Annotated in this window: 60 protein-coding genes (2 of these 60 only partly in view); 26 read left to right on the plus strand and 34 right to left on the minus strand. The window is 45.3% G+C overall.

The window, feature by feature from the left end:
* The 3 genes in view from MMAH_RS09365 to MMAH_RS09375 are tightly spaced (at most 51 nt apart) and all read right to left on the minus strand, a layout consistent with a single transcriptional unit that may run on beyond the window.
* Nucleotides 1-837, minus strand: partial view of a 3-isopropylmalate dehydratase large subunit gene (locus MMAH_RS09365; RefSeq protein ID WP_013038312.1) — the 5' portion only. The gene continues 450 nt to the left of window position 1, outside the view; only the first 837 of its 1287 coding nucleotides appear in the window; the start codon lies at nucleotides 835-837; its stop codon lies off the left edge, out of view.
* Nucleotides 838-888: 51 nt separating this feature from the next.
* On the minus strand, nucleotides 889-1524 hold the full coding sequence (locus MMAH_RS09370) for a YkgJ family cysteine cluster protein (protein ID WP_013038313.1): 636 nt from the start codon (nucleotides 1522-1524) through the stop codon (nucleotides 889-891).
* A 7-nt stretch (nucleotides 1525-1531) separates the two neighbouring features.
* Entirely contained in the window at nucleotides 1532-2941 is a 1410-nt protein-coding gene (locus MMAH_RS09375) for a DHH family phosphoesterase (protein ID WP_394295766.1), read from the minus strand.
* 188 nt (nucleotides 2942-3129) lie between these two features.
* Here MMAH_RS09375 and MMAH_RS09380 point away from each other — a divergent pair, with 188 nt between their 5' ends.
* From MMAH_RS09380 to MMAH_RS09410, 7 genes are all read left to right on the plus strand, one after another.
* On the plus strand, nucleotides 3130-4596 hold the full coding sequence (locus MMAH_RS09380; protein WP_013038315.1) for a bifunctional ADP-dependent NAD(P)H-hydrate dehydratase/NAD(P)H-hydrate epimerase: 1467 nt from the start codon (nucleotides 3130-3132) through the stop codon (nucleotides 4594-4596).
* A gap of 12 nt (nucleotides 4597-4608) precedes the next feature.
* Entirely contained in the window at nucleotides 4609-4794 is a 186-nt protein-coding gene (locus MMAH_RS09385; protein WP_013038316.1) for a hypothetical protein, read from the plus strand.
* A 13-nt stretch (nucleotides 4795-4807) separates the two neighbouring features.
* A complete protein-coding gene (moaC, locus tag MMAH_RS09390) occupies nucleotides 4808-5275 on the plus strand; it encodes a cyclic pyranopterin monophosphate synthase MoaC (protein ID WP_013038317.1) in 468 nt (155 codons plus the stop codon).
* Nucleotides 5276-5337: 62 nt separating this feature from the next.
* A complete protein-coding gene (locus MMAH_RS09395) occupies nucleotides 5338-6186 on the plus strand; it encodes a ribose-phosphate diphosphokinase (protein WP_013038318.1) in 849 nt (282 codons plus the stop codon).
* Nucleotides 6187-6213: 27 nt separating this feature from the next.
* Nucleotides 6214-6594 (plus strand): hypothetical protein, encoded by a 381-nt coding sequence (locus MMAH_RS09400; protein WP_013038319.1) that lies wholly within the window; start codon nucleotides 6214-6216, stop codon nucleotides 6592-6594.
* A 22-nt stretch (nucleotides 6595-6616) separates the two neighbouring features.
* On the plus strand, nucleotides 6617-7237 hold the full coding sequence (locus MMAH_RS09405) for an endonuclease III domain-containing protein (protein WP_157198732.1): 621 nt from the start codon (nucleotides 6617-6619) through the stop codon (nucleotides 7235-7237).
* Nucleotides 7224-8015, plus strand: coding sequence for a C15orf41 family protein (locus MMAH_RS09410; RefSeq protein ID WP_013038321.1), 792 nt, complete (start codon nucleotides 7224-7226; stop codon nucleotides 8013-8015). Before MMAH_RS09405 ends, MMAH_RS09410 begins: the two co-directional genes overlap by 14 nt.
* Nucleotides 8016-8017: 2 nt before the next feature.
* On the opposite strand, the gene MMAH_RS09415 is transcribed toward MMAH_RS09410, so the two are convergent.
* The 3 genes from MMAH_RS09415 to MMAH_RS09425 are packed head-to-tail and all read right to left on the minus strand — an operon-like array spanning nucleotide 8018 to nucleotide 10934.
* The gene (locus tag MMAH_RS09415) at nucleotides 8018-8236 is read right to left on the minus strand and encodes a hypothetical protein (RefSeq protein ID WP_013038322.1); all 219 of its coding nucleotides are present in this window, start codon (nucleotides 8234-8236) and stop codon (nucleotides 8018-8020) included.
* Nucleotides 8237-8287: 51 nt separating this feature from the next.
* Nucleotides 8288-10261, minus strand: coding sequence for a ferrous iron transport protein B (gene feoB / locus MMAH_RS09420; RefSeq protein ID WP_245526224.1), 1974 nt, complete (start codon nucleotides 10259-10261; stop codon nucleotides 8288-8290).
* The gene (locus MMAH_RS09425) at nucleotides 10245-10934 is read right to left on the minus strand and encodes a metal-dependent transcriptional regulator (protein WP_013038324.1); all 690 of its coding nucleotides are present in this window, start codon (nucleotides 10932-10934) and stop codon (nucleotides 10245-10247) included. Before MMAH_RS09425 ends, feoB begins: the two co-directional genes overlap by 17 nt.
* A gap of 163 nt (nucleotides 10935-11097) precedes the next feature.
* Here MMAH_RS09425 and MMAH_RS09430 point away from each other — a divergent pair, with 163 nt between their 5' ends.
* Nucleotides 11098-12048, plus strand: a complete 951-nt coding sequence (locus tag MMAH_RS09430) for a deoxyhypusine synthase family protein (protein ID WP_013038325.1) — start codon at nucleotides 11098-11100, stop codon at nucleotides 12046-12048.
* Nucleotides 12049-12061: 13 nt separating this feature from the next.
* Nucleotides 12062-13105, plus strand: coding sequence for a type III PLP-dependent enzyme domain-containing protein (locus MMAH_RS09435; RefSeq protein ID WP_013038326.1), 1044 nt, complete (start codon nucleotides 12062-12064; stop codon nucleotides 13103-13105).
* A gap of 1 nt (nucleotide 13106) precedes the next feature.
* On the opposite strand, the gene MMAH_RS09440 is transcribed toward MMAH_RS09435, so the two are convergent.
* The gene (locus MMAH_RS09440) at nucleotides 13107-13649 is read right to left on the minus strand and encodes a pyruvoyl-dependent arginine decarboxylase (RefSeq protein WP_013038327.1); all 543 of its coding nucleotides are present in this window, start codon (nucleotides 13647-13649) and stop codon (nucleotides 13107-13109) included.
* A 126-nt stretch (nucleotides 13650-13775) separates the two neighbouring features.
* Between MMAH_RS09440 and lysS the strand changes: the two genes are divergently transcribed.
* Together lysS and MMAH_RS09450 are read left to right on the plus strand one after the other, a co-directional pair.
* The gene (gene lysS / locus MMAH_RS09445) at nucleotides 13776-15359 is read left to right on the plus strand and encodes a lysine--tRNA ligase (protein ID WP_013038328.1); all 1584 of its coding nucleotides are present in this window, start codon (nucleotides 13776-13778) and stop codon (nucleotides 15357-15359) included.
* A gap of 1 nt (nucleotide 15360) precedes the next feature.
* Complete coding sequence (locus MMAH_RS09450) at nucleotides 15361-16011, plus strand: class I SAM-dependent methyltransferase (RefSeq protein WP_013038329.1); 651 nt, start codon at nucleotides 15361-15363, stop codon at nucleotides 16009-16011.
* On the opposite strand, the gene MMAH_RS10390 is transcribed toward MMAH_RS09450, so the two are convergent.
* From MMAH_RS10390 to hisF, 5 genes are all read right to left on the minus strand, one after another.
* A complete protein-coding gene (locus MMAH_RS10390; RefSeq protein WP_013038330.1) occupies nucleotides 15970-16218 on the minus strand; it encodes a pro-sigmaK processing inhibitor BofA family protein in 249 nt (82 codons plus the stop codon). The two genes, MMAH_RS09450 and MMAH_RS10390, sit on opposite strands and share 42 nt — an antisense overlap.
* Before the next feature lie 64 nt (nucleotides 16219-16282).
* Complete coding sequence (locus MMAH_RS09455) at nucleotides 16283-16720, minus strand: nucleoside 2-deoxyribosyltransferase (RefSeq protein ID WP_013038331.1); 438 nt, start codon at nucleotides 16718-16720, stop codon at nucleotides 16283-16285.
* Nucleotides 16717-19113 carry a DUF3656 domain-containing U32 family peptidase gene (locus MMAH_RS09460; RefSeq protein WP_013038332.1) on the minus strand — a complete coding sequence of 799 codons (2397 nt, stop codon included), beginning with the start codon at nucleotides 19111-19113 and terminating at the stop codon, nucleotides 16717-16719. Before MMAH_RS09460 ends, MMAH_RS09455 begins: the two co-directional genes overlap by 4 nt.
* A 153-nt stretch (nucleotides 19114-19266) precedes the next feature.
* Nucleotides 19267-19554: a MazG nucleotide pyrophosphohydrolase domain-containing protein gene (locus MMAH_RS09465; protein ID WP_013038333.1), complete on the minus strand. Its 288-nt coding sequence runs from the start codon at nucleotides 19552-19554 to the stop codon at nucleotides 19267-19269.
* 11 nt (nucleotides 19555-19565) lie between these two features.
* Nucleotides 19566-20387 carry an imidazole glycerol phosphate synthase subunit HisF gene (hisF, locus tag MMAH_RS09470; RefSeq protein ID WP_013038334.1) on the minus strand — a complete coding sequence of 274 codons (822 nt, stop codon included), beginning with the start codon at nucleotides 20385-20387 and terminating at the stop codon, nucleotides 19566-19568.
* 121 nt (nucleotides 20388-20508) lie between these two features.
* On the opposite strand from hisF, the gene MMAH_RS09475 reads away from it, so the two are divergent.
* The 6 genes from MMAH_RS09475 (at nucleotide 20509) to MMAH_RS09500 (ending at nucleotide 24808) form a co-directional block, all read left to right on the plus strand.
* Entirely contained in the window at nucleotides 20509-20787 is a 279-nt protein-coding gene (locus MMAH_RS09475) for a hypothetical protein (RefSeq protein ID WP_013038335.1), read from the plus strand.
* Between the two features lie 149 nt (nucleotides 20788-20936).
* On the plus strand, nucleotides 20937-21929 hold the full coding sequence (locus MMAH_RS09480; RefSeq protein WP_013038336.1) for a DUF4198 domain-containing protein: 993 nt from the start codon (nucleotides 20937-20939) through the stop codon (nucleotides 21927-21929).
* A 103-nt stretch (nucleotides 21930-22032) separates the two neighbouring features.
* Nucleotides 22033-22662 (plus strand): cobalt transporter CbiM, encoded by a 630-nt coding sequence (cbiM, locus tag MMAH_RS09485; RefSeq protein ID WP_013038337.1) that lies wholly within the window; start codon nucleotides 22033-22035, stop codon nucleotides 22660-22662.
* The gene (locus tag MMAH_RS09490) at nucleotides 22655-23122 is read left to right on the plus strand and encodes a peptidase associated/transthyretin-like domain-containing protein (RefSeq protein ID WP_013038338.1); all 468 of its coding nucleotides are present in this window, start codon (nucleotides 22655-22657) and stop codon (nucleotides 23120-23122) included. The genes cbiM and MMAH_RS09490 overlap by 8 nt, the downstream gene beginning before the upstream one ends.
* Nucleotides 23123-23134: 12 nt before the next feature.
* On the plus strand, nucleotides 23135-23896 hold the full coding sequence (gene cbiQ, locus MMAH_RS09495; protein WP_013038339.1) for a cobalt ECF transporter T component CbiQ: 762 nt from the start codon (nucleotides 23135-23137) through the stop codon (nucleotides 23894-23896).
* Nucleotides 23897-24808: an energy-coupling factor ABC transporter ATP-binding protein gene (locus MMAH_RS09500; RefSeq protein ID WP_013038340.1), complete on the plus strand. Its 912-nt coding sequence runs from the start codon at nucleotides 23897-23899 to the stop codon at nucleotides 24806-24808. It begins immediately after the preceding gene.
* A 10-nt stretch (nucleotides 24809-24818) separates the two neighbouring features.
* Here the strand turns inward: MMAH_RS09500 and MMAH_RS09505 are convergent, their stop codons facing one another.
* The 14 genes from MMAH_RS09505 to MMAH_RS09570 form a co-directional block, all read right to left on the minus strand.
* On the minus strand, nucleotides 24819-26585 hold the full coding sequence (locus MMAH_RS09505; protein WP_013038341.1) for a ribosome biogenesis/translation initiation ATPase RLI: 1767 nt from the start codon (nucleotides 26583-26585) through the stop codon (nucleotides 24819-24821).
* Nucleotides 26586-26615: 30 nt separating this feature from the next.
* Nucleotides 26616-27002: an EMC6-like membrane protein gene (locus MMAH_RS09510; protein ID WP_013038342.1), complete on the minus strand. Its 387-nt coding sequence runs from the start codon at nucleotides 27000-27002 to the stop codon at nucleotides 26616-26618.
* Nucleotides 27003-27086: 84 nt separating this feature from the next.
* Nucleotides 27087-28070 (minus strand): MBL fold metallo-hydrolase, encoded by a 984-nt coding sequence (locus MMAH_RS09515; protein ID WP_013038343.1) that lies wholly within the window; start codon nucleotides 28068-28070, stop codon nucleotides 27087-27089.
* A 105-nt stretch (nucleotides 28071-28175) separates the two neighbouring features.
* Complete coding sequence (locus MMAH_RS09520) at nucleotides 28176-28445, minus strand: thioredoxin family protein (protein ID WP_013038344.1); 270 nt, start codon at nucleotides 28443-28445, stop codon at nucleotides 28176-28178.
* A 132-nt stretch (nucleotides 28446-28577) separates the two neighbouring features.
* Entirely contained in the window at nucleotides 28578-29366 is a 789-nt protein-coding gene (gene cofE / locus MMAH_RS09525) for a coenzyme F420-0:L-glutamate ligase (RefSeq protein ID WP_245526271.1), read from the minus strand.
* Nucleotides 29359-30603: a phosphomethylpyrimidine synthase ThiC gene (gene thiC / locus MMAH_RS09530; RefSeq protein WP_013038346.1), complete on the minus strand. Its 1245-nt coding sequence runs from the start codon at nucleotides 30601-30603 to the stop codon at nucleotides 29359-29361. Before thiC ends, cofE begins: the two co-directional genes overlap by 8 nt.
* A gap of 20 nt (nucleotides 30604-30623) precedes the next feature.
* Nucleotides 30624-31541 (minus strand): methylenetetrahydrofolate reductase, encoded by a 918-nt coding sequence (locus MMAH_RS09535; RefSeq protein WP_013038347.1) that lies wholly within the window; start codon nucleotides 31539-31541, stop codon nucleotides 30624-30626.
* Between the two features lie 27 nt (nucleotides 31542-31568).
* Nucleotides 31569-32180: a methylenetetrahydrofolate reductase C-terminal domain-containing protein gene (locus MMAH_RS09540; RefSeq protein WP_013038348.1), complete on the minus strand. Its 612-nt coding sequence runs from the start codon at nucleotides 32178-32180 to the stop codon at nucleotides 31569-31571.
* A gap of 116 nt (nucleotides 32181-32296) precedes the next feature.
* A complete protein-coding gene (locus MMAH_RS09545) occupies nucleotides 32297-34222 on the minus strand; it encodes a hydantoinase/oxoprolinase N-terminal domain-containing protein (RefSeq protein ID WP_013038349.1) in 1926 nt (641 codons plus the stop codon).
* A gap of 260 nt (nucleotides 34223-34482) precedes the next feature.
* Nucleotides 34483-35718, minus strand: a complete 1236-nt coding sequence (gene folP / locus MMAH_RS09550) for a dihydropteroate synthase (RefSeq protein WP_013038350.1) — start codon at nucleotides 35716-35718, stop codon at nucleotides 34483-34485.
* A 36-nt stretch (nucleotides 35719-35754) separates the two neighbouring features.
* The gene (locus MMAH_RS09555; protein ID WP_013038351.1) at nucleotides 35755-36615 is read right to left on the minus strand and encodes a bifunctional methylenetetrahydrofolate dehydrogenase/methenyltetrahydrofolate cyclohydrolase; all 861 of its coding nucleotides are present in this window, start codon (nucleotides 36613-36615) and stop codon (nucleotides 35755-35757) included.
* A 9-nt stretch (nucleotides 36616-36624) separates the two neighbouring features.
* A complete protein-coding gene (glyA, locus tag MMAH_RS09560) occupies nucleotides 36625-37866 on the minus strand; it encodes a serine hydroxymethyltransferase (RefSeq protein ID WP_013038352.1) in 1242 nt (413 codons plus the stop codon).
* A gap of 36 nt (nucleotides 37867-37902) precedes the next feature.
* Nucleotides 37903-38511, minus strand: coding sequence for a phosphoribosylglycinamide formyltransferase (gene purN / locus MMAH_RS09565; protein ID WP_013038353.1), 609 nt, complete (start codon nucleotides 38509-38511; stop codon nucleotides 37903-37905).
* A gap of 56 nt (nucleotides 38512-38567) precedes the next feature.
* Entirely contained in the window at nucleotides 38568-39527 is a 960-nt protein-coding gene (locus tag MMAH_RS09570) for a transcriptional regulator (RefSeq protein ID WP_013038354.1), read from the minus strand.
* 68 nt (nucleotides 39528-39595) lie between these two features.
* Between MMAH_RS09570 and MMAH_RS09575 the strand changes: the two genes are divergently transcribed.
* Complete coding sequence (locus MMAH_RS09575) at nucleotides 39596-40873, plus strand: tRNA(Ile)(2)-agmatinylcytidine synthase (RefSeq protein WP_013038355.1); 1278 nt, start codon at nucleotides 39596-39598, stop codon at nucleotides 40871-40873.
* A 1-nt stretch (nucleotide 40874) separates the two neighbouring features.
* On the opposite strand, the gene MMAH_RS09580 is transcribed toward MMAH_RS09575, so the two are convergent.
* Nucleotides 40875-41657, minus strand: coding sequence for an NAD+ synthase (locus MMAH_RS09580; protein WP_013038356.1), 783 nt, complete (start codon nucleotides 41655-41657; stop codon nucleotides 40875-40877).
* Between the two features lie 119 nt (nucleotides 41658-41776).
* Here MMAH_RS09580 and MMAH_RS09585 point away from each other — a divergent pair, with 119 nt between their 5' ends.
* From MMAH_RS09585 to MMAH_RS09595, 3 genes are read left to right on the plus strand one after another with little or no spacing between them, the layout of a single operon-like run.
* Nucleotides 41777-43144 carry an ATPase domain-containing protein gene (locus MMAH_RS09585; protein ID WP_013038357.1) on the plus strand — a complete coding sequence of 456 codons (1368 nt, stop codon included), beginning with the start codon at nucleotides 41777-41779 and terminating at the stop codon, nucleotides 43142-43144.
* A 44-nt stretch (nucleotides 43145-43188) separates the two neighbouring features.
* A complete protein-coding gene (locus MMAH_RS09590; protein WP_013038358.1) occupies nucleotides 43189-43665 on the plus strand; it encodes an NOB1 family endonuclease in 477 nt (158 codons plus the stop codon).
* Between the two features lie 55 nt (nucleotides 43666-43720).
* On the plus strand, nucleotides 43721-44332 hold the full coding sequence (locus MMAH_RS09595) for an orotate phosphoribosyltransferase-like protein (RefSeq protein WP_013038359.1): 612 nt from the start codon (nucleotides 43721-43723) through the stop codon (nucleotides 44330-44332).
* 8 nt (nucleotides 44333-44340) lie between these two features.
* On the opposite strand, the gene MMAH_RS09600 is transcribed toward MMAH_RS09595, so the two are convergent.
* Entirely contained in the window at nucleotides 44341-46473 is a 2133-nt protein-coding gene (locus tag MMAH_RS09600; RefSeq protein ID WP_013038360.1) for a DHH family phosphoesterase, read from the minus strand.
* A 181-nt stretch (nucleotides 46474-46654) separates the two neighbouring features.
* Between MMAH_RS09600 and MMAH_RS09605 the strand changes: the two genes are divergently transcribed.
* Nucleotides 46655-47419 carry a slipin family protein gene (locus MMAH_RS09605; RefSeq protein WP_013038361.1) on the plus strand — a complete coding sequence of 255 codons (765 nt, stop codon included), beginning with the start codon at nucleotides 46655-46657 and terminating at the stop codon, nucleotides 47417-47419.
* A 9-nt stretch (nucleotides 47420-47428) separates the two neighbouring features.
* Nucleotides 47429-48730, plus strand: coding sequence for an NfeD family protein (locus MMAH_RS09610; RefSeq protein ID WP_013038362.1), 1302 nt, complete (start codon nucleotides 47429-47431; stop codon nucleotides 48728-48730).
* On the opposite strand, the gene MMAH_RS09615 is transcribed toward MMAH_RS09610, so the two are convergent.
* The 4 genes from MMAH_RS09615 to MMAH_RS09630 form a co-directional block, all read right to left on the minus strand.
* Complete coding sequence (locus tag MMAH_RS09615) at nucleotides 48731-50050, minus strand: AIR synthase-related protein (RefSeq protein WP_013038363.1); 1320 nt, start codon at nucleotides 50048-50050, stop codon at nucleotides 48731-48733.
* Nucleotides 50051-50059: 9 nt separating this feature from the next.
* Nucleotides 50060-50668, minus strand: a complete 609-nt coding sequence (gene hisH / locus MMAH_RS09620) for an imidazole glycerol phosphate synthase subunit HisH (RefSeq protein WP_013038364.1) — start codon at nucleotides 50666-50668, stop codon at nucleotides 50060-50062.
* A gap of 45 nt (nucleotides 50669-50713) precedes the next feature.
* The gene (locus tag MMAH_RS09625; protein ID WP_013038365.1) at nucleotides 50714-52006 is read right to left on the minus strand and encodes a UDP-glucose dehydrogenase family protein; all 1293 of its coding nucleotides are present in this window, start codon (nucleotides 52004-52006) and stop codon (nucleotides 50714-50716) included.
* A 117-nt stretch (nucleotides 52007-52123) separates the two neighbouring features.
* Nucleotides 52124-52363 carry an MTH865 family protein gene (locus MMAH_RS09630; RefSeq protein WP_013038366.1) on the minus strand — a complete coding sequence of 80 codons (240 nt, stop codon included), beginning with the start codon at nucleotides 52361-52363 and terminating at the stop codon, nucleotides 52124-52126.
* Nucleotides 52364-52476: 113 nt separating this feature from the next.
* On the opposite strand from MMAH_RS09630, the gene MMAH_RS09635 reads away from it, so the two are divergent.
* Nucleotides 52477-53241, plus strand: a complete 765-nt coding sequence (locus tag MMAH_RS09635) for a winged helix-turn-helix domain-containing protein (protein ID WP_013038367.1) — start codon at nucleotides 52477-52479, stop codon at nucleotides 53239-53241.
* 2 nt (nucleotides 53242-53243) lie between these two features.
* Here MMAH_RS09635 and MMAH_RS09640 read toward each other — a convergent pair whose 3' ends face one another.
* Together MMAH_RS09640 and hisI are read right to left on the minus strand one after the other, a co-directional pair.
* Nucleotides 53244-55070 carry a PINc/VapC family ATPase gene (locus MMAH_RS09640; protein ID WP_013038368.1) on the minus strand — a complete coding sequence of 609 codons (1827 nt, stop codon included), beginning with the start codon at nucleotides 55068-55070 and terminating at the stop codon, nucleotides 53244-53246.
* A 52-nt stretch (nucleotides 55071-55122) separates the two neighbouring features.
* Nucleotides 55123-55485 (minus strand): phosphoribosyl-AMP cyclohydrolase, encoded by a 363-nt coding sequence (gene hisI, locus MMAH_RS09645; protein ID WP_013038369.1) that lies wholly within the window; start codon nucleotides 55483-55485, stop codon nucleotides 55123-55125.
* A gap of 226 nt (nucleotides 55486-55711) precedes the next feature.
* On the opposite strand from hisI, the gene MMAH_RS09650 reads away from it, so the two are divergent.
* A complete protein-coding gene (locus MMAH_RS09650; RefSeq protein WP_013038370.1) occupies nucleotides 55712-56773 on the plus strand; it encodes a hypothetical protein in 1062 nt (353 codons plus the stop codon).
* 96 nt (nucleotides 56774-56869) lie between these two features.
* Nucleotides 56870-56936: the start of a HesB/IscA family protein gene (locus MMAH_RS09655; RefSeq protein ID WP_013038371.1), read on the plus strand. It continues 257 nt past the right edge of the window; 67 of the gene's 324 nt are visible here — the first part of the coding sequence; it begins with the start codon at nucleotides 56870-56872; the stop codon falls past the right edge of the window.

Consider the following 56936-nt stretch of genomic DNA (forward strand, 5'->3'; position numbering starts at 1 on the left):
TGGCTCCAGGTTCGATACATCGTAGTGACGGACATCCAGATAGTCTGCACCGCCATCGGAAGCCCAATATGGATCAAGCTTATATCCGGGAATCCTTTCCTGAAGATATTTTTCGGTAACAACATCCGGTTCGATTATACCTGCCTTTCCTCCCATCTCTATAGCCATATTGGACATGGTCATCCTTTCGGAGATAGAAAGGGAACGTACTGTCGAGCCTGCATATTCGGCAGCCATGTATCTTGCACCCTCAACACCCACATCGCCTATCAGGTGTAGGATGAGGTCCTTGGAATAAACCCTCTCGGGTAGTTTTCCTTCAACCTCAAAACGAATGGTCTGGGGAACGCGGAACCAGAGTTTGCCTGAAGCAAGCACAGCAGCCATATCAGTCGAGCCAACACCGGTGGAAAAAGCACCCAGAGAACCATAGGCACATGTATGTGAATCCGAACCTACTACTAAATCGCCGGGTTTCACATGTCCCTTTTCCGGCACCACCTGATGACAGACCCCTTCATAAACGTCATAATTGAGAATATTCTGTTCCTTTGCAAACTCACGCAGCATAATGTGATTCTTTGCTGCATGGAGAGAATCGGCCGGAACCTGATGGTCAAACAGGATTACAATCTTGCTGGGATCCCACACTTTTTTCTCTTCCCTGCCTTTCATGATTTCATAGAAACCATCTACAGCCAGTGGACCGGTGATGTCATGGGTCATTGCAAGGTCAATATTAGCAAGGACAAAGTCCCCGGCTTTGACTTCCTTGCCCGATGCCCGGGAAAATATCTTTTCTGAAATTGTCATTGGATGAGAGTCATTGGCAGACATGATAATCAGCAAAAATAATGTGTGATATAATTAATAAACCAATCGATAGAATCATATTTCATCGGGTTTCCATTTACCCCTGCTATCATGTACAATCATTTTATAATCAGCAGCAGGCCGGGATACCAGAAATAATAATCCCTCATTAAAGTGCCTATAGGTCATCAGAGTATCCCGAAGTTCAATAATATAGCGTTGTAACACTTCATTTGCAAGCCTGCGCGCATGATAAAAGGGTAAAAAACCACCCTTACCACCACATTCAGAAATTTCCATCTTGCCTTCTGCGATATAGAAAGGGTAGGTCCTGCAGAGAAGGGGCCTGAAGGGATATATGGTACATCCGGCATCACCCAGAAAGACACACTCTCCATTTGTTTTCCTTTTAAGCCTCCAACCAAATGTATGTACATTACCTTCAGTATCTGCCAGAAACATATTTTCTTCTGCTACCGTCGGTTCAATAGTATCTATATTGCCACTTTTTTTCAAGTTGCCAATATCAAAATAGGTTAGCAGTACGCTGTTATCTCCTGTGGAAAACGTGCAGCACCTGCCACACCCACTGCATCTGAAACCGGTACAGGCTATTTCCACGACCAGATCATGAATAGATATAGAACTAGAGTCCAGGACCTGCTTTTCCAGATCCTTCAAAATAAGTGAGCGATATTCTTTTTCTTTCATTCAGATCTTATTCATCCACTTCCTCTACCCCAACAGCCTTGAGGAATTTCTTAACGACTGCTTCATCCACAAGTTTCAGTAAAGTCTGACGGTCCTTTATATCACTGAAAACCCCCAGAGCGATCTGTGCACCTGCAGCTGTGGAATGACCACCGGCAGAACCCTCACCAAAGGCCTTTTTCAGGATGGTACCCAAATTGACACGGATATCATTGCTGCGTCCTGAAATATAGATAACATCATCACTTACACCAAATACTATTGAGGTAAATATACCCTCAAGATTGAGTAAGTAATCGGCTGCCTGAGGAAGGGCATCCCTGTCCCGGATGTTTCCCACATTGGAGAGCAGGTAACTACCAACTACCTGCCGGTTCTTGATAGCCTGGCCGAGCACATCAAGGGTTTCGATGGACATAGACGGCCTTTCAAGCTGATCCAGAACTTCATGGTCGGCCATCGGGTAAAGGAAAGAAGCAGCTGAAAGATCATTGGGATCGGTGTTGCGTTTAAAATCCAGCGTATCGGTACGAATGCCGTACAGCAGAGCTGTGGCAATTTCACTGCTGATATCTATATTCAATTCCTGCAGGTACTTGGTCATAATAGTAGCAGAAGCCCCCACATTGGGGCGAATATCAATAAAATCAGCATCTATTTCAGCATCACCGACAGGATGGTGGTCTATTACCACACCAATGTGTGTTCCTTCTGAAAGCATATTGTTTGATCCGGCCACCGCACAATCGACAAGAGCAATCTCATCGAATTCAGATATATCCCGACCTTCCATATGCTCTAGATTGATACCCAGCAGGTTTACAAATGCCTTGTTCTCCTGATGACCTATTTCACCATTATAGAGAATCGTGGGACTTAAGCCATAATTTTCAGCCATGAGTTTAAGTGCCAGAGCACCTGATATAGCATCGGGATCAGGGTTGTCATGAACCACTACAGCAAGGGTTTTGCCAGTATTTTTGGTGAACCACTGGGAAAGCTGGTTACCGATTCGTACAGATTCTGCACGCTCAAGGGATCTTGTAAGGGATTTTGATACTATACGGGATGGCATGAACACAAAATCCGCACCAATTTCTTCCATTTCCTGCAGATTAATTACATCTGATGCCCTTGCAACACAGTAGAGAGAAGGACGGAAATGTTTTTTCACATTCCTGAGAGCCTGTTTATTGGCCTCATTGTCTGAACTGACAATCAATACACCGGATAGTTTTTTGGTCTTAAGGCCACGCAGAGTTTCAATCTCAGAAATATCACCCACTATCGCCTCATAGGCTTCCTCACGCAGAGTTTCAACTTTTTGCGGGTCCTTATCCACTATGATAAGGTCTTTTCCTAATTCCCTCAATGCCTTTGCTGTGGCAAAACCAATACTTCCACTTCCGAGTATCAGATAGGTAGGCTTAAAACGTGTCCTTTCAGGTTCATTTTCTTTTGGTGTGGCGGGAATGAGAATATACCTCCCTGTAAAAGATGAAATATCCCTAACTATTAAGACGTTTTCGTCTCAAATCGGTGAATAATGGGTAAAACAGCAGAAATTTCATTTACTCAGAAGAACAATAAAGAACAGGGGAAATAATGCAATCAATTACACCTGACAGAATGAAAGCCATAGACACAAACTGCACACATCTGGGATTGAAAGGGATACAGCTTATGGAAAATGCAGGAGCTGCAATTGCACGTAAAGTGTTATCCCTGGATGCTCACAACAATGTATTGATCGTGGCAGGAAGGGGAAATAATGGCGGCGATGCATTTGTTGCCGCCCGCCATCTAAGTTATTATGATAATATCAGTGTTAGTGTGGTCCTGGCGGGAAAAGCAACCGGCATAAGAACAAATGACGCATTGGAAAATTTCAATTTATTGAAACATTGTGGTATTGATGACCTGGCTGAAATTACGGATTCCACACAATCCGATGTTTTCCAATGGTTCAAAGAAGCGGATGTCATTGTAGATGGGCTGCTTGGCACGGGAATCCGGGGACCTGTCAGGGAACCTGAAGCTACATTGATAGATGCCATAAATACCGGCAACTCCTATGTGGTTGCAGTAGACACTCCCTCAGGCCTTGATCCTGCTACCGGAAAGAGTGAGAATACGGTTATGGCAGATACAACCCTGACATTTCACAGAATGAAAACAGGACTCGAAAACCAGGGCGAATTTACCGGAGATGTCGAAGTTGTCAACATCGGCGTTTGCGGGGATGCAGAAGATGCTGTAAACAGAGGGGATCTGGAACCTCTGCTCAAACGCCATGTTGATTCACATAAAGGACAGTCCGGCAGGGTACTTATAATCGGAGGAGGCAGATACTCCGGAGCGCCGGCCCTTTCAGCAATGGCTGCCCTGCGCACCGGTGCAGACATCGTGACCATTGCCACCCCGGAAAATGTGTCGGATACAATTGCCTCATTTTCCCCAAATCTCATTGTCAGGAAATTATCCTCTGACATTCTGCATACAAACGATATTGAAATCCTAAAAGACCTTATTCATACACATGATGTAGTGGTTATCGGGATGGGGCTGGGTAACGAAGAAGCAATAAGCCAGGCAGTACACCAGATCCTGCCCCTATGCAAAAAGATTGTTGTGGACGCAGATGCCCTCAATAAATTACAACTGCCCCCTCCTGAAAATTGTGAAATGATACTTACGCCCCATTCCGGGGAATTAGCCAGGCTCACAGGAAAGGAAGTTGAAAAAGAACTACCTGCAAGAGCCAAAATGTTACAGGATTTTTCCCGGGAAAATAAAATTATAACTGTCCTTAAGGGAAAAACCGATATAATTTCTGATGGCAGATACATAAGAAAAAATGATAGCGGAAATGCCGGTATGTCTGTTGGGGGCACAGGAGATGTGCTCGCGGGAATCGTTGGTGCCCTGTTCTGTCGCACGGATGCGTTTAATGCCGCTTGCTGCGGGGCATTTGTAAATGGAGAGGCAGGAGATGTTGCTTTTGCAAAAAAGGGGTATGGATTACTGGCAACCGATGTGATCGAACATATTACAGACATTATGAAACAATGAAAGGTGAATTAAATGACGCACACAAAAGACAGGAATATTGTAGTGGATATTGAAAGGAACAGGCTGCGAGTTATAATCAGCCACGGAGAAGATGAAGAAATCATCAAATTAAGTGTTGGTGAAGCCCGGACACTACACAAAGCTCTAGGGGAAAAACTTGAGGATTATGAGCAGCGCCAGAATCTCAGAATAGATTAAATGAGGCGAATCCGTGGGAGAATTCACTCACATCAAAGATGGCCATGTCCATATGGTCGACGTTTCCGAAAAAAGTCAAGTGAAACGCACTGCTCTTGCCCGGGGCAGTATATTCCTTTGTAAAGAAACTATTGAAGAAATACAAAAGGGAGATATCGAAAAGGGCAATGTACTGGCCACCGCCCGCATTGCAGCCATAATGGCTGTCAAAAAGACACCGGAGCTCATTCCTATGTGCCACCAGATCCCGATAACCGGTATCGACATGGATTTTGAGATATGTACAGACAGAATTACTGTTGATCTATCGGTCAAATCCAGAGGACAGACCGGCGTGGAAATGGAAGCAATTACAGGCGTAAGCTGTGCCCTCCTTGCAATATGGGACATGGTCAAGGCACTTGAGAAGGATGAAACCGGAAACTATCCCCATACCCGGATTACTGATATTGAGGTAATCCATAAAGCAAAAGAAAGCTGATACCCAATTCTTATAAGTCACCAGTACATTCATAGCCATTATCAAAAAAGCGAGGGAATGATGTGAAAATAATAGCCGGACCAGCTTCCCAATTGCTTGCCTCTAAAGTGGCACAGCAACTCAATACGCCTCCCACAATATGCGATTATAAAAGATTCCCTGACGGGGAACTATATACCCGCATCAAGGACGACAGCATCGATGATGTTACTATCATACAGAGTACACCTACAGATAGCGATTATGTAGCCCTGTTGCAATTAATAGATGCTTGCGAGGAAGCACCAACAATCAACGTTGTGATACCCTATATGGGATATTCCAGACAGGACAAAGTCTTCAATCGTGGAGAACCCGTAAGTGCGCGCGCAATCGCCAGAACAATTAATGCTGACAGGGTTTTCACGGTAAACATACATGAGAGAAGCATACTTGAGCATTTCAATGCTGATTCCTTTGACCTGGACGCTTCACACTTGATTGGAAATCATATACGTTCCCTGAACCTGACCGATCCACTCATAATCTCCCCGGATTCCGGTGCCCTCGAACTTGCAAAAAGTGCATCTGCAGACATAGGCATTCCCTACGAGCAACTGGAAAAAACAAGACACAGCGGAGAAAGTGTAACGATTGCTGAAAAGGAGATCGATGTGAGCGGAAGGGACCTGATACTGCTGGACGATATGATTGCAACAGGTGGTACCATGGCAGAATCCATCCGTATGCTTAAAGAGCAGGGTGCAGCAGACATATATGTTGCCTGTATACACCCGGTACTTGCACGCAATGCTGTGGTGCGTCTTTACAATGCTGGTGTCAAGGAGATAATATCCACTGATACCCTTGAAAAACCACAGAGCATTATATCGATAGCTCCTCTGATAGCCGATACCCTTAAAAGCCTCTAATATTCACCTATATGAGGAGTGTAATGTATGTCTTTACCGGAAATCTGTCCCCTTGATGGGACCCAGGTGTGCAAGAAAAGAAAGTGTCACCTCTACCATGTGGATTGGCGTACCGGTGATGAAAACTGTTCCGTTGGGTATAATCAGACCACAAAAATGAGAAAGAGTTCCGAATCTGTAGTGGATGAATATGCACAACGTGTGAAGCAAAAACTAAAGAACAGGACAGAACCACCGGTAGATTCCAGAGAACCCACAGAGGAAATACCACAACCAGAAAGAGATAAGGCTGCCGGGGAAGAAAAAACCAGAGAAATGTTCACAGAAGGAAAAAAGAAAAGTATAGACAAAGCAATGGAACTTGATCTTCCAGATGATTATGAAGAAGAGTTCTGGTCAGACAGATAAAGCAGATAACATGTACGCAGATATGCTGCAATCTGTATATGACACACTCATCCGGGAATTTGGCCCCCAGCAGTGGTGGCCTGCTGAAACCCCTTTTGAGGTTATAGTCGGAGCAATACTTACCCAGCAGACAAAATGGACCAATGTGGAAAAAGCTATCGATAACCTCAAACAGAAGAATATGATTGAGGCCGGCAAACTGGCAGAGATAGATCTGCAGGAACTTGAAGAGGATGTCAGATGTACCGGATTTTACAGACAAAAGGCCAGCAGATTACAGGAGATATCAAGCTATTTTGATCATCATGGAGAAGAAGCACTTTTTTCACTTCCAACAGAAAAACTACGCAGGCGTTTACTTGAATTAAAGGGCATCGGACCTGAAACCGCAGATAGTATCCTCTTATATGCTGCCGGAAAACCCTGTTTTGTAATTGATGCGTATACGACCAGAATAATGCGATGTATCGGAATTGAGGGCAATTACCACCAGCTGCAGGAAATATTTGAGAAAAATATTCCAAAAGATGTGGAAATGTACAAGGAATATCACGCCCTGATAGTGGAGTACGCTAAAAGGTACTGTGCAACCAAACAATGCGACAAATGTCTCCTGAAGGAGAACAAGGATGGACAAAACTGAATATAATGAGATACACCGAAACGTCAGGGATGCTTCAGACTTCGAAAAACTGGCCCTGGATTACTGTCAGCCTGTAGGTGTAGTAGCTTCCATCCTGCACCAGAAAATTATTGATCATGTCAAGAAAAATTATTATTTCATCCAGAATAAAAGTGCTTTGCTGCTCAAAAAATGGAAGATGGGTAGCAGCATAATTCAACTTTCTGAAGAATACAAGTTCCCACCTACCCTTATAGCCACAACACTGCTAAAAGAAATGGAGATGTCCAAGAAATACGTATTCAAGCACCTCAATGAAATAGAAGACAACCGGCTTGCAGCTGAAATAAAGGAAGCTCTTGAAGCAGACCTCTATTTTTCACCTGAAGCCCACTCTTTTCAGGCCAGAAAGGGAATATTCGGGGAAATGATTGTAGCCAGATGGCTTGAATACAGAAATATCGAATATCTAACAGAAGAAGAATTGAGAAAACAAGGTGCAGAAAAAACACCTGATTTTCTCCTCCCATATCCTGTTGAGATACGAGGCCAGCAGGTAAACTGGGTAGAAAGCAAAGCGGTATTTGGTAACGAGACCGAACATCAGACCTATCTCGAAAAACAATTCTCCCGTTATGAAGAATTGTACGGTAGCGGAATGGTTATCTACTGGTACGGTTACGTGGATGGGATTAGCCTGGAAGGCCACTTACTAAGTGACTACAGGATAGATGATGAGTTTGATCCAGACATCCTGCGGGATGTAGTAGAACTACTCAATCTCACGCCCGATTGGTAAAATTACATTCCTTCGTTGACTCTCAGTGGCAAATCGGGGTTTGTATCATTAAAAGCTTCTTTTAATAAAACACCGTCCTCTACAAGACTGGCATGTGTGCCCATGGTTTCGAGCAATGAATCCACCTCTTCACCCACAGGTTCCCTCATATTGTTCATTTCAAAAATGTCTTGCAAAACAGACATTGTATTTCTTTTCCGGGGGTCAGTGATGCGTGTCATTAAGGTTAACTCCGTTGATTGTTTTTAAAAACCTGTCGATTTTTACCTGTTTTACAAGAGCATTCCGAGCTGGTAGACTAATGCGCCCACGGTAAATGCAAGGACTATCGTAAATGTTGAAATCATAACAGTATCCTTTGTGCCCAGCTCATGTTTTAGTATTGCAATGGTTGCAACACATGGGATGTATATTGTTGTGATTATAGCAAACACGTACATCTGCAGAGGTGTCAATACCAGCGCAAAGTTGGCAGTACCCGCAAGCACCGCCAGAATCTCCAGCGCCATTTCCTTGCGCAGGATACCGAATACAAGTGCTGTGGCAGCAAAAGCAGGCAGACCCAGAAGTCCTACAGATATAGGAGATACGGCATTCTCGAAAATATCCAGAATACCCAGAGTATCCAGTCCACCCAGTAATGCACTCCCCACTATCAGAAGAGGGAAAGCGATGTAAACAAACTCACGTATCCTGAGCCAGGTTTTCTTAAGAGTGGAAACAACATCAGGATGCCTCAGCGGACCCATTTCCATTATAAATCCGGTCCGTTCCCCGGGAAGACCCCTGCCCAGTATCCAGCCGGTAATGAAAATTATGAAGATCTCCAACACATAGATTGATACCGCAGCCCAATAACCCACAAAGGTACCTACCAGTCCCAGAATAATAACAGTCCTTGCAGAACAGGGGATAAGGGCTATGAGAGTTGAAGCAATCCGCCTCTCTCTCAATGTATTCAATGCACGTGTAGCCATGATTGCCGGTACATTACACCCTAGTCCCAGGACCAGGGGAATTACTGCCCTGCCATGCAACCCCATCCTATGAGTAAGGTTATCCAGCAGGAAGGCTGCTCGGGTCAGGTAACCCGAATCCTCGAAAACAGAGAGAATGATATAAAAAACCCCTATGTAGGGAATTGCAATGGCAAATCCGGCCTCTATGCCCAGCAGGGAATAGATTATTACATTGCGCACAATAGGGTTGCTTGTTGCAAGCTCCGCTTCAACCGGAGCTATCAGGTAGGTTTCAAAAAGATGGACGATTCCCTCCTCCAAAAATCCCCCAACCCTGAAAACCAGAAGGAAAGTCAGTAAAAGAGCCGCTGCAAGACCCACGATACCTACATATTCAGATGTGAGCATGTCATCAATACGATGCTTTAGAGAAGTGTCCTTTTCCACAATTGACAGGACAGAGTCTGCAATCTGTCCGGCTTCCCCGTAGAGGTCTCTTGCCATGGTATCTGAAATCGCCATGTCGTGGGCATCTTCGATTTCTGAAGCCATTTCTGAAGCCTTTGATAGAAGCAGGTCTGCTTCATGGGGCCTGCAGCACATGCGTACAAAATCAGCATCATTTTCAAGAGCACGCAATTTTATTACAGAGGCCGTATCAGGAAAATCCACATCAAGATCATTGATAGCATTAGTTATATGATTATCATAGTGAACACGGATTCGACCTTCTGGAGAAAGGGACGGGTCAACTGCTTCTTTCAGGACTTCATCAAGCCCGATTCCCTTGGTGGCAACAGTAGGTACAACAGGTACGCCCAGTATCTGGGAGAGCTTTGGAGCATCAATATCAATACCCATTTCCCTTGCAGCGTCCAGCTGATTGAGGGCAATTACCACGGGCACCCCGAGTTCCAGTATCTGAAGGGTAAGATACAGGTTACGTTCCAGTCGTGTGGCATCCACCACATTTACAATTACATCAGGATATTCACGCACCAGGTATTCCTTTGAGACCCGTTCATCTTCTGTGGAAGTACCCAGCGAATAAATACCCGGCAAATCCACAATATCTATCTTCTTCTGGCCAACCTTTACAGTCCCACGTGTCATTTCCACTGTGGTTCCCGGATAATTGGAAACCATGACACCCACACCGGTGACCCTGGAAAAAAAAGCACTTTTACCTACGCTGGGATTGCCAACAAAGGCAATTGTCATGTCATGATCACCATCATGCATGCGTTTTTCAGCTGCCCCGCAGCAAGAATCAGGAATGATTACCACGTCTCCGCTGTATGTGGCCGTTTTCTGCAGGTTTCACAAATATTTTTTCCGCCACTTCATTCCCCAGGGCTATTTCCGTACCCTTGGTAATTATAGAAATACATCCCTGTTTCTGTTTTCTTTTGATTTCAATATCCTCACCAGCAATCATACCCAGTGAAGTAAGCCGGTCCTTGGTCTCTTTTGGCAGGGCAACCATTACCACTTTTCCTTTGGTCTTTTCATTCATTTCTACAAGAGAAATATAATGTTCCCTGCTCAAACTACACTTAGAAGGTAGAGAGGTCTCAGAAATATCGCAAAGACCTTTTTCTGCCAGATAAGAGCACATTCTTTCAAGTACAACATCTGACATAACATGTTCGAGCGCACAGGCTTCTTGGTCCGCTACTTCTTCAGTAATATCAAGTACCCTGGTAAAAAAGTTCTTGAGCACCAGATGTTTTCGCTGGAGATTGTTAGCCTGTATCATTCCGGATTCGGTTAATTCAACCCCGCGATAAGGAGCATGAGTCACAAGACCTTCATCGGAGAGGCGCTGTATCATTTCGGTAACTGTTGCCGGAGCGAGGTCAAGTTCTTTTGCTATATCCTTGTTCTTGGCCGGGGAACTGGTGCGGTTGATTAAGCCCTGTATGGTTTCCAGATATTCTTCGGTTCTCTCGGTATGCATAAATGACCCACTGCCAGAGGAAAATTAGAATACATATTATATTAGGTTATGCGAAAGGGAAGTAGAGAATCTATAAATATATATTTAACGCCTGTACACAAATGCCGAACAGCTTTTTAAGTGAATAAGAACATGAATAATTTCCCAAAAGTCGTGATATACAATGGTTCAGGTAAAGGATCTCCACTGGAAAAAAGACATGAGAGTGTCCGAACTCGTTGATTCCTATGAGAACGTGGGATTTCAGAGTGTAGAACTACATCGGGCTTCCGAAGTAATAGTCAAGATGAAAAAGGATTCAGCAAAGGTTTTCCTTACATTTACCTCTAACATGGTTACTTCCGGGTTGAGAGGATTTTTTGCCCAGCTCATCGAATTGGGAATTGCAGATGTGCTTGTTACAACAGTCGGAGGTCTTGAAGAGGATATAATGAAGGCTACCGGGGAAGTTTTCTCCATCGGCACCTTCAATACCGATGATGTGGAACTCCATGAGAGAGGAATTAACCGGGTTGGTAATCTTCTTATCCAGAATCAAAGTTACATGAATTTCGAAGATATGATAACGGACATCCTCAGGAAACTCCATGCAAAGCAAAAAAGATGGTCTGTATCAGAGATGCTGCGGGAAATCGGCCTGCTTCTGGATGACACAAACTCAATCCTTTACCAGGCAGCAAAGCATGATGTGCCTCTTTTCTGTCCAGCCATAACCGATGGTGCCTTCGGATTCCACTTGTATCTTTTCCAGCAGGAAAACCCGGATTTCATAGTGGACGTCGTGCAGGATTTCGGCAATATTCTCCTTACCACCAGCTATGATGACAGGAAGGGAGTGATCGCCCTGGGCGGTTCAATATCCAAACACCATGCAATCCTTGCTACATTGCTCAACGGAGGGGCGGAATATGCTGTATACATGACCACGGCCCACCGCACTTCCGGCAGCATGTCCGGTGCCAATACAAGTGAAGCAAAATCCTGGGGTAAGGTAAAGGATGAAAGTGATATTGCCACGGTTATCGGTGATGTAAGCATAACCTTCCCTATGGCAATGACACATGCACTGGATGAATTGTACGAAGAAGGATTACTGAATATCGAAAATAAATAAAGAGATTTATATAATGACTGTCCCTGAGCCCAAATTCATTCTTTCAAAAAAAGTGATTATGCAGCAGTACGGTCTGGTGGAGGATATAGCTGACATTGTCTCATACAGTTCCAAGACGAACCCCAAAGTCACCTCCGTACTTGAAGAGATGACGAATTGTCTTTTCAGCGTCCATATGGAGAACGAACTGAAACATATAGATGATCTCTCCCGGACGGTCTTTCTGGCACAGGGGTGGAGCAGTGCCCAGGCAAAGGACCTCTATGACAGGGGCATTCGGAATTTCATTCTGGACAACGAACATGACCTGGATGTCCTGCTTACAACCCTTAAGGACACCAACCACCGGGTCAACCTTATGCTCAGGCTCAAACTGCGGGAAAATTCCATCCGTACAGAACGCTATTTTGTCTTTGGTATGCCTTCTGCGACCATCAACCGGCACATTGGCGAACTGGTGGACAGCCCTAATATCGGTAAACTTGGCATACATTTCCACAGGAAGACCCAGAATGTGAGCGAATGGAAACTGCAAAGGGACATCGAAGATGTAATCACTCCTGAAACACTGGATGCCATAGACATTCTCAATATCGGGGGAGGTTTGCCTTCGGTTTATGCTAACAGTAATGCTGATGTCATCGGAGGCATTTTCAAGAGAATTACAGATTTCAGGAAATGGTTGCATGAAAGGGACATATCCCTTATGGTTGAACCCGGGAGGTATATCGCTGCACCTGCCGGCAAACTGGTAACCCGTGTGATGGCGGTGTATGAGGACAATGTCATCGTGAATGCTTCCGTTTACAACAGTGATATGGATGCAATCCTGGTACCTGTAAAACTGCGTGTGGAAAATGAGGTCAGCAGTCATGAAGGAGAAGCCTATGTGATCAAGGGTTGTACACCCTGTTCAATGGATCTGTTCAGGTACCGTGTTTATCTCGAAAATAGGCCGCAAATTGGCGATCCTATTACATTCATAAATGCCGGGGCCTATAATTTCAGGTCTGACTTCTGCGATCTGGAAGAAATTATCACAGAAATAACTGATTGACTCACTCCACAAATACCATAGCAGCCACAACGGTTGTCCAGAGGCCGCTCTTGTCGCCTTTGGCGGTCTGGCAGATATGGGAGGTATTGATAATATGACCGCTGGCCCGGTAGAGCTGTTCCCTTTCCTGCCAGGCAGAATCTGCATCAAACTCAATGCCCAGGGTGGTTGCTAGCATTGTGGCAGCAATATCCTCTGCATACATCCCTGCGGTATCCTCATCCTCTCCGAAGGAATGATGTTCTGAAATGTATCCATAATTATCCTCATTCACAGGTACCGCGGTGCCTACTGCCGAGGCTACCAGACGATGAGCTTCATTGGTCTGGTTGCGGGCAAGTACGGAATAGACGATCTCTCCGGGACGGAGATATTCAAGACCCTCTTCCTTTGGAATTATCCTGCAACCCGGTGGAAGGATACTGGAAACACTCACAAGATTATATTTTTCAATACCCGCATCCCTTAACGCAAGTTCAAAGGAAGCCAGTTTATCCCGGTGGACACCTGTTCCCTTTGTGAGGAACGCCCTGGAAGGAATCATGGCTTTCCGATAGGGCCTTATTGATAAATAAATTTCGATGCCTACAGATATCCATTTAAAACATGAAACCTTTAGAATGGCACACAATCATAGATATTTTGGACAAAATCATTATCGGTGAACATAATGACAGAAATTACACACTGGGCAGATGTTGTTGCTGAAGAAACCCTGGAAAGGGGAAACACACACCTCGTTGCCACCGGTATCACCCCCTCCGGCCACATCCATGTAGGGAACATGCGGGAAGTTGTAACAGCCGATGCTGCATATCGCGCATTACTTGACAGGGATGCAAACGCAGAACTGATCTACATTGCAGACACCTACGACCCCTTGAGAAAGGTCTATCCGTTTTTGGATGAAAGTTATGAGGAACATGTGGGTAAGCCTCTCTCCGAGATCCCCTGCCCCTGCGGTGAATGCAAGAATTATGCTGACCATTTCCTGCAACCTTTCCTGAAGTCCCTGCACCGGCTGGGAATCAAGCCTGAAGTATACCTGGCAGATGAACTTTACAAATCCGGAAGGTATAACGAGGGCATCAAAACTGCCCTGAAAAAGAGAGATAAGATTGCAGCCATCCTGAAAGAGGTTTCCGGAAGGCAACCTGGTGATGACTGGAGTCCTTTCAACCCGATCTGCATGCAGTGCGGAAAGATCAATACCACAAGAGTTACGAGTTTTGATGAAAGGGAAGAAACGGTGGATTATACATGCTCCTGCGGCCACAGTGGTACTGTACCCATGCAGGGCGGCGGGAAACTTACCTGGCGTGTGGACTGGCCTGCCCGCTGGCAGATCCTCGGTGTGACTGTGGAACCTTTCGGCAAGGACCATGCCTCACGAGGAGGTTCCTATGATACCGGAAAGAGAATCGCCCGGGAAATTTTCGGCTGCGAACCTCCACACCCTATCGTCTATGAATGGATTATGCTGGGCAAGGAAGGGGCGATGTCCTCATCCACCGGTGTGGTCGTATCCATTGCAGACATGCTCAAGGTCGTACCTCCTGAGGTCCTGAGATACCTGATTATCCGAACCAAGCCCGAAAAACACATCCGTTTCGACCCTGCACAGCCACTGCTCACTCTTGTAGACCAGTATGAAAAACTCCATCAGACAGGCGGGACATCCGAATATGACAGGCGTGTAAAGGAACTGTCCCATGCAAGCGGCCTGTGTCATACGGATATCCCGTTCAAGCACATGACAACCATCCACCAGGTAGCTCACGGGGATTTCGACAGGATCTTGAAAATCGTGGAAAGGGCAGGTTACGATACCAAAAATACGGAATGCATAAAACAGCTCGCCGATAATGTGGGCAACTGGCTTGATATGTATGCGCCTCCCTTCGCAAAATTCAGTGTTCAGGAGAAACTGCCTGAACTTGCAGCTACCCTTTCTGACAAACAACGAGCATTCCTGACCACACTTGCCGATGTACTGGAAGAAAGCGCAGAACTTGATGGCTCTGATTATCACAATCTTGTCTATTCCGCAAAGGAAGAAGGAGGCAGGCTGCACAGGGAGATGGAGAAAGTACTTGGAGAGGAATTTACCATCGGCCCGAAGGATCTGTTCAAAGCCCTCTACATATCCCTGCTGGGCCAGGCTTCCGGGCCGAAAGCCGGATGGTTCCTTTCCTCCCTGGAAAAAGATTTCCTGATCAAACGCTTCAGGGAAGCTGCAGCGTACAGGCCCTGACATGGCCTTCGAACATTTCAATGCCTGGGAAGAGGAATACCGTCATGTCCGGTGGGCGGGACCTCTGGACATATCCTCCCTGCAGGAGGAACTTGAGGAAGGCGAACTAATACTTGATGCAGGTTGTGGTCACGGCAGGTATGCCATATCCCTCTCGCATGAATATACAACCATGGGCTGTGATGTTTCTCAGCGTGGGCTTTTGAGATTACAGGAAAAAGCAGAATTGCCGTTATGCAGGGCAAGCATTACAGACCTTCCTTTCCCAGAGGATTCTTTTGATGTGGTACTGTGCCAGGGGGTACTCCAGCATCTGTTTGAGGCGGAAAGAAAACAGGCTGCAGACCAGATGACGAATGTACTGAAACCCGGAGGAAAACTTATCTTCGAGGCTTTTGGCAGGCAGGACATGCGCTATGGAGGGGAAGCCGTGGAACAGCATACATTCCGGCGCAAAAATGGAATTATCTACCACTATTTCATCATGGAAGAATTAGAGGATCTTTTTGATAAACTAGATATCACTAAAAAAGAAAACAGACTGAAAAAAAAGATATTCAGGGGCAGGGAATATACCCGCCATTCGATTTTTTTTGTAGCCCGCAAACCTTCAGAAGAAGATTCCAAGATGGTTGAGCAGGATAACCAGTAAGGCACCGATTGGTCCGCCAATAGCACATGTCAGGATTACCACGGCCGAGTAAGCTATACCCAATCCGAAAACGATGTTCGCTCCCACAATTATGGCAAGGCCAAGAATGGTGTTTACTATGAGCCCCTTAACGGTCTTGAGAACCTTATAGATCATAAGGGCTATAATAATAGCTACAAGAACGAGAATTATCTCTGAACCTATCATGTACCAAAATATGCAGCATAATTATATATTTGTTTCCTATGCAGAGAGTGGCTGCCTTAACAATTCATGGCTGCAAATCTTCACCACTCACAAAATCCAAGAATGAAGATATCAGGCTTTCCAGCTCCTTTTCATCACGGTATTCGTCTAAAAGGATCAGGTGGTTGGTGTTACCCAGCAGCATTGCAGAGACTGTTGAACCCTCACGGTAAACACATTGTACCGGAATACCGAGATTCAGGGCAGAACATACCTCATAGCCAACACCTGTGGAGGCAAGAGAGACCTCCGCAACCATGCAGTCACAGCCATCAAGAATGTGCATATCCCTTTCATAAATTTCGGAGTCGGACATGCCTGCTTCATTTTCTTCAACATGTGGATCAGCCACATGCAGACTGGCCACATCATGCCCCTGGTTTTCTACGATCTGTACCATTTGCTGATAAACCGGGAGGTTTTGCCTGCCTCCCCTGATAGAACCTGACAGGAATACTTTCATAGTACACCCCGATAGAAGTGACCAGTGGTATATTTTTTGCCTGCACGCATTTTCTTTGTATCCGCCCTTCCGTCCAGAACCTGCCTGTACAGGCCAACCAGCCTGCCGATATCACCCGGTGATTCCCAGCGGGTTTCGATACGTATAGCAGAAACCCCTGTGGCAGTTACATCCTCTAGGAAATCAAGCATGCTTAATCCCCGGGAGTTAAGCAGATGCGTCCGGCAGTGTTCATCCGTTTTTAAGGGGAAGGAATAACCCTTCCTGTCAACCAGAACACATTCCCCTTCCCGGCAGGAATCCGAACATCCTGAAGTGTGCGAAAGAGGACAATATTCTGAGACCATTACCTCGAAGTTGCCTTCCACTATGCATTCAAGACCTTCACAACCGTCAGCGACCTGACCGAGTTCATCCAGTGTCAGTTCCGGAGATGCCGTGACCCTACGGGCCCCGAGGTTTTTCAGGACGGTACAGGAATGGTGGTTGAAAATATTTAGCGGGGTGTCGGTAACAAAAGGAATATCCTTTTCCGATGCCATCCCGATCATCCCCGCATTAGCCACAAGCAGTCCACTGCATTCCCGTGCCTCTTCCAGCAGCCAGAAAAGATCTTTCATTTCCCCGTTTTTAATAATTCGCGGGGTGGAAAGATAAAGAGACGCTCCACCACTCTGGCATTGTTTCTTAACCGTAGCAATTTCATCAACCGAAGGCATGTGCAGTCCTGTGAAATAGATCACATCTGCACCTGCAGCCACAGCAGTCCCCGCATCTTCAACCGAGGATACAGCCACACAGAGCAAGGGGTTTGTATTAGCCGCTGCTCTATTATTAATCGGCTCAAGAGAAGGTTTGCTGCATTTCCGATGATACTTTTCAGTTCGTTTTTTTCGCAGAAGGTCCACAGCATCATTACGCAGGTCATTCAGTACACCAACGGGAACGAAGATCCCGTCATCCATTTTTATAGATATAGAGGAGGGATCAAAAGCCGTATTCCCCAGTTTTGCCAGCTGTTTACGCAACTGTTTTTCAGAGGCTGCCTTTCCTTTGGCCGCCTCTACAACATAATCGCAATTTAAGGCTATAGTATTACAATCCTCATCCTCCACTGACAGACTTAGAGGATGACCCAGCCGCGCCTCAAGCTGCATAATGACCGGGATTTTACGCTGTGGTGCAGCAGATGTATAGGTCTGTTGCAACTGTTTTATCTGGCGGCAGTCCAGGGTGCGGTAAAGGATATCCCCCTCGCGCAGGCGTCCGGAGAAAGGGATCTCTATAGTATCCCCAGCTGAGGCACTCTTTTCCTGCCTGCCTGCCCGATAGATCACGCCTATCTTCTCACCCTCACCTGCTTTTGAAACAATCCCGTCACCTACAGTCAGGTCTTGCTCAAGGAAAACTACAGCACGATCCATATACCTGCTCATTCCCACAACTGTCCCAATGGGAATGCCCCGATTACCCGGTGAGACGGTACCCATCATATCCCTGGTACCTCCTTCAAGATAGGCTGAAGTGAAACCCCGGTTAAAGAGCTGTTCAAGATAACGTATCTCTGATTCGGTTACACGGAAATTTGTGGGATCTGCAAAATAACGATCAATGAGCCTGCGATAGACGGAGATCACACCCGCCACGTATTCGGGTTTTTTCATCCTGCCTTCAATCTTGAAAGAATCCACGCCCGCTGCTATCAGCTCCGGAATCAGACGGGCTGCACACAGGTCTTTGGGACTTAGCAGGTAGTCTGCTGCAACAATCTCATCATCACAACTAAGTGAATACTGCCTGCGGCAGGGCTGGGCGCAGTAGCCTCTATTGCCGCTCCTTCCCCCAATCATGCTACTCATGAGACACTGGCCGGAATACGAGATACAGAGGGCTCCATGCACGAAGACCTCGATTTCCAGATCTGTGTTATCATTCAGTGCAGCAATCTCTTCCAGACTCATCTCTCGGGAGAGGACCACACGCTTTACCCCGTATCTTTCCAGCAGTTTCACAGATTCAGTGTTATGCACCGTCATCTGGGTACTGGCATGAACCGGCAATTGCGGGAGGTGATTACGGCAGGCGACAAGCAACCCAATATCCTGTACGATGACAGCATCCACTCCCATATTGCATAATTGAGTCAAAAAATCCATGGCCTGCGAGAATTCACTGTCCTTTATCAGGGTATTTACGGTCACATAGACCCTGACACCGTAAAGATGGGCATAATCGATCGCTTCCCCGAGATTGTGATCCGGGAAATTGTCTGCATAGCCCCGTGCACTGAAAGCCGAACCTCCGAAATAGACTGCATCAGCCCCGTTCTGGACTGCAGCTACCAGGGAATCGTAGTCGCCTGCAGGAGCAAGAAGTTCCGGTTTTTTGTTCATTGTCTGGTGTGCATATGAACGGGCGTTATATAAATGCTGCCGGGTAAAAGGAATATATGTTATATTACAATTGCTAAAGAATATAGTGTTCTGCGGAAAATAAAAAATGAGCCGGTAAATAATAAAGACCGGAAAGCAGAATTACAAATATTATCAATCCGTGCAGATACACGGATTCCTGCCGCAGGTAGGACAACTTTGCGGATATTTCTCTTTGAATGCCTCTTCCAGGTCAATCCCATAGAGGTTTGCCAGCGCCCCTATCCACGCAAAACAGTCGGCAAGTTCCTCCCGGATGTTCTCCCGGTCGTCCCGGCGAATGGCCTCTGCAAGTTCACCCACCTCTTCCACCAGCCAGAGAGCAGTAGCTGTATTTCCCCTTCTTTTGTCGTTTTCCAGATAGAGGTCACGCATCAGTTGCTGGAAGGCTGCTATTTCCATTAATTGCCACCTCAGGGACGTACAGGCACGTTGTTCTCACGAAGGTGTTTTTTCACATCTTCAACCGTATATTCCCCGAAGTGGAAAATACTGGCAGCCAGTCCTGCATCGGCTTTGCCTTTTACAAACCCTTCCTGCATGTGTTCAGGCTCCCCCACACCACCGGAAGCAATAATCGGAATTTCCAGTTCCTCGGAAAGTTTGCGGGTTATCGGCAGGTCAAAGCCATCATAGGTACCGTCACGGTCCATGCTGGTCAGCAGTATTTCGCCTGCGCCCAGCTCTTCCACCTTTTTGGCCCACTGCACAGCATCGATACCTGTGCGTTTACGTCCGCCATAGATGACGACCTCATACCAAACCCTGCTGCCATCCTCAAGTTCTATGATCGTTTTGTCCGGATTGTTCTCAACGTCTGTATTGCGCTTGCAGTCAATGGCAACTACGATACACTGAGAGCCGAATATGTCCGCACCTTCCCGCACAAGTTCAGGGTTCTTGACCGCGGCGGTGTTGATTGAAACCTTATCCGCACCCGCACGCAGGATCTCACGGATACGTTCCACCGAACCAATACCTCCCCCGACTGTAAGGGGGATGAATACCTCATTGGCCGTGCGCTGGATCACATCGATCATGGTATCCCTACCTTCATGGGATGCCGTGATGTCCAGAAAAACCAGTTCGTCAGCACCCTGTTCATTGTAGCGTTTTGCCAGTTCCACCGGATCGCCGGCTCTCCTGAGATCAAGGAATTCCACACCCTTGACCACGGTGCCACCGGCCTCGTCCAGGGTTACATCAAGACACGGGATGATTCTTTTTGTGAGCATGCAATTGACAATGAAGTATTATTGTATTAAATATTGTTGTAGAAATGCAAAACCCACTTCGTAAAGTACATATATGTTCGACAAATACATTCTATTGTTAACTAAAAACGGGAGTGGTTGTATGATGTACAGCAGGCGTGCATATGCCTCGCCAGTGAGACATATGCTGCATGACATGCCGCATGATTCCTTTGTCAGTGCACACGTAGTGCTGCAGGACAAAAAAGAATGTGACATACCCAAGATCACCGATTGCAGGGAAACTTCAGACGGCAAATGGATTGTGTTTGCCCAGCATATCGAGGATCGGGAAAAGGCAACATTCCTCAAGAAGAGGGATGTGCAAAGTTTCTATGTGTTCTATGTGCATACTCCGCATTCAGCCGGAGCATGTGCTTAATTTTTTATTATATCTAAAAAAGCGTGAGGAGAAGCATTTATTCAATCCTGATTAGCAAATCCCATATGCAATATGATCACAAAATAATAAATAATAGTAACACTTATTGCTTTTTCTGTATATAATTATCATATTTAAGGAGTCGAAAAATGAGAAAAATAATCACAATACTATTACTAGCTCTTATGCTGGTCGTCACGATCGGAACGGCAAGTGCCCATTTCACCATGGTATTTCCATCAGACGATGACAATATGTGGGATGTTACACCCGAAGATTATATTGCAGAACTCGGCGAGGAAAAAACCATCTACATCATGTGGGGACACCCCTATGAACATATCTCTTTTGATGTCAGCTCGATACCCGAAGTGACCATCATAAAACCTGACGGGACAACTGAAACCCTCGCGGTAGAGGAGACTACGGTAGAAGGAATGGATGAGGACGGCAATGATGACACATTTGTAGCCTACAAGACATCATTTACCGTGGATCAGCTGGGAGACACTGTGATAGCAGTAAAATATGAAGACGGGGAGGAAGAACTCATTGATTACACCAAAGCCGTGATCCACTGTGGAGAAGAGATGTGGTTGGGTTGGGATCGTGAAGTAGGACAGGAAACAGAAATAGTACCCTACATGAGACCCTATGGTATGGAAGAAGGATTTGTATTTGCAGGCCAGGCCCTCCATAACGATGAACCGCTGGCAGATGCAGATGTGGAAATTGAGATATATCACGACCTTGAAGAAGGTAAAAGGGTTGTGGAAGAAGCAGAAGAAATGTATCCCTATGACGCCCCGATGGTCTTTACAAGACTCACAAAATCCAATGCACAGGGAGAGTTCTCCTATACCCTCGATGAACCCGGAATCTGGTTTGTGGGCGCTACCATGGAGCCTGAATCAGGAAAAGCAACACGCGGAGTTTTCATCATACCGGTGATCGAACAGTTCCCCGCAGAAGATCCAAAGGGTGACTACGCAGCACTCCAACAGGAAGTGGATGAAGCAAAGCAACTTGCACAAGAAGCAAAGGAATCCGCGGAATCCACCACTGAAAGTGCTCCCGGCTTTGAAGGAATATTTGCTATTGCCGCCATCCTTGGAGCAATATTCCTCAGCAGAAGAAAGTAATTAGGGGAAATAAATCCCCAATCTTTTTTTATATCAAATCATACTTCATAAGGCTACCATAACACTAAATGTTTACATTAATTTATTTCATAAGAGGAATCAAATGGTACATATTACAGATGGTGTGCTTTCCCCAACAGTAATTGCAACAGGCTGGGTCGCTACTGCAATGTTGCTTGCCCTGACACTCTGGTGGAGTAACAGGAGGGAAGAGCCACTGGAACAGATCCCGAAAATATCCATATTGACAGCTGCTTTTTTTGTTGCTTCCCTGATACACATATCCCTGGGACCCACATCTGTACACCTGATTCTCAACGGTTTACTCGGGGTCCTGCTGGGCACCCTGGCCTACCCCGCAATTTTTGTAGGCCTTATACTACAGGCATTCCTGTTCCAGCACGGAGGAATTACGGTGATCGGGGTGAACACACTGAATGTAGGCATACCAGCCTTGATTGTAGCATTCATATTCAAGAAGGGATATTCGGCAGGAATTAACCCCTCTGCCCTGGGAACTGTATGCGGGGGATTTTCAACCCTTATAACAGCCCTAATGTTGGCTCTTGTCCTTGTCACAACAGGTGAGGAGTTTACCGAAGTAGCCTATGCGGCTATTGCAGCCCACGCCCCAATAATGATAGTTGAAGCCCTTGTGACAGGTTCTGTAGTGGGATTTTTGTTGAAGGTTAAACCTGAAATGTTACCTGAAAGGAAGTCAAAAAATGAATAAACGGATAATCAATCTGTTGATGCTGGTCCTTATTCTTGCAATGCTTACAACTCCCGCAGCTTCTGCACATCGTGTTTATCTCATGCACCAGGTAAACGAGGTAGAGGTGAAGGCCTGGTATGGTGGCGGAGACCCCATAGCCAACGCCGAAATTACGATCTATTCCATAAAAGACGGTGAAGAGGAGATTTACATTGAAGATGTAACCGATGAAAATGGTATGTACTATTTCTCCCCAAAACTCGGAGTGGATGAATACCGCATAATTGTCTCCCAGATGGGACATCAGGAAGAAATTGAGATCGATCTCAAAGGTGATGGACAATCTCCGAAAGAAAACGATTCCACAGATGCCAGGGAATTACCCCTCGAAGCCAACATTATAGCAGGAGTGGGGTACATTCTGGGATTTGCCGGAATCGGATTGTATGCACGTGCCCGTAAAATGCAGAAGGAATAAGGTGTAACTTTAATGGAATATCCCCATATTGACCGTTATGCAGAGATGGATTCACCTATCCACTCCCTGGACCACAGGGTGAAATTGGTGGCCTTTTTTATCCTTATATTTTCATTTGTCTTCCTGCCTCAATTAAATCTTGCTCTAATCGCCCTCTTTGTCAGCCTCATGATATTGGTCATCTCCCGGTTACCTAAAAAGTTTGTTTTGCACAGGGTCAAATGGGCAATACTTATTCTTTTACCCCTTTTTTTCATATTGCCATTTACAGTGGAAGGCAGAGAAATATTTGGAACTGGCTATTTCACTATTTCATATGATGGGGTTTATCTTGCAAGCCTCATCATGCTGCGTGCAATTGCGGCTGTTACACTGGTGGTCATTATGCTTGCAACCGCAAGTTTTGACACTACCATCAAAGCCCTTTATTCCCTGAAGGTACCTTCTACTATAGTACAGATGCTTATGTTCACATACCGCTATATTTTTGTGATAACTGATGAATTCCAGCGGATGTGGAAAGCCATAAGATCAAAGGGATTTCGCCCGTCAACAGGCAAATATGCTCTTTCTATAACAGGAAACCTTATCGGAATGCTCCTTGTCAAAAGTTATGACCGGGCTGAAAGGGTCTACCAGGCAATGATTGCAAAAGGATATACTGGCAAGCCATGCACTATTGTGGAATTTCATATGAAAGCAAAAGATTATCTGGCAGGTATAATTATTATAGCGGTTGCAATCCTGTTACATACCTATCATCTGGTGTTCTGAATGAATGAAGCAATAAGTGTCCGTAATTTAAATTATGCATATCCCGACGGGACACTCGCATTAAAGGATATAGAAATACATGTCAAAAAGGGAGAAAAAATAGGTATATTGGGTCCCAACGGTGCGGGTAAGACCACCCTTTTCATGCATTTAAACGGGGTTATCAAGAACCCCGATGGTGAGGTCAACATATTCAATCAGGATATTTCCAGCCTCAAAACCGAGGAAAGGATACACAGGGTAGGGGTAGTATTCCAGGACCCGGATGACCAGCTTTTCATGCCGACAATCTTTGATGATGTGGCATTCGGGCCCATCAACATGGGACTCAATAAAGAAGAGGTACAGAAGAGAGTATCTTCTGCACTGAAAACAGTGGGCCTTTCTGGATTTGAGGAGAGGGTCCCCCATAACCTCAGTTATGGCCAGAAAAAGAGGGCTGCAATTGCGGCTGTGCTTTCAATGGAACCTGATATACTTATCCTTGATGAGCCCACTGCCAACCTTGATCCCAGAAGCAAAGCGGAATTGATCAAACTTGTAAACCGCCTCAACAGTGAGGGAATTACAACCATAATTGCAAGCCATGAAGTGAATACCCTTCCGGAACTTGTTGACCGGATATATATCATAAATCGGGAAATAATTGCCGAAGGTACACCTCGGGAGATATTTTCAAACTGGCAATTACTCAGGAATAACAATCTGGAAGCACCCGATGTATTCAAACTCTTTCAGGTACTCACATGTTTTGGATATGACTGCGAGAATTTGCCCTTAAGCATAAACGAAGCAGTTGACGAATTAACAAAAACGATAGAAGGTGGCAAAGGACATGTCCACCTGCACATTCATGAACATACCCACAGGGATATCAGCGAGTGTCTGAATAACTACAATCATCACTCATGAAAAATTGCACTCATTCATCCAGATTGTAATAATAGTATTCGCCCTTGGATTTTTGCAACCTGTCCAGATGTGAATCCTTTTTATTGACCCTGGGTCGGGACGTGTCTTCATCACGGCGGAAAGTTATGTCCAGATTGGAGAGAAACTTATTCATTCCTTTCTGCATGCCGGTCGGGGAATGGGCTTCACCATATACAGCCGGCTCACCTTCAAATACGATCAACCTTTCACTGAGCATATCGATCATGTAAATATCATGATCTACAACCATGGCGGTTTTCTTATTGTTCTCGGCAAAACGCTTGATGGTCCTGGTGGCCTGGGAGCGCTGCTCAACATCAAGATGAGCACTGGGTTCATCAAGAATATACATATCTGCATCCCTGGTCAAACAGGCTGCTATTGCAACCCTCTGTAGTTCACCACCACTGAGATCGGCCAGGGAGCGGTCATAGAGTCTTTCAAGCTGGAGAGGTTTGGCAATCTCGGCCTCATAGTAACTGGTGTCGACCTTTGAGGAGATTCCCCTCAGGAAATACTTAACCGGCAAATTCTGGTCAACTACGACATACTGGGGCTTGTAGGAAATAGATATGTCAAAATCCATCTCCCCACCATCCGGTTCCTCCTCGCCTGCAAGGACCTTTACGAAAGTGGACTTACCGATTCCATTGGGACCCACGACACCTAGCACTTCACCATTTCTAAGGGTACCTTCATCAGCTTTGAGGCTAAACTTATCATATTTCTTGGAAAAGACCCCATATTCCACAAGTGTGCCAACTTCCTTTTCAGCTCTTGGTGGGTGTACCTCAAATTTAATACTTTCAGGCCTGACACGTACATTCTCCTCGGGAAGATAACCTTTAAGATACTGATTGATGGCAATGCGCACTCCCTTGGGATGAGTAATCACACCATAACCTGAAGGCATACCGTAAGCAACATGTACCACATCAGAGAGCATGTCCAGAATTGCCAGGTCATGCTCTACAACAAGTACGGCTTTGTCCTGTGAAATTTCCTGAATTAACTGGGACACTTTTATACGCTGGTAAATGTCAAGATAAGGGCTAATCTCATCAAAAAAGTAGAAATCAGCATCTTTAGCAGCACAAGCAGCAATCGCTACCCTCTGGAGTTCTCCACCGCTCAAGTCCCCGATATTGCGATCCATTATATTAGATAAACCGAGTTTATCCACAAGGTCATCCAACCTGCCACATTCATCTGTATTTTCAAGCAATTCACGGGTTTTGCCGTTGAAAGCTTTAGGGATCATATCCACATACTGGGGTTTCTGGGAAACTTTTATAGTGCCTTCTGCAACCTTGCTGAAATATTCATACATAGAAGTTCCTGAATAATATTCAAGTACCTCTTCCCAGCTTCCTTCCTCACCACCAAAGTTGGGGATCATGTTTCCTGAAAGAATCTGCACACAGGTACTTTTACCTATACCGTTGGGTCCGAGTATACCGGTTACCCTGCCGGTTTCAACTGAAGGCAGGCCATAGAGTGCAAAACCATTGGTACCATAACGATGGATTGGTTTATCCAGTTCCTCGGGCAGGCCAATAATCATAATGGCACCAAAGGGGCATTTATTGACACATATACCACAACCCACACACATCTCTTCTGAGATTATGGGTTTACCATCTTCTCCAAAAATGATTGTTTCGTCACCTGTCCTTACGCGGGGACAATATTTCTCACATTCGTGGCTGCATCTTCTGGGTTGACATCTATCTTTATTCAGTACTGCAATTCGCATATCAAAATACCTGCCAGATAAAAGTGGATATCAGTTCAAAAGTAATGTCCATGTGACAAGGCAAAAATCAATAACTATGAACTCTACGTAAAACCAGTCTTTCATACCAAATTCCTTGGTATCGATATTAATCTTTGGGAAAATCAAGCGCTGGGCATAATATGCAAGTATTGCAACAATGATAAGGATAGCATACCATTTGGAGTCCGCTCCTATTCCCAGTACGTTGAATGCTATGATACCTGCAAAAATTCCTACAAAAGCAGCAACTGCAGTCTTCACGATACCCTCAACATGAGCTGCTCTCTTCTCCTCAGGGGTCATGACTTTAGTAGCTGTGGCAACTTCTGCAGCAGAAGCCTTTTCCCCTTCAGCAGGCTTATTTTCTTTTTTTGATTTATTCGCTTTATTTTTCAAGGGGCATCTTCTCCTGAATGAATATTATAAATGAACATACAACACAATAACCTATATAAACATTTATTCATAGGTGATCACCTATTACATAAATTCATTGCTGACAACATTATTGATATCCGCAAGACAAACGGCATCATATCCCAATGTATTCAGATGACAAGCAAATCTGGAGGGGCGATGTCCTGCGGGATGATAGACAACCACAAATTCAGGATCGATATCCAGAACCATTTTTTCCAGGCCTGAAGCATCCAGATGATCACTGATATTAATGGAAGGAAACCGGTGATCCCTGCGTCCTGTAATCATGTATTTGGACATGTAAAGGGGAAGTTCTTCCAGTTTACCCGGAGAAACAACATTGACCCCAGCTCCTGCATCCATTGAAACAAGTTCACCTGCATCCTCCAGCAGATTTTGTGTAAGTTCCTGTGACTTATCATCCATCCCTATTGGCCCTTCATAACCTGATTGCCTGATAAGCCTGACAACCCTTTGCGCCTTCCCAAAGGGATAAGCACCAAATGCTACATCCTGAGGGGATTTAAGAGCCGCATAAAATCCTTCCAGATCATCCTCAAAATAACAGGAAAGGTCAGCAGGGTCACCATAATTTGCCTCGGTTATGAGTACATCACAAGAGGGAAGATTAGAGGCATCCTTCACGTCACCTGTTGCAAGAATACGCATCCCGTTTTCATTTTCCCACCCAAAGGCCACAGAACCATCGGTGTGGTGGGTTGGATAGGTCCGGATTTTTACACCCCCATAGTCAATGAACCCATTTTCCCCTGCCAAGTTGCCTTTAAAGTTACGACTATGCCGTACCTCCAGGGCATTCATGGTTTTTTCCGTACATATTGAGCACTCGGACAGCATTGCTGAGCTGCCATGGTGGTCGGAATGAGCATGGGTTATCAAATAAGCGTCCGGCTGCGGATACTTTGCCGCAACCCTTGTAGAATCAATAAAAAAAGAGCGCAGATTCCCTTCTTCGCTTCTGAACTTTACAGCCAGATGGGGCTTGAAACTTCCACGGGCGTTTTTTTGCCGATACGGCATCATACCCATCCTGACCAAACGCTGCACTTGTTATACCTCAGGACAGGAGAGGATTGCAAATTATATACCCTTTTGCGAAAAAGAGAAGAAAAAAGAAAAAGGAAGATATCAGAATAATTTCTTAAGTTCAGCACTCAGTATGTCGGCACTGGTTACACCGGTATAACGTTTAATTTCCGAACCATCTTTTTCGATGATCAGGGTAGGCACCGCCTGAATTCCATATTTCCCGGCAAGATCCGGGCTCTGGTCCACATCAACTTCCTTAATATCTACCTTGTCACCGAGTTCTTTCTCCAAGTTCTCAAGAATTGGTTTCTGCATCTTGCATGGGCCACACCAGGTGGCGCTGAAATCATATAATACAACATTACTCATCCGATATCACCTTGAATATTACCAAATATATCTACAACAGTATCTTTGAAATGCTTTACCATGGGTTGCACGGTATTGCACCAACCATACAAAATCATGATATTATCATATATAAACTTGCTGGTGCAAGAATCAGGGTTTCGAAGTACCATTCATACGAATATTGCTGTAATACATACATTCTTCCCTGGAAAACAGGGGCATAGGCACATCTTCATCCACCAGTCTGACAGGTGCATTCCTCACAATTACGCAGGGAACACTTTCTCCACCCTCTCCCATTACAAGCTGACAGGCAGACATAATATTATCCGCTACGGCCTTATGAGTGATATGGAGGATATTGCCAAACAGGTCACTCTCTCCCCTGGCATCCTCGACCGGAATTATTCCGGAGGTACCAAGTGCCACACCCACACACCCCAGTCGCAGGGGCTGGGTGCGACTATCACCCACAATTACACCGACATCACATCCAAATTTTTCCCTGAGTCCTTTCCTGATAACTGAAGCACTTTTATCGGCATCTTCTGGAAGCAGGACAACATGGCCTGCCGGGGCATTGGAACCATCAATTCCTGCGTTGGGAGAAAGATTTCCTTTAGTTATAGTTAGTGCTGCACCGGGCACCCCTCCAAATACTTCATCACATTCCTGCAACACCAGTTCCATTTCCCGCGGATCGAGACTGTAGCGGTGGGCCAGTTTAAGTGCCTTTTGGGTGGGACTTATGTCTGAAAGATTCACTACCCTTCCTTCTGCTGTAGCAACTGCGGATTCGGCCAGCACTACCACGTCACCATTTTCCAGAGTAAGGGATTGTTCTGCAAAAGCTTTTGAAAGAACCCCTACAACATTGTCCCCGGAATTTATTATGGAGGTCCTGACACCTATAAGCTGCATTGAAGGGGATTTATTCACCTTCTGCAAGATATTCCCCCATAATCTGGATGGCACAGTATTCCCCGCACATTGAACAAGGCCCCTCCATCGGGCAGAAATCTCTTGGACGATCCGGATCAAAAGCAAGTTCCATCTGCCCTTCCCAATCAAAACTGGCGCGTCTTTTTGCAAGCAGACGATCTTTTTCTGCCATACCATATTTCATCGAGTCACCTATATGGGCCGCTATCTTGAAAGCAACAAGACCTTCCCTCACCTGGTCCGGGGTTGGCAGGGAAAGATGCTCGGAAGGAGTTATGTAGCAGAGATAGTCGGCACCGGCACCACTTGCCATACTTGCCCCTACAGCACCTGCGATATGATCATAGCCCAGGGCAATATCCGTAGGCAGAGGACCTGCCACAAAAAGGGGATGAGAGGATTTGGAACGATATTTCTCAACGTATTCAGGAATGGAGGCTGCCGCCACATGGCCACCCATCCCTTCTATGATTACCTGTACACCGCATTCATTGGCACGTTTTGCAAGGGCTGCATTGTTTTCCATCTCCATCAGCTGGGCCGGGTCCGGCCGGTCATGGATACAGCCACTTCTCATAGTGTTACCCAGAGACAGCACCACATCCTTATCCCGGAGAATTTCCATGACCTCATCGAAGTTCTCAAGAAACGGGTTTTCACAGCCACTGACAAGCATGAAGACACTGGTAAATGAGCCTCCTTTGGAAACCATACCCATCAGCCTGCCTGAACCCTTCACTTCTTCAAGCATTTGTTTTTCCACACAGTGCAATACAACGGAGCTGATACCTTCGGATACCTGGGATCTGAGATAAGAAAGTATGTCAGCTGAAGTGACATTTTTCAGTCCGCATTCGACAACTGCCTGATAGACAGGGACCGTAGTCAATGGCAGGGTAGTGTTTTCAATAATTGCTTTGCGAATCTGCTGGATGTCACCCCCCATTGAAAGATCGGTTATGGTATCGGCACCGTATTTTTCTGCAATCCGGGCTTTTTCAATCTCAGAGGAGGGATCAATGCTCGCAGCGGAACTGCCGAGATTTACATTAATCTTGGTGGTTGCCCCTTCCCCGATTGCAACCGGGGGATTGCCCTGTCTTGTCATGATTACGAGGCTGCCCCCTAATATGCGGGACAGTACCGTGTCAGGATCCATTTTTTCCTGTACTGCGACCTGCTGCATCTCAGCGGTCAATTCACCGTTTTTGGCATGATCGATCTGTGTAAGCATAATAATCCCCTGGAGGGTAATTAGTTCTTTTCGTGTAAGCCGGCTATTTCAAAGAGGGCCGTTATGTGCCTGTAATGGCCAATAGGCATGAGATGTATGCCCCTGCACACCTTCCTTAATTCACGAATTTGTTCGGCACATATTAGGAGACCTTCTTCTGCGGGGTCAGTTGAGGCTTCCATACGTTCTATCAACTCATCACCTACCCGGATACCCGGAATCTTGTCATTCATGAAACGGGCCATATGAGCGGATTTGAGAGGAATGAGCCCCGCAAGCACCGGTACCTCCATATGGGAGATACTGTCCATGAATGTTTCAAAATGCCCGATATCATAGACGGCCTGGGTCTGGAAAAAATCAATTCCCATACGTGCTTTCTTTTCAAGTTTCATTAGCTGTAGCGGTTGATCTGGTTCGGTATTGCATACCGCCCCTTTTGTAAAGGAGGGAACTGATTCCAGCGGGTTGCCTGCAATATCATAGCCGCCCTCCAGCCGGCTTGTTGCCCCGAGCAGTTGTACCGAATCAAGATCATACACCGGTTTTGTACCGGGATTGTCACCCTTTGTCGGATAATCCCCGGACATTATGCAGATATTTTCCATACCCAATGCATAGGCTCCCAGCAGGTCGGACTGGAGAGCAAGCCGGTTGCGATCCCTGCATGTAAGTTGCAGTATTACATCAAGTCCCTGTTCTTTCAACAATCTTCCCATTGCCAGAGAAGACATGCGCATAACCGCACGCTGATTATCGGTGACGTTGAAAGCGTCTACATAATTCCCCACCAATCCTGCTTCCTCGAAGGCAGAGGAGACATCTACTCCCTTGGGCGGAGATATCTCTGAGGTGATTACAAAGTCATCGGACAGCAGTTTATCCTTAAAGGCAGAGGGCATGGCAGGATAATATGTGACATTGGTTTTTAAACTCATCGAAGAAAGAAAGAGAAATATTACTACTCAGCCATTATATTCCTTCGGCTCGAATATCCTCTCCAGCAGGTCCAGTCGGCCAATCTCTTTGAGCCTTAAGTAGATCAATTCCCAGGCACAATCCCCGTCAGGGTCAACTTCACATTTACCTTCCATTGCACCACCGCAGGGCCCATTCATAAGGCCCTTGGGACAGCGGGCCGTCGGACAGACACCGCCAAAAAAATCTGCAATGCAGCTGCCACACATGGCACACAGGTCTTTTCTGACATGGCCTTCTGAATATCCGCCCAGTGAATCGGTGTTTGTTGCAGGATGCACCGGAACATCCACAAGGGAGGAAACCACTGAAAGACCGCTGCCACAGGACATAACTATAATGGTGTCGGCTTTCTCAATTGCAGGATCATTCTCCAGCAAACTCTCCTTTGATTTAATGCTGCAGGCAGCCTTTGCAACTCCTCCACCAATTACTTCTTTTCCTGCCTCCCTTAATTTGCGGCACATAGCCTCAACTTCGGGTTCCCCACCCACATGTAGCTTGGTGGCGCAGACCCCGCAGCCCAGCACAAATATCTTGCCGGGATTATCGAGATTTTCCAGGATTTCTTCAAAGGATTTGGAAGAGGAGATTATCATAGGTATCCATTCTGCAAAAGAAAAAGATGGTATTAAAGTTTACCAGTGTATCGAAATTTTAGCCTTATTCTATTCATGAAGGGGAAAAGGGAGGGCGAATAATTGTATACACCCTCTTATTTTTCAATCTCAGGCATTCCTATACCCACAAAAGTCATCTTGGTCTCAATCGGCAAACCAGCCCCTTCATGGAGTTTGATTTCCTGCTTGCTGACTTCCACTTTAACATCTCCGCGATCCAGACCGGCTTCTTTCATGTAGTCAAGCACCATTTCCCTGCCGAGTTTTTCAGCAGCTTCGAGTGCGTCCGGGTAACCCGGGAATTTTTGCCTGCCATGCGGGGAGAACATCATTATGCCTGTTTTGTTACCCTTGGATACCGTACGAATCAGAATCTCCACACGTTTGATACCTTTACCCACAAGTGCCCCCACAGCATTACCAACTTCCGCATGTTCAGGGAGGATTATGTCGGCATCAAGCAATTCATTCACTTCATTGACATAGGCACTTACAGGTCCACCCAGAAGTATGATCGGAACATCGACTTTGAAATGACTGAAAAACTCTTTCTGGTTTGCAATGATTGTCTCGATTTCTTCTTTATCCACCTTCCGGAGAAGATAGGCCATTATGTATAATGCCATATTATGAGCAAACTTGGATTTTACAGCCTTTGAGAACTTGCTTTTTTCCAGAAAAGTCAACCTGCCCAGTGTGTTTGCACCTATACGGGATGCTTCCCCGTTCCAGGCATCATATTCGCCGAGTACATGTAATGCATCCGTGGGGGTAAAACCGATAGCCTGCACCAGCCGTTTCTGGATCAGCCGGTCCAAAAGCAGAGGAGATGGCAATCTGTCGATGAAGATTTCAGTTACAGAGACTGGTTCCTCACCTATATTATCCAGAATCTCCTGCTCAAGCTTACTGATGTTTGGGATATCTTTGCCCGTTTTAACAAAGAATTTGGTGGGCTGGATATTCTCACACATCTGCATTTTGGAAGGAGTACGTGAAAGTTTGAGCTTATCAATAATCGATGGCCACTTCGAAGCTGCTACACATAGAGGCATGACCCTGCGTGGGCCAATGTTTATCTTCTGGGCTTTGATCCATACGTGGCTATCCCCACCCATAGCGGAGGTCTCCATGCGTATGGCCTGTACCTTGGTCTGCCAGCCTCCCACTACTGCACCCCTGTCGGTAATCTCGGGCAACCCGTCTTTTACCATGGCTACATCGGTACTGGTACCACCAACATCAATAGCAAGACATGTAGGAGAATCTGATAGGTAGGAAGCACCGACAAGACTTGCGGCCGGGCCTGAGAATATGGATTCAATGGGTTTTTCCTTGGCCTCATCGATACCCACAACTGAACCATCACATTTGAGCATCAGAAGACGAGCGTTAATATTACGTCTTTCCATTTCACCAATGACTGTTTCTATGAACTGACTTGTTATAGGTATCAACTGGGCATTGAGATAAGCAGTAACTCCTCTTTCATAGGCCCCAAGTGCCTGGGTCAGCTCATGGCCACAGACCACCGGCATCCCGGTAATTTCCTTTACTATCTCTTTTGCACGCAATTCATGGTTGGGGTTACGTACACTAAAATAGGAAGAAATCGCAAAAGCCGACACTTTCTCTTTCATTTTTGTTACATAATCCCTGATGGCCTGCTCATCCAGAGGACTTAGTTCTTCACCATAAGAGCCATGTCCTCCTTTAATTACAATAGAATTGTCAATAGAATGTCCTTCAGGAATCGAATAATCCCCGATCATCAACAATGCCACAGGGTAACCGGTCTTTTCCAGAATAGTATTCGTAGACAGGGTTGTGGAGACAGACACTAATTTTACATTTGTCAGGTACTCCTGATCCAGCCCGTCAATCGAATTTCTTATTCCTTCAAGAAGGTCCGGATAAGTGGTAAGAGCTTTATTGGAGTCGATAACTGCTCCATCCGAATCCCTGATTATAACCGAGTCCGTATATGTGCCACCTGCATCAATCCCCATACTGTATTGCATAATAAGTTGCCTCCAATTAATCGGTTTATTAATAAGATATCATACATAGGTATAATTAAATTAACCCACAGGACAAAATGACTCCTGCAATAGAGATTTTGGTTTTTATGTACGAGCATGCAGCAAATAGTTTTGTGCATATCGCACGGTATTGTATTAACCATACAAAATCATGATGCTATGATATATATAACATTTGGAAAGTAGCAGTACAAAAAGACCCTCTATCCACCACAATAACCAATAGAAAAAGAGATTAGTCAAACATTCCTGAAAGAATAGCGATATTCTACATCATAATATTCATCCAGAACTGTATCCAGCATCGTGGCTATTTGAGGCAAGCCCCTGGCTTGGTCCTGTAGTTTTGCAACAAGCTTTTTCAACTGCAGAAGAGTGCCCATGACAACCAGATCGGTATACTCGGTCTCATGTGATACGGCATTTCGCTCAAGACAGGCATCCCCGCCTCTTGCCAGGATCTCCTGCTTGATAATAAGGGCTTCCGTGGTTGTGATATTGCATACAAGCAGATTGAACATCACGGATTTATTTTTCATAACCTGTGCGCCGGTTGAAGTCACACCCAGGGATTTCATCACCCTTACAGAATCATCCGGATCGGTAATTTCCAGCATTCTCACCTGCCTCTCATCAGCTTTTTGACAGGGTATTCTGCCCCGTATCGCCTCAGCTATTCGCACAGCATCAGTTGTCGCAGCCACATCGTGGGTGCGTATAATGTGCGCTCCTTTATGCACAGCAATTGCAGTTGCGGCTAGACTTCCATATAATCTTTCAGCAGCAGGCTTGTTCAGAACCTCACCTATGAAAGATTTACGGGAAAGAGCTGCAAGAACCGGTTTACCGAAGGTCTGCAGACGTTCAAAACGGTCAAAGGTCTCAAAATCGTATATAGGATCTTTTTCAGGAACCCATTTACCAATAGCCGGGTCCAGAATTAATTGGTCCGTATCAATACCCTTCCCTTCACATAGCTCAATGATTGCCTCCAGGGAATCCATAACTTCATCCATGCCGAGCACATCACCGGGCACTTGCCGGGAGGCCATTACAACAGCAGGACATTCATGATCTGCCACCACATCCACCATGTTTTCATCTGTCATGAAACCGGAAACATCATTTACAATGCCAGCACCCCTGTCAAGACACTGATCGGCAATATCCGCAAACACCGTATCCACCGAAAGAACAGCATCCACATTTCCGGCAAGGGCGTCTATTGCGGGAAGCAACCGTTTACGCTCTAGTTCCTTGCTTAGGGGTTCAGCAAGCGGCCAGGTGGAGCGACCACCTATATCAAGTACATTTGCACCTTCTTCCAGCATGGCAGATGCAGCATCAATGAGGGAATCCTCCCTGACAACAGATCCCTTATAAAAGGATTCGTGGCTGAGGTTCAATACACCCATCAATCTTACAGGGTGGTTGTCTCCTACCTTTAGTCCACATATGTCAACATCGACGACCATTGAAATTACCAGCTGATTGTATATTTAGCAGGACGATTACTCAATTTCCTTTGCAGCAAAGGTCACATGGGTCAGAAGAGTGGCTATAGTCATGGGCCCCACGCCCCCTGGCACCGGTGTGACGAGAGAGGCCTTATTGGCAACATTCTCAAAGTCCACATCACCATATATCTTGCCTTCTTCTTCGGTGATCCCCACATCAAAAACAACAGCTCCTTTTTTGACCATGTCTTCCTTGATGAGATGCTTGACACCGGCTGCAACTACAAGTATATCGGCATCGATAGTGTAACTTTTAAGGTCTTTGGTGTAAACATGACATACCGCCACTGTAGCATTGCGGTTTAAGAGCATTGCTGCCATGGGTTTACCAACTACATTACTGTGGCCGACTATAACAGCATCCTTCCCTTCAATGTCCACATCATAATATTCAAGAGCGAGGATTACACCCGCAGGCGTACAGGGAACAAAACCCTCGTCACCTATCATCAGATTGCCCATGTTATAGGGGTGGAAACCGTCCACATCTTTTGCCGGATCAATAGCCTGCATGGCTTCTTTTGCATCCAGATGTTGAGGCAGGGGCAACTGAAGCAGTATACCATGGATATCTGCACGTGTGTTCAGATTCTCGATCACATCCAGCAGTTCCTCCTGGGTGATGGAGGCGTCGAGCTTCTGGTCCTCCGCATAAATGCCTACCCTGTCACATGCTTTATGCTTCAGCCGCACATACAATTGCGAGGCGGGGTCCTGTCCCACAAGGATAGTTGCAAGGCCCGGGACTATACCGGCATCGGCCTTCATAGAAGCTATTTCTTCTGTTAATTCTGCCTCAATCTGCTTTGAAATCGCTCTGCCATCTATGATTCCCTGTTTAGCTTCACCCGCCATTTAACCACCTTAGAGATGCTTGTAGATCGGGAAGTCACTGCACAGTTGCTGTACATCAGCATTTACCTGATCAAGTACAGGCTGGTCTTTTGGATTATGGATTACTGTTTCTATAAAGTTAGCAACATCTTCCATCTGGGCTTCCTTCATACCACGAGTGGTTACCGCAGGAGTGCCTGCACGCAGACCACTTGTGATGAATGGGCCACGGGTTTCGAAAGGTATAGTGTTCTTGTTGATAACAATCCCACCATTGCTCATATAGGTCTCAGTCTCCTTACCGGTCAGATCATATTTGTTGAGATTGATGAGCATAAGATGGTTATCCGTGCCACCGGCCACAATATCAAAATCACGGTCAATCAGATTTGCACAGAGAGCTTTTGCATTTTTCACGGTCTGTTTCTGGTCCTGCTTGAACTTATCAGAAAGAGCTTCTTTAAATGCAACAGCCTTGGCAGCAATAATATGCATAAGAGGACCGCCCTGGAGACCGGGGAAGACTGTTTTATCCACACTTTTTGCATATTCTTCACAACACATGACCATCCCTCCACGGGGACCCCTCATTGTTTTGTGTGTGGTCGTTGTTACAAAATCAGCATATGGCACCGGGCTTGGATGTTCACCGGCCGCAATAAGGCCTGCGATGTGAGCAACGTCCGCAAGCAGGTATGCATCCACAGAATCAGCGATTTCACGGAATCGTTTGAAGTCTATTGTGCGGGAATATGCAGAAGCACCGGTCACTATCATCCGGGGTTTTTCCTTTTTTGCCATTTCCTCGAGGGCATCGTAATCCAGCTCTTCGGTTTCCTCTGCTACTCCGTAGGGTACAATATCATAAAGTTTACCTGAAAAACTTACAGGACTTCCATGGGAAAGATGACCTCCGTGGGAGAGATCCATTGCCATAATCTTGTCACCTGGATTGAGGACAGAGAAGTAAACAGCCATATTGGCACCTGAACCTGAATGCGGCTGGACGTTCACATGCTCGGCACCAAAAATTTCCTTGGCCCTTTCAATCGCCAAATCCTCTGCAATATCAACAAATTCACAGCCTCCGTAGTATCTCTTACCGGAGTAGCCTTCTGCATACTTGTTGGTCATAATGGAACCCTGAGCTTCCATTACCGCCCTGCTTGTGTAATTCTCTGATGCTATAAGGTTGAGTTTATAGTCCTGTCTTTCGGCCTCAAGCTCCAGTGCTCTGGCAATATCGGGATCTGTTTCTGAAATATAAGACATATTGTTCCTCCTTGTATCTTTGAATCTATGAGATGATTATAATATATGTACACGTCTTCCTTTTACGTCCAGTCTTCCTTCGGCAAACAACTTAACTGCTTCGGGGAAAATAATATGTTCCTGTGCAAGTATTCTTTCAGAAAGGGAATCTTCCGTATCCGAGTCAAGTACAGGTACACTTTTTTGTAGAATAATCGGGCCGGAATCCATCCCTTCATCAACAAAATGTACAGTGCAACCTGAGATTTTTACACCATATTCCAGGGCCTGTTTCTGAGCATGCAGACCTTTAAAAGAAGGCAAAAGGGCGGGATGGATATTCATTACCCTGTTATTGTAGGCCTTTATTAAATTGGAACCCAGAATTCGCATGAAACCGGCAAGTAAGAGCACATCCGTACTGAATTTTTCAAGAACTTCCAGAAGTGCATTCTCAAAATGTTTTTTGGATTCATAAACAGCCGGGTCGATAAAAACAGCATTTATGCCGTGATTCATAGCCCTTACAAGGCCATAAGCGTCCCTTTTATCACTTATAACCACACTGACACAGGCATTTGGGATATAACCACTTTCTACATTATCAATAATTGACTGTAGATTAGAGCCCCTGCCGGATATCAGGACTGCAATGTTGAGAGTCATTGCCCATCCTAAGGGAATTGCCATATATTATAGTTTTGGAGAAAATAATCCAAAAATCAATAATCAACCGTCGCACTGGCTCTTTCACTTATAAGGTCATCCAATTCTTCTGAATCCGAAAGAGAATCCAATTCCTTTCTTTCAATCAGAACTGTGTGTTCTACCGATGTAATTTTACTTTCTCCTTCAATGATATAAACCGATCTTGTACGTGTGATGGTAGATATATTGCTCATCAAATGAGCTCGCTTTACCATCGCATTGCTGTATTTACTTACTCCGGTCAGGAAAGTAGTGGAACAGTCCCTAGAAACCGCATTAAAAGGTGCCTGGGATATTGAAAGTACATCATAACCTAGCCCGTAAATGAAACTCAGGATACCATCTGTAGGAGGCTGTAAGGTGTCATTTTCATCCGGTTCCTGCCGGGAACGATGAAATGGACCCAGGATATCAATGGATCTTGCAAGCGCCACATCAAGCAACTCTTCCAGTTCGAGTACAACATCAATGGAAGCATCCATGCAGCCTTCCTCATATTTACTGATGGTACGCCGGGATACTCCCAGATGTGACGCCAGGGAACCAATGGACATCGAAAGTTGACTTCTGGCATCCCGCAGCACATCACCATCAATGGAAACATAAAGACCCCCGGGAGCTGCCGAAATCAGAGGAGGTATGCCTTCTACAAAATAATCATAAAGGGTCTGGACATTAAGAGCAGGGATCTCATAACGAACATAGACTACGCTATCTTCAAGCATCTGATCACGTGTTTTTGCCCCGATCAGCATCGGAGTACCTCCAAGGTATCCTGCCAATGCTTTCATTTCAGATGCTGTTTCTTCATTCAGGCTATCAATATTATATAGTGCCTTACAGAAAAGAAGTACACCATCCTGCCTTGCTGCCAGATCAAAACTACGAGGCCTAATGTTACAGCGGCTAGATACAGTAAAATTACTCTTTTCCAGTACATCAATGATTTGATGTATTAGAATGTCTTTTGTCATGACAAGCTATAATGTCCTTGCACATCTATATAAATATATCTACCCACAAATGCATGATACGAAAAAACATGATCATAAGCTTTGATGATACAGATTCCCGCAGTCTTGGGATGTGTACCACATACCTTGGTGCCCTATTGATGGATGAACTTAAAGCGTATGGCAAACCTGTCGGCCTGCCTCTGCTTATAAGATTGAATCCTACCATACCATTCAAAACCCGGGGCAATGCTGCCGTTGCGATCAAAATAGAGACATCTGAACGTGAAAAAGTTAAAAAACATGTAATACAGAGAATAGAAGAACTGGCACAGATGGAAGACGAAAATACAAATCCAGGCGTAGTCTTTCTCGAAAATAACAATGAAGAAGTGAAAAATGTCCTGGCCGCCTTTTTCAAACGCACTGTGCAACACGTAATCACCATCCGACAAGCAAAAGAAATCATTGAAAAATGCGAACTTGATGCCAGGGGGTACAAAAACGGCCGTGGACTGATAGGAGCACTGGCTGGCTGCGGCGCCATGCTGGAAGAAAAGTGGGACCACACCTATGAATACCTGTCCTACAGGCAGAAAGAAACATGGGGTACACAGCGATTTGTAGATGAGAATAGTGTTATCCGGGCAGATGACGCCACCTATCCCAATACATGGGACAACCGGGATATTGCAAACAATCTGGTGGTCTGCATACCCCATTCGCCAGATCCTGTCCTTTATGGAATTCGGGGAAAGACACCCGAATACGTCTCCCATGCCGCCTCCATGATAGAGGGAGAAGTTACAGAGAGATATGCAATCTACAAGACAAACCAGGGAACCGATATGCATCTGATTCCTGCAGAAAGTATCAGTAATCTGCAGGACATGGAATCATACATAATCCAGGGATTTGTGGCTTCAACTCCCCGTACAATTGAAGGAGGACACACCCTATTCCTTTTCAGGGACAAAGAAGGAGAAGAAATGGAGTGTGCCGCTTTTGAACCCACAAAAAACTTCCGGGAACTAATTCGCAAACTTATCCCGGGAGATCATATAACACTACACGGAAGTGTCAAGAATAAGACACTGAATATTGAAAAAATTGATGTGATAGAACTTGCGGAAAAATGCAGGAAGGTCAACCCCCTGTGCCCTGAATGTAAAAAGAGAATGAAATCCACCGGAAAGGGACAGGGATATCGATGCAGGCGTTGCAAAACACAGGCAGATACAGCCATAAGGTCCAAAGTTGAAAGGGAGATCAAAACCGGAATGTATGAGGTACCCCCCTGCGCCCGCAGGCATCTTTCAATGCCTCTCGTGCGGAAAAGAGGAAAGGATACCCACCCTTCAAGATAATTCAGATCCTTATATCTGCAAGGTCTGCTACAGGAGGCAGCATTCGTTTGTGGATATTGGAATCTACGCGCTGGAGAAGTTTGTCCAGCTCGGATTCTGAGACACCGCATTCAAAGGCTACTGCACTGGCCTCCTCCCCTGCAAGCATTTTTATCAGGATGCTGTCGATTGTAGCATAGGAGTGTCCCAATTCCTTTTCATCTGTCTGGCCTTCCCAGAGAGCGGCTGAGGGGGATTTGTCAATGATTTCGCCGGGTACACCTGTCATTTCCGCCATTTGGAACACTTCAGTTTTATAGAGGTCGCCGATTGGTTCTAGGTCCACCCCCCCGTCGCCATACTTGGTATAATAACCTAACAAGATTTCGGTCTTGTTGCCGGTACCTGCCACAAGCCTGCTGTCAAGATTGGCATAATAGTAAAGAATTGACATCCTGATCCTGGCTTTCAGATTCCCGTTAACGTATTTGTTAGCAGGATCAGACCCTGGCATATTTGCCAGATACGTTTGAACGATTCCCCCGATTTCAATGGTCCTGAATTCAATACCTAACCCATTGGCCACCTCGGTTGCATGCAGTACATCTTCAGGCGGCGTTACATTCAGTTCAGGCAGATGCAATCCCAATACATTCTCAGCACCAAGGGCTTCCACTGCCAGATGTGCCACAAGTGCAGAATCCACTCCACCGCTGATACCTACAACAGAACCGGTTACACCGGCATCCTCACATTTCTCTCGAATGAAATCCACTATTCTATTCTTTGCTTGCAGAATATCCATCTGTATCCACCTGAGATGGCATTATTTGGACGGATTGTATTAATACATTTACGCAAGAAAGAACGAGGTTTAAATAAAATAAAAGATATATTTTAGATGAATATATAAAGGAGTATCTAATGCAACAAGTCACCACCCACATCCAGGGCCTGGACAGCATACTCAAGGGAGGTTGGAATTGTCCTTCTGCGACCCTTGTAGCCGGTGTTGCAGGCAGCGGAAAGACCACGTTTGCATTACAGGCAATATGTGAAAGCGCAAGAGAAGGAAAAGTTTGCCTGTATGTTACTTCGGTCAACGAACCTGCCACAGTCGTGAACAACTTTGTATCAAGGCTGAGTCATTATGACGTATCCCGGATTTCCAGAGGAAACATACACCAGATATCCATTGATATCAAGAGCCTCGATCGGGGAATATATTCCTTCATGTGGAATCTCGAGGATTCCATTGAAAAAATAAAACCTGAGATAATCGTTATTGATCCCATTACAATCATAGGATGCAGTTTCGATAAGAATATCAGAAGAAGGTTCTACTATGAATTTTTCAAAAGGATGAAAAAATGGAATTCAGTGGTACTTGTTACCGGAGAGATGTCCGAAAAGGAAATTGAAGAAAGTACACTGGGATATGTAACAGATGGAATAATACATCTTACAAATAAAGAAGATAGGCAGCAGCGAAATCGCTATCTTGAAGTGCTAAAACTGCGGGGACAGGAATACATCCCGGGCAAACACAGTTTTTCCATAACCAGTGAGGGAATAACAGTACTTCCCTGGCAGGACAGGACAACCAACCGCGAAGAAAGCAAACTACTTGAAACGGGCCTATGCGGGTTGGACTATATGCTTTGTGGGGGTCTGAGAGCAGGTTCGGCAAATTATATCGGGGGGCCCACCGGCACAGGTAAAACCCTGATGGGTATCCGATACGTAAAAAAGGGAACTGAGCAGGATGAAAAGGGCATCATCGTTTCATTTGATGAAACAAAAAATGACATTCTGAATCGTGCTGAATCCGCAGGGATGGAACTTGAAAAAGATATTCGTGCAGGAAATATCGAAATATTGCAACTCTCCACAAATGATTTTGCCAGGCATTTCCACGAAATTCAACAGACGGTAGAAAAGGTCAATGCGACAAGGATTTTTGTTGATGACGTGCAAAAACATATGAAAACTATGGAAGGGACTAACTTTATCCAGCACCTCGTGGCAAAATACAAAAATGCAAACATCACACTCCTGATGACAGGAACCATATCATCCGGACTGCCACTAATTGGTGAAGCCGGCAAGAAATTGCACGCTGACAGCACCATAGCAACCTGTTATGTAGCAGACAAATTGAATTTGAAAAAGGGCCTCATCGTCCTCAAGAACTTCAATTCTAAACATAAGAAAGAAATCCATGAGATCAATATTGACGAAAACGGGCTGGAAATTAAAGGAATATTACCTCTTACCGATATAATATCCTGAAGATGCAGGTTTAATTTTAATAATCCTTAAACATATCTAACCCCATGAAAATTTACATCGCAGACACCGGCGTTTTCATCAACCGTAAGGGTAGGGACCGCCAGCTTGTTACAGTGCCCTCGGTAATCGATGAAACAAAGGCAAAATACACAAGCATGGAAATGTTGATCGCCCTTGAAACCGGGGCAAAAATAGAGCAACCAGATCCTGTATTCAGGGAAAAAATCGTGGACAAGGCAGAAGGCACCGGTGATATTGAAGAACTTTCCGGGACTGATATCGATGTGCTGGCAAAAGCTCTGGAATATGGGAAAAATGCCGTCCTCATGACAGATGATTATGCTGTGCAGAATGTGGCTAGCATGCTTGGTATAAAGATAGAGCCCATATCTCAATCCAGAATAAAGGACAAAATAATCTGGGGGAAAAAATGCACCGGCTGCATGAAAAGATTTGACAATGGTGAAGAATGTCCCATCTGTGGGTCCCCCCTCAAGAAGATACGTAAAAGAAAGATATAATATTATAAAGGATGTATAGGAAAATAGACAACATAAAACAGCACATGGGGATTAAATGAAGAATATAGAAGAACTTATACAAAAAGCAGCCGAACTGCAAGCCAATGGTCTTGTTACCGGCCAGATCGCAAATGAACTTAATGTCTCCAGGGATACGGTCACATGGCTTCTCATGCGGGGTAAAAGAGGTGCTGAGGCCCCTGCACCCAAGGATATCTCTGTAAACTGGAGTGCCATAGGTAAAAGCTCCTTCCGCCTGCGTTATATTTCACAGGCCCTGTGTGACATGGTGCTCGAATCCCTTGATGACAATGACCAGATGGCAGACATGGTCGTGGGAATCGGATTAAGCGGTGTACCCATGGCCACCATGATTGCCGAGGAACTGGGTATCGAATTTTCCATATTCCACGGTTATGACAGCCAGAAAGAGAGGGATAAAAACACAGGAATTTTCAGCAGAAATTTCGGGCATGTAGAAGGAAAGAACTGCATTATTGTGGATGATGTGGTCTCATCTGGCTCAACGATTACCGATGTAATTGAACAGATAAAGAAAAGCGGATCAAACCCTGTTGCAATTGCAGTCATTATTGACAAGAAAAATTCGGAAACAATCAGTGGAGTCCCCGTGAACTCACTTATCAAACTGGCAAGGGTGGATTAAAGGAGATATTAAATCTCCATATCCACTTCATACTGGCCTATTTTTTCCACGAGTTTGGATAGTACCTTTTTACGCATCCCTCCAACGAACTTGATACTTCCGACAACAAGATGGCCACCCCCATTCACTCCTCCACCAACAATTTCCTCATGGAGCTGCCTGACAATTTCAGGAATATTCATCTTAACCCCACGTGACCTTATAACTGCAAAGTCCGGTCCATAGCCGATGGTCACAATCGGTTTGCCTTCATTTTTCCTGCAGATTTTGTCATGAACTTCCCCGGAGGTCTTACCCGGTGCAGGGAAAGTGAATTTGTGAGCATAGTTCTCCACATCAAGCACATTCATGATAGCCCCGTTGGGCAGTTGCTGTGATTTGACATTGGGCATACATGCCTCAAGTTGCTCATCCATCATGGCCCTTGCCTGTTCACACAGCAGACTTACAAGTTTTTTATGCCTGATGTAGTCACCAAAATTGAGAAGATCGTTTACAATTCCCCTTCCACTGTTGAATTTCAACCAGTAGGCTTCAAAATCAAGGGCCAGGGCAATATCCTGCAAATCTTCCAGAGAATATCTGGAAGAGACGAGATCAATATATTGATAGGCCTCATCGGATTCTGAACGATCACCCACAGCAGCGATTGCAGGGAGATGTTGTATCTGTTCTGTGACGTCAGGATTGATCATCCGTGCAACCTCTGTGGAAAGCATACCGGCAGTCTGACCGAAGTCCCCACCCACATGAGCAGGGTTTACATGGGCCAGAAGGTAATCATCAACGACCTTATCGGGATGATGATGGTCCACAACCACCATATCAATACCATATATCAATGCCTGTCTCATCGCGGGTACGTCTTCCTCCGTGGAACCATTATCCACCATCACAACAAGAGGCAGTTTCTGGTCATGCCTTTCCGCATCTTCAAGAGCAAAGGAAATATCCTTGGTCACATCCATGATCTCATAAAAGGGGGCTTTTGAAGGAGAACGTTTATAGAAATAGTATTCTCCGTCCTGACCGTTGACTTCACGAATAAGAGGCAGGATTGCCTTTTCAATGGCCACACCGGCAGTCATGCCATCAGCATCAGCGTGGTGGCGCAACAAAATAGGACGTGATCTGAGAATGGCTTTTTTGATAATTCGGGCAACCTCTTTCATCTCAGGACGAAGGTCTTCCAGAAGCTTGCTTTTGACAAGGAATTCTATATCATGAGGTTCTGCCCTCTGGTCAAGTATACGGTCTATGCGTTGTCTGACGGTCTGTTCTCTTTCATCTGTGAGCTGCTTCATACTCTTGACTTCAAGCTGCAGATCCTCTCCCCTGAGATTGACCTCACCCGTAAGAGATACCACCATATCCGAATCAATGTCCGGATATGCCCGCTCCCCTGCACTTTCAAAGGCTGCACAGGGAATTATCCCGCCTTCATCGGAAATTACGAAAATGGTGGGACCGCCTGTTTGTTTGACCTGGAGCACCTCTCCTTCGATACGCACAAGCTTACCCACATAATCCTTCAATTCAGACGAGATACGCACCGGAATTTCCTTTTCGACTTCTACGACCTTATGTTCACCGACAATTCGTGGTAGCAGGTCCATTTTCCCGTCGGAACGAATCTCATTTATCTCTACGACAAGCCTTTCCCCGGGTTCAAGTTTGGCCTTTATGTTGCTTGAATGGATCAACCCGCGCAGATTGGAATTAAGGTTCACAAAAGCCCCGAATGATGCGAGGTTGTTTACCTCTGCATGGTAATATTTGCCCACGGAAAGCTCGTTCATGTCACAGGAGTCGTCCAGCACATGGACCACCTTTACTTCATTACATGATTTGCATATCTCGCGTCCGTCTATCAGGTGATCGATAGATTTACCGCATAGGTCACAGTTATAAAGAAATCCGTCCCCTCCACAGGAAGGACATGGGTCCTTTATTTCAACTTCCCCGCTGCCACCGCATTTTTCGCATACGGAACTTCCCTTGAGGAAACTGTTTACATCATTTTCTGAAAGTTCCATAAGATTCATTGATTTTGGTTTCCCGGAGCCCTTGCATTCGGGACATTTCTGTATTGAGGACTCACGGGCACCAGTTCCGCCACATTCACTGCATTTTTCTTTCATTGTATCTGTGTTGCTGATTGACCTGCTTGTTTATGTAGGTTGCTGCAAAAAGTGGATACTATTTGGCATTTTTAAATTATCTACCTGCAGAGAATTAGTAATATATCCACCTGTTCCATCCATCCCACCAATAACTTTTAGAAGTATTGTATGCAAAGTATCATAGAGGGAGAGTTAAAGCATGGTAGAACAATATATAATTCCTGCATTAATCGTATTAGTAATAATCCTGTCCCAATCCATCAAAGTGGTAAAGGAGTATGAGCGAGTGGTCATCTTCAGGTTGGGCAGATTTAGTGGAGTAAAGGGTCCGGGTGTGTTTTTCATAATCCCCATTATCGATACTGCGGTCAAGGTAGATCTACGTATCGTAACAATAGACGTCCCGAAACAGGCAGTTATCACCTACGATAATGTGACAGTGGCAGTGGATGCAGTCGTTTATTACAAAGTCCTCAACCCCGAATCAGCAGTTACCGAAGTAGAGGATTACAAGTATGCAACTTCAATGCTGGCACAAACAACCCTGCGTGATGTAGTCGGCCGAATCGAACTTGATGAAGTTCTTTCTGGAAGAGAGGAGGTCAATAAGGACATACAGGAGATGCTGGATGTTTCCACCGATCCATGGGGAATCAAGGTCACCTCGGTCACCCTGAGGGATGTAAGTGTTGATGAAAAGATGCTCAGGGCCATTGCCCAGCAGGCAGAGGCCGAGCGTGAAAAGCGGTCCCGTATTATCCTTGCAGATGGAGAGTACAAGGCTTCCCAGAAATTGCTTGATGCCGCCAGGCTCTATCAGGAAGTGCCCACCACAATAAAGCTGAGGGAGTTGCAGACCATAGCTGAGGTTGCCAGGGAAGGCAACACTATTGTAGTCACCAACACCTCTGACAGTGGAGATATAGCGGCTCTGACCCAAGCTTTCACTGCAAAGAACAAATGAGGGTGATCCATGAGGATCAAAACCCTTTTCCTTTTTCTTTTTGCACTTTTTTTACTGACTGCTACACTATCAACTGCCAGCTCTGAAAAAGTAATGGTGCTGGATATGTCAGATTCCATTACACCGGCATCCGACGCTATGGTAAGCGACGCACTGGAAATTGCCGAGACAGAAAATTATGAGGCACTTGTAATAACCTTGAATACCCCTGGAGGGGGACTGCAGGAAACCCTGAACATAATAGAGACTATAGATGCCTCCCCTGTTCCTGTAATAGGCTACGTTTATCCCGAAGGAACAAAAGCTTGGTCTGCCGGCACACTGATTCTTATCAGCACCGATATCGCGGCCATGGCGCCATTCACTGTAATTGGTTCGGCCCAGCCTGTACAGGTATCCCCTACCGGTGGCTCAGAACCGATCAATGACTCAAAGATGATAAACGCAATTGTTGCCCTGTCCAAGGAAAAAGCAAGCAAGCATGACAGAAATGTGACCGCTGCAGAGTTATTCATCACCGAGAACTTGAACCTCAATGCAGAACAAGCAAAGGAAAGCAACGTTATTGAATATATTGCAGAAGATATACCAGACCTGCTTGAACAGATAGACGGGATGACTGTCAAGGAAAAACAGCTCAACACATCAGGAGCAGAAATTGTCAATTATGAGCCAAATCTGAGCCTGTATCTTATGAATATAATATCAAATCCCATTATATCATCCCTGTTGTTGATGATAGGAATATATGCCATTGTCCTGGGAATTTCCAGCCCGGGTGCAGGGGCGGAAATTTTCGGTGCTATTCTTATAGCCCTTGGCCTGATTGGCATGGGATTTGATGTCAATATAGCAGCCCTGTTCCTGATTGGTGTGGGGGTGGTCCTGCTTATTCTCGAATTGCAGGCGCCGGGATTTGGCATATTTGGTATTGCAGGAATATTGTGCCTGATAGCAGGTAGTATATTCCTGGTACCCATGGATTTCCCGCGCTGGTACACACCTGCAGATGTACAGAGGAGTATGATGTTCTATATTGTTATACCCACGATAATAATCGGACTGTTCTTTGCCTTTGCCATATACAAAGTGTTGCAGGCAAAGGGGCGCAAGCCAATTATTGGCGAAGAAATGACCGGTGAAATTGCCGAAGCGATAGATCCTATATCCGAAGGCAACCCGGGTTATGTACGATACAGCGGAGAATACTGGAAAGCCCGCTCAGAAGACACCATCGACCGGGAAGAAAAAGTGGAAATACTGGAAAAGGATGGACCCGTCCTCATTGTCCGCAAAGTCAAGGGGAAGTAATCACTGCTTCCCCAACATCTCCACTAGACGTCTCTTTTTGGATATCGCCTCTTCAGCCGCCCTATCAACCGCTTTGCTCATTGCCTCGAAGTCAGAGGGAGTGGTATCTCCGACCATCTTCTTAATTGGTGTGTAGGCAGATTCACGGAAGCGTGGCGTGAAGTCCCGGCGGTGTCCATCAACAACAAGCTCGGCACCTTGTCCTTTTTCAACATAGCCAACTGTTGCAATATCGACACCGGCATTTTGAACGGTTTCAAGAATTTCCTGCTCATGTTCAGGGGGGACTATTAAGAGGAGGGAATCCAGGGATACACCCAGATAATCTATATTGAGATTTTCAAGCATCCTGAAGACCCGGGGATTTACGAGCCGACGCATATTTTCCTCTTCAAAGACAAGTTTGACTCCTGCAGTCCTTGAGATTTCCTTGGCATCACCGCGCACCCCCCCATTAGTAACATCGGTCATTGCATGTACTTTTTTATCCAGGTCTTTTTCAAGGAGTGCCTCGCATGCCTGAAGGAACTTGATATTGATGGTCTCATCCACCACATCATGCATCCCGTAATAGAGAGCGGTTGTGGAAATAGTTCCACCACCTGCACCTTCGGTCATGAGAATCACATCCCCGATTTCGGCCCTCTCCCTTGCAGTCATCGAAGAAGCAACACCCACAGCACCGACGCCACCGGTCATTCTATCTCCGATTACCATATCCCCTCCAATACGCAGGGTACTTCCGGTCACAAGAGGGATATCTGTAAGTTCCGATACTGCGGTGATACCTGCGACATGGTCGAATATCTTTGCTACATCCCCGTCATCGGCCACATGGATATCCGAAAGCAGGGCAAGGGGCCTGGAGCCCATTACATAAACATCCCTTAAAGAAGCCCTGGCAACATGGAAACCTGCAAGGAAAGGAAAATCACTTAATCTGGAATGAATGCCATCGATTGTGACTATGAGGAAATCTCCTCCCTCCATCTGCACAGCTCCGGAATCATCCAGATGGGTGCTGTCTACTGCAGCTTTGGTGCTGCCTATTACCTCGGCAATTTTTTCATGGGCATAGAAATCACCGATGCCCCTGGAACCCACGCCGAACTGACCCATGGTTACTCCTGAAGTAATCGGGGATAGTATGTCGCCCTTTACATCCAGAGTTGCCCTGGCTTCTTCAACGGCCGCTTTTGCAAGTGCAATAGCATGCTGTCTGTCCGTGTCCTTTATTTCCATGATACGTTCTGCAAGTTTTTCGGCAATTCCGTCTTCTCCACGAAGCAGGGCATGCCTGGCATAGCCTTCAATATCCATGATTAATCCTCAGCACATTTTAACAAAATTACTCAATATCCTCAACCCCACTTCACCGCTCTTCTCCGGATGGAACTGGGTTCCTATTACATTGCCTTCTTCATTAACAACGGATGCAGCAAACTCTACACCATATTCACAGGAAGCAAGAGCATGATCATCGTCAGTACTCACATAATAGGAATGTACAAAATAGACATAGGAACCATCTTCGATACCCTCATAGATAGGATGTTGCTGTGTTATATTAATGGAATTCCATCCCATATGTGGAACTTTAAGTTTACTATGGGGAAAACGAATAACATTGCCGGGAATGAAACCCAGCCCGTCCCGCATGCCTCCTTCCTCGGAATTTGTCATAAGCATCTGGTGACCCAGACAAATGCCAAGCAGGGGTTTGCCTGATTCGACATAACCATAAAGAACATCCAGGAAAGGCTTGATGTTGCTCATGGCATCACTGAATGCTCCTACACCGGGCAGTACAACCCCATCACTGTTCTCGATATCTGCAGGGTCTATAGAGATATTTACAGAAGCTTTGGCATGTTCCAGCCCTTTCTGGACACTCCTGAGATTACCAAGGCCATAATCAATGATGGTTATTTGTTTCATGTCAGATAAAAAAGGGTTTTGATACATCAATGTATCGAACAATGCTCACCAGCATAACCCCTCATACTCCACATCCTCCAGTTCTTCAGGATCTAAAAGATAGCGCCCGTCAACCAGAAGTTTCCTGTCCATCGAATCAAATTCAGTGTTAAGTTTTCTGAACTCGTCCCATTCAGTCATTAACAGACAGGCCTGTGCACCCTCAAGAGCTTCCTGTGCGCTGGATGCATAGGTAATGTCGGGAAAGACCTTTTTCATGTTATCAGCGGCAAGAGGATCATAGGCATGGATATCCGCCCCTTTTTCCAGCAATTTCCTGATAACGGGGATCGAACGGGATTCACGTATATCATCGGTGTCATTCTTGAAAGCCAGGCCCAGCACGGCAATCCTTTTATCTTTGATCTCCGGTAGTTTGTCCTCCAGGATCTCAACCATCTGGAGAGGTTGCAGTTCATTGACCTCGATTACTGATTCCAGCAGGGAAGGATAATAATCCAGATCCTTTGCACTTCCGATCAGGGCACGGACATCTTTGGGGAAACATGAGCCACCAAAACCCGCCCCACTATTCAAGAAAGCCGGATTGATACGGAAATCTCTGCCTACAGCATCCATTACCTGATAGGTATCAATACCCAGACGTTTGCAGATGTTGCCCACCTCATTGGCAAAAGATATCTTGGTGGCCAGAAAAGCATTATTCACGTACTTGATCATCTCTGCTGTACGTAGATTTACACTGGTTACCTCACAATCAATATCCCTGTAAAGACCGGATACGATGGAATCAGAACGTCTGTCAAGGGAGCCTACCACTATTTTATCGGGATTCAGGAAATCATGAACAGCTCGGCCTTCACGCAGGAATTCGGGATTCATGGCAAGCCCGAGGGTTTCTCCAGCCTTACGTGCGGAATATTCCTCCAGAATGGAACGAACTACCCCTTCTGTTGTACCGGGTACAACCGTACTTTTCACCACCACAGTATGATAAGCATTCTTGGAAGCAATTGATTCCCCAAGACTCTTACTTGCAGCGGCGACTATCGAAAGATCAATCTCCCCGTTATCTGAGGAAGGTGTGCCCACACAAATAAAAGATACATCGGTATTCTGTACAGCATAATCATAATCAGAAGTGGCAATCAGGTTTTTCCCCACATGCTTGTTCATAAGCTCTTCCAGTCCCTCTTCCCATACAGGAGGATAACCATCATTGATTTGCCGTACTTTCTCTTCATCAATGTCAATACATATCACTTCATGACCCAATTCGGCAAAACAGGCTGCTGTAACCGAACCCACATAACCTGAACCTACAATAGAGACTCTCATAACTATAACTCCTGGCTGTGTAAATTGTTGGCAATTCTATATTAGGATGATGGTTTACCGGGCAAAAAAGACACAAAGACGAATCAAAAAAAGAGGGGATTGATATGATCCCCTGATTTACAGGCCTGCCCTGTCAACAAGTAAATCAGCTACCTGTTGGGCACTGGTAAACGGGAAATCGCTTTCCTTGAGCAAGCCGCCTGCTTCGCCGGCGGTAATTTCTACATCCCCGGATTTGCAGGTTGTGTCCGCCCCTGCAGGAAAAGCTGCCAGAAGGGCTTCAGGAGTTTTTATCGGAAACTGTGCATTTTCAAGGCCACCCTTAATCTGAGCGCGTATATCTTCTTTTACAGACATTGTATATCACCAATTGCCAAAAGGGTGTATATTAATATATACTTGATCGTTAGTAAAATGTATTAAAAGCATATTTGTACATAAAAATAACCTTAAATAGGGATGTTAAAAACATGCATGACAGGAAAAACCAAAGCAACCACCCCCCAGACCATCAGGAACTTGACGAAATTAGACAGGAAATCACTTCCATGAGGAAAGAATTCAACCGTTTTCTTGAAAATTCCAACCGCAATATTGTAGAACAACTTGCATCTGATTTGAAAAAGAATTTTTCCAGAGTTTTGATTGAATACATCAACAATGATATCGAATCATGCCTGAGGGAAAAGATGATCAAGAATTGCAAGATGCGGGACTTCTGTGAACAAAAATTCAATGAACTGCTAGGAGAGACCTCCTACCTCATAAGCAAGGATGATGTGAAGAAAGAAACTATTGAAAAATACTGGAAAGAGATAGAAAACCTACGTAAAATGACTGGCATGCCAATGTGCGACCAGTGTTTTTCACATGTAAATAACCTCTACCGGAAGCAGATAGATGTAATGCAATCCCTGCAGATATATGACCGTCAGGACAGAGAGCAAAAGACAGATAAGTTGCCTGTCGAAGTGGTACCTGCAATCTGTGAACCCGTGGCAAACAAACAACGATTATCCATACTAAAAGCTCTTGCAGGAACCCCCAGAGGATTCTCGGAACTGTCCAAAATTACCAACCTGAGAGGAGGGAATCTCCTGTTTCACCTGCAAAAACTCCTGGATACACAGATGATAGTCCAGCAGGGAGATAGAGGGGATTATTACATATCAAAGAAGGGATATACAACCCTTGAAGGGCTACATGCCATATATTCAAAAATTGATAACAATTGAACTTACAATATTTTAATTAATACCGGGTAACCCTCATCGATTCCATCAACAATCTCATCAGCAATCGGAGAACCTTTACGCACCTTGATATCCCCGTGCCTGCTCACGGTTGCAGTGAAGAGATATTGCTCACCGACAAAAACCTCCACATCAGTCTTAGCCAGTTCCGGCGTTGAAAGTACAACGTGTTTCTTCGTATGCTCGACTACCGGCCTGACCTCCATAGGAACTTCCTTTTTGGATTGGCCATCAAACTGGCGTACATCGATATGTACTCCCAGCATTTTTTCAATGCGGTCAATCACAGAGCCCCCTTTTCCTATTACCTTTGGGACATCATGTTCGAAAACCCGCACAACAGCCTTACTATCATTTACCATTTCCACTTCTACCGGACCACTGACATAATTTTCCACAACCTCACGTATTTCGCCTTCGGCCAGATTCCAGGCAGGTTTCTTGAATTCCAGTGCAACAGGCATCACAACTACCTGCTCACCATAGGTGTAAATCTCATATTCCACTTTGTCTGTTTCAAAATCCGACACTGTGATTACCGGTCTTGCAAGATCAGCTTCGGTCATACCAGAAGGAACCTTTACAGTGAAATCCAGTATCTGGACCTTTGCGACTTCTCCTTTTTCAATAAATACAACCGTATCCACTACCTGTGGAATCACTCCCAGCTCAACCCTTCCAATCAGACGCTGTACGGCATCTACTGCCCTGTTGGCATGTACTACACCGACCATGCCCACACCAGCAAGCCTCATGTCAGCAAAGATACCGAAATCCCGGCTTTTCCTTACCTCATCATAAATCGTATAATCTGGCCTCACAAGCAAAAGGACATCTGCAGTATTGGCCATATCACCATCCAGCGGGGCATACTGGGTTATCTCACGGGGCACCTGAAGGTCCCGGGGGGATTCCATAGTCTTTACAACATAACCTCTTTCATGCAAATATATAGCAAGCCCGGCTGCAAAAGTTGATTTACCCGCACCAGGGGGTCCTGAGATCAGGACACCTCTCTGCATATCCACACGTTCCTTAAGCTGCTCACTGAGCCTGTACTCATCGAATTTCACAGAAGCTACCGGTCGCACAGCTGTAATCTCAATATCATCTGAAAATGGTGTCTGGGAGATAGCAATCCTCATATTACGAATCTGCAGAACGGAAGCCCCGCCCGTAGACATTTCAATGAAAGATTCATTGTCAGCCCGGGCTCTCTCCAGAAGTTCTCTGGACATCTGGTGCAGTTCACCATAACTGCAGGGTTCATCCCGGATTTTTTCAAATCTCACATCCCTTATACTGCCTCTTTTAGCCATTGGGGATACTTTGTTTTTCAGGTGTACCGACATCGTGTCATCAGTGAAGAAGTTCTCTATGTGCAGAGGAATAAACTCAGCCGAAGGTGGATGAAGGTACTCCACCTCCAGTCCCCTGGCACGACCAAAGTCTGCCTGGAGCCTGTCCCCCGTGACAAAAAGTGCATCAAAATCCTCTGCAGTTGATCGTATAAGGGCATCTATTTCCCCTCCCTTTGCAAGTTGCACCTGCTCAAGGCTGGGACGCTCTCCCACAAAATCAAGCTCTATAAGACCTTCCTGTTCGAACTTATTAAGCTGGTTAAGTTCTTCCAGCCCCTTTTGCCCGATCTCAAGCCCCCTGTTTGCCTGGGCTTCCAATTCGGCCACTACAGCTTCGGGGATCAGAAGCTTGGCTCCCCTGTACTCTCCCTCCTTCACCTTTTGGGAAACACGGCCATCTATAATTACGCTTGTATCGGGTACGATCTTCAGAGCTTTAGGATTATCCATATTTATTGCTATGATACGAAGATATTTAATTTAATTGCATCGTGAGTACAAATCAGTAGACATCATCGGGATCAAAGACCCTTTTACCAACTATATCTCCATTGATATTCCTGTAAAAGCATGACCTGTAACCCACATGGCATGCTCCCCCATCCTGCCTTACTTTCAGGAGCAGGGTATCCATATCACAATCCACAAGGATGTCCTTTACATATTGAATGTGTCCGGAACTCTCCCCTTTTTTCCACAACTTCCCACGGCTGCGGCTCCAGTAGTGTGCAATACCGCTATCAAGGGTTTTTTCAAGGGATTCGCGATTCATGTATGCAAACATCAATACATCCCCGTTCTCATGGTCTTGCACAATTGCCGGAATAAGGTTATCTTTGAATTTCATGTCATCTATAGCTATCATCGAATCACTGTAAATAAAACTATAACTATAAAAACTAAGAGGAATCAATATATAAAAAGATTGGAGATTTAAATATATCAATATCCCTGACATGCATGCCAATATAGTTGAAAATAATCAGAAGAGTGTCTGTGAAATTGAATTCAGAATGCGGGAAAGGAAAGGGAATTGAGCTTGAAACTACTACTAGGGTACTTTAAAATTGATAATTTAAATTGGTGGAAAAATGAAACAAAACGTTACACAAATATTGAAGGATATTTTCACTTCATCTGGATACAGGATAGTGGACTCCAGTATCGCTGACCTGATCGCAGAAAAAGATGAAAAGAAAATGTATATAAAATTCAGTAATCTCCTGAATACATCATATATTGAAGATTTTGCATACAACATCCGCGACGGAGCCGGTCTGATCGTAGCAACCGAAAATGCCTCCCAGGAACAAATTGAATTCGCAAGTCAAAAAGGGGTTATTGTATGGGACAGGGAAGAACTTGCATATCAGATAGGTAACGCTGTGCTGGCAGACATCGAAGGGGAAAGTATTGAACTGGGAGGACAAAGTCCTCCTGTCGAAAAAACCACTGAAGAATATATCATCGCTGATGACAAGAAAAAGAAACCAAAGGTGTTTTCCGGCAACAAGAAAGAAGTGGAAAATAAACCAATTGAAAGCAAACCTGAGGTGAAATCTGATGTTGAGACAGTACCTTCAGTTGAAAACAAGGTAATCGACTTGCGCAGTGCCCCTGTAGATATTACCGGCGAGCGTGCGATATCAATAGCAAGGCCACATCAAAGGGATGTCACGAATGCAGCACTCAAGTTTGTACCCTTGTGGAAATATACTTATGAAATTCAGGCACAGAGACAATTCCGCTCCAAGATAATAGACATAGAAGGCAACGGAGAGGGATACTTTAACTCAATGAATGAAATTTTTGAGAATTTTGATCTGCCTGAAATAAGTAATCAGGTAGAGGTAAAAGTCAATGACTATGAAGTCAAAGCCCCAATCATTACAAAAGAAGAGGCCACCAAAGCTATCTATGAAAGAGTTATTGACCAGTACACCCGGGATGTCAAATTCGATAACACTATAGGTGAAGCTATAATTTCCGAACACAAAAGGATTTCTCCTTCCAAAAAAGAGATTGAAATGGAAATTGAGATGGTTTATTTGCCAGTATGGGAAGCTAAGGGTAAAAGAAATTCGGTGGAAATAAATGCTAATAACGGGGAAGTATTGTCAAATCCGGTCGATAACGATGTGGAAATAATGTGATTTGTTCCTACTGGAGCGAACAATATATATAGGAAAAATTTATATATATAACCCATTGCTAAAGGGAACCATAGCGAACCCTTAAGGAGAAAATACATGATAGAGATAACAGAAAAGGCAGCAACAGAACTTAGAACCCTGATGGAATCGGAAGACAAGAAAG

The organism is Methanohalophilus mahii DSM 5219 (assembly GCF_000025865.1).
Taxonomy (GTDB): domain Archaea; phylum Halobacteriota; class Methanosarcinia; order Methanosarcinales; family Methanosarcinaceae; genus Methanohalophilus; species Methanohalophilus mahii.

Excerpts from the sequence above, each read along its gene's own strand:
- MMAH_RS09370 (WP_013038313.1), bottom strand. The coding sequence starts at position 1,524 with ATGAAAGAAAAAGAATATCGCTCACTTATTTTGAAGGATCTGGAAAAG.
- MMAH_RS09380 (WP_013038315.1), top strand. The coding sequence starts at position 3,130 with ATGCAATCAATTACACCTGACAGAATGAAAGCCATAGACACAAACTGC.
- MMAH_RS09385 (WP_013038316.1), top strand. The coding sequence starts at position 4,609 with ATGACGCACACAAAAGACAGGAATATTGTAGTGGATATTGAAAGGAAC.
- MMAH_RS09400 (WP_013038319.1), top strand. The coding sequence starts at position 6,214 with ATGTCTTTACCGGAAATCTGTCCCCTTGATGGGACCCAGGTGTGCAAG.
- MMAH_RS09405 (WP_157198732.1), top strand. The coding sequence starts at position 6,617 with ATGCTGCAATCTGTATATGACACACTCATCCGGGAATTTGGCCCCCAG.
- MMAH_RS09410 (WP_013038321.1), top strand. The coding sequence starts at position 7,224 with ATGGACAAAACTGAATATAATGAGATACACCGAAACGTCAGGGATGCT.
- MMAH_RS09415 (WP_013038322.1), bottom strand. The coding sequence starts at position 8,236 with ATGACACGCATCACTGACCCCCGGAAAAGAAATACAATGTCTGTTTTG.
- MMAH_RS09425 (WP_013038324.1), bottom strand. The coding sequence starts at position 10,934 with ATGCATACCGAGAGAACCGAAGAATATCTGGAAACCATACAGGGCTTA.
- MMAH_RS09430 (WP_013038325.1), top strand. The coding sequence starts at position 11,098 with ATGGTTCAGGTAAAGGATCTCCACTGGAAAAAAGACATGAGAGTGTCC.
- MMAH_RS09435 (WP_013038326.1), top strand. The coding sequence starts at position 12,062 with ATGACTGTCCCTGAGCCCAAATTCATTCTTTCAAAAAAAGTGATTATG.
- MMAH_RS09440 (WP_013038327.1), bottom strand. The coding sequence starts at position 13,649 with ATGATTCCTTCCAGGGCGTTCCTCACAAAGGGAACAGGTGTCCACCGG.
- lysS (WP_013038328.1), top strand. The coding sequence starts at position 13,776 with ATGACAGAAATTACACACTGGGCAGATGTTGTTGCTGAAGAAACCCTG.
- MMAH_RS09450 (WP_013038329.1), top strand. The coding sequence starts at position 15,361 with ATGGCCTTCGAACATTTCAATGCCTGGGAAGAGGAATACCGTCATGTC.
- MMAH_RS10390 (WP_013038330.1), bottom strand. The coding sequence starts at position 16,218 with ATGATAGGTTCAGAGATAATTCTCGTTCTTGTAGCTATTATTATAGCC.
- MMAH_RS09455 (WP_013038331.1), bottom strand. The coding sequence starts at position 16,720 with ATGAAAGTATTCCTGTCAGGTTCTATCAGGGGAGGCAGGCAAAACCTC.
- MMAH_RS09460 (WP_013038332.1), bottom strand. The coding sequence starts at position 19,113 with ATGAACAAAAAACCGGAACTTCTTGCTCCTGCAGGCGACTACGATTCC.
- MMAH_RS09465 (WP_013038333.1), bottom strand. The coding sequence starts at position 19,554 with ATGGAAATAGCAGCCTTCCAGCAACTGATGCGTGACCTCTATCTGGAA.
- hisF (WP_013038334.1), bottom strand. The coding sequence starts at position 20,387 with ATGCTCACAAAAAGAATCATCCCGTGTCTTGATGTAACCCTGGACGAG.
- MMAH_RS09475 (WP_013038335.1), top strand. The coding sequence starts at position 20,509 with ATGATGTACAGCAGGCGTGCATATGCCTCGCCAGTGAGACATATGCTG.
- MMAH_RS09480 (WP_013038336.1), top strand. The coding sequence starts at position 20,937 with ATGAGAAAAATAATCACAATACTATTACTAGCTCTTATGCTGGTCGTC.
- cbiM (WP_013038337.1), top strand. The coding sequence starts at position 22,033 with ATGGTACATATTACAGATGGTGTGCTTTCCCCAACAGTAATTGCAACA.
- MMAH_RS09490 (WP_013038338.1), top strand. The coding sequence starts at position 22,655 with ATGAATAAACGGATAATCAATCTGTTGATGCTGGTCCTTATTCTTGCA.
- cbiQ (WP_013038339.1), top strand. The coding sequence starts at position 23,135 with ATGGAATATCCCCATATTGACCGTTATGCAGAGATGGATTCACCTATC.
- MMAH_RS09500 (WP_013038340.1), top strand. The coding sequence starts at position 23,897 with ATGAATGAAGCAATAAGTGTCCGTAATTTAAATTATGCATATCCCGAC.
- MMAH_RS09505 (WP_013038341.1), bottom strand. The coding sequence starts at position 26,585 with ATGCGAATTGCAGTACTGAATAAAGATAGATGTCAACCCAGAAGATGC.
- MMAH_RS09515 (WP_013038343.1), bottom strand. The coding sequence starts at position 28,070 with ATGATGCCGTATCGGCAAAAAAACGCCCGTGGAAGTTTCAAGCCCCAT.
- MMAH_RS09520 (WP_013038344.1), bottom strand. The coding sequence starts at position 28,445 with ATGAGTAATGTTGTATTATATGATTTCAGCGCCACCTGGTGTGGCCCA.
- thiC (WP_013038346.1), bottom strand. The coding sequence starts at position 30,603 with ATGCTTACACAGATCGATCATGCCAAAAACGGTGAATTGACCGCTGAG.
- MMAH_RS09535 (WP_013038347.1), bottom strand. The coding sequence starts at position 31,541 with ATGAGTTTAAAAACCAATGTCACATATTATCCTGCCATGCCCTCTGCC.
- MMAH_RS09540 (WP_013038348.1), bottom strand. The coding sequence starts at position 32,180 with ATGATAATCTCCTCTTCCAAATCCTTTGAAGAAATCCTGGAAAATCTC.
- MMAH_RS09545 (WP_013038349.1), bottom strand. The coding sequence starts at position 34,222 with ATGCAATACAGTATGGGGATTGATGCAGGTGGCACATATACGGACTCG.
- folP (WP_013038350.1), bottom strand. The coding sequence starts at position 35,718 with ATGGTCGTCGATGTTGACATATGTGGACTAAAGGTAGGAGACAACCAC.
- MMAH_RS09555 (WP_013038351.1), bottom strand. The coding sequence starts at position 36,615 with ATGGCGGGTGAAGCTAAACAGGGAATCATAGATGGCAGAGCGATTTCA.
- glyA (WP_013038352.1), bottom strand. The coding sequence starts at position 37,866 with ATGTCTTATATTTCAGAAACAGATCCCGATATTGCCAGAGCACTGGAG.
- purN (WP_013038353.1), bottom strand. The coding sequence starts at position 38,511 with ATGACTCTCAACATTGCAGTCCTGATATCCGGCAGGGGCTCTAATCTA.
- MMAH_RS09570 (WP_013038354.1), bottom strand. The coding sequence starts at position 39,527 with ATGACAAAAGACATTCTAATACATCAAATCATTGATGTACTGGAAAAG.
- MMAH_RS09575 (WP_013038355.1), top strand. The coding sequence starts at position 39,596 with ATGATCATAAGCTTTGATGATACAGATTCCCGCAGTCTTGGGATGTGT.
- MMAH_RS09580 (WP_013038356.1), bottom strand. The coding sequence starts at position 41,657 with ATGGATATTCTGCAAGCAAAGAATAGAATAGTGGATTTCATTCGAGAG.
- MMAH_RS09585 (WP_013038357.1), top strand. The coding sequence starts at position 41,777 with ATGCAACAAGTCACCACCCACATCCAGGGCCTGGACAGCATACTCAAG.
- MMAH_RS09590 (WP_013038358.1), top strand. The coding sequence starts at position 43,189 with ATGAAAATTTACATCGCAGACACCGGCGTTTTCATCAACCGTAAGGGT.
- MMAH_RS09595 (WP_013038359.1), top strand. The coding sequence starts at position 43,721 with ATGAAGAATATAGAAGAACTTATACAAAAAGCAGCCGAACTGCAAGCC.
- MMAH_RS09600 (WP_013038360.1), bottom strand. The coding sequence starts at position 46,473 with ATGAAAGAAAAATGCAGTGAATGTGGCGGAACTGGTGCCCGTGAGTCC.
- MMAH_RS09605 (WP_013038361.1), top strand. The coding sequence starts at position 46,655 with ATGGTAGAACAATATATAATTCCTGCATTAATCGTATTAGTAATAATC.
- MMAH_RS09610 (WP_013038362.1), top strand. The coding sequence starts at position 47,429 with ATGAGGATCAAAACCCTTTTCCTTTTTCTTTTTGCACTTTTTTTACTG.
- MMAH_RS09615 (WP_013038363.1), bottom strand. The coding sequence starts at position 50,050 with ATGGATATTGAAGGCTATGCCAGGCATGCCCTGCTTCGTGGAGAAGAC.
- hisH (WP_013038364.1), bottom strand. The coding sequence starts at position 50,668 with ATGAAACAAATAACCATCATTGATTATGGCCTTGGTAATCTCAGGAGT.
- MMAH_RS09625 (WP_013038365.1), bottom strand. The coding sequence starts at position 52,006 with ATGAGAGTCTCTATTGTAGGTTCAGGTTATGTGGGTTCGGTTACAGCA.
- MMAH_RS09630 (WP_013038366.1), bottom strand. The coding sequence starts at position 52,363 with ATGTCTGTAAAAGAAGATATACGCGCTCAGATTAAGGGTGGCCTTGAA.
- MMAH_RS09635 (WP_013038367.1), top strand. The coding sequence starts at position 52,477 with ATGCATGACAGGAAAAACCAAAGCAACCACCCCCCAGACCATCAGGAA.
- MMAH_RS09640 (WP_013038368.1), bottom strand. The coding sequence starts at position 55,070 with ATGGATAATCCTAAAGCTCTGAAGATCGTACCCGATACAAGCGTAATT.
- hisI (WP_013038369.1), bottom strand. The coding sequence starts at position 55,485 with ATGATAGCTATAGATGACATGAAATTCAAAGATAACCTTATTCCGGCA.
- MMAH_RS09650 (WP_013038370.1), top strand. The coding sequence starts at position 55,712 with ATGAAACAAAACGTTACACAAATATTGAAGGATATTTTCACTTCATCT.